Origin of the sequence: Cytobacillus sp. FSL H8-0458, assembly GCF_038002165.1 — a bacterium.
In the GTDB taxonomy this organism is placed as follows: domain Bacteria; phylum Bacillota; class Bacilli; order Bacillales; family Cytobacillaceae; genus Cytobacillus.
On sequence record NZ_JBBOBR010000001.1, the window covers coordinates 748,793 to 804,283 of the forward strand.

The window sequence follows — 55,491 nt, forward strand, 5'->3', positions numbered from 1 at the left end:
AGGGACACTCTCTCCTGATTTTCCCGGAAGGGACAAGAAGCAGGGGAGGGCAGGTAGCGCCTTTTAAAGTAGGCGGATTCAGGCTTGCACAGGATGCAGGTGTTCCGATTGTGCCAATATCCATTAAAGGGACAGCAGATGCCTTTGAAAAGAATGGGAGACTCATAAAGCCGGCTAAAATAGAAATTAGGGTGTGCAAGCCTGTGAATGCCAGGATTGTTAAAGATATGGATGCAAAGTTTCTTGCACAGGAAGTAAGAGGGATAATCTGCAGCAGTCTTTCGGACAGAAAAATCGCTTCATAAAAAGAAGGCCCCAGTCAGTCAGGGGCCTTTTAAGCGGTAAATTATAAATTCGGATTCACTAAATAATCTGTGAGCTTCTGAATCATTCCGTGGTATTCCTTGGGATCGCAAAACTCTTCTGCGGTAAAGTTCTCTTTCACCCACTCTATTAATTCATCTGCACTGTTGAAGTACTCTCCACTCGTGTCGCTTTTCCGAATCATATACCTGCCGTTATCTTCATCCACTGTTACCTCCACAGGCAAAGCGCTATCCAGACTGCATAAAGAAAACTCCATTCCTGCACCCCTTTGAGATATAAATTAACTTTTGCTTATTATATGTCAGTTTTAGCTGTTTCTATCCATAAAATAATTCGAAAAATGTAAATTTTAAAAAAACCGGATTGAAATCGTGTTTTATCATGGTATAATGTACAAATTAATAACTTGTAAAGAAGAGGGTGGCAAAATGGAACAGAAAGTAATGACAAAAAAATGGGTGCAGTTGGAAGATATTTTAATTGCATACCAGCAGCTTAAGGATATTGTTGCCCATACACCTTTACAGAAGAATGAACGCCTATCAGAAAAGTATGAGTGCAATGTCTATTTGAAAAGGGAAGATCTTCAGCATGTCCGCTCATTTAAATTAAGAGGCGCCTACTATAAAGTTAAATCTTTAACTGCAGAGGAGCTTGAAAATGGTGTAGTCTGTGCAAGTGCAGGGAATCATGCACAGGGAGTTGCCTATGCATGCAGACACCTTGGAGTTCAGGGGAAGATTTTCATGCCGGCGACCACGCCGAGACAAAAGGTGAGCCAGGTAGAGCTGTTTGGCAGAGATTCAGTAGAGATCATACTTGTTGGGGACACTTTTGATGATTCCTATCACGAAGCTCTTAAATGTGCCACTGAGGAGGATAGGGCATTTATTCATCCGTTTGATGATGAAATGGTGATAGCAGGACAGGGAACAGTAGCGGTTGAGATGCTTAACGATTGTGAAGAACAAGTCGATTTTGTTATTGCCAGCATTGGCGGAGGCGGATTAATGGCCGGACTCAGCACTTACATAAAAAGCATCTCGCCGGAAACGCAGATGATTGGAGTTGAACCTGAAGGAGCACCCTCTATGAGCGAAGCAATCAGGGTTCAAACAGTAGCACCCCTCGGGAAGATTGATAAGTTTGTAGATGGTGCGGCGGTAAAATGTGTGGGTGAAAAAACCTATGACATCTGCAATGAGCTTGTTGATGATATTTTCATGGTTCCTGAAGGGAAAGTGTGCACGACCATCCTTGAATTATATAACGAGCATGCGATTGTGGCAGAGCCTGCGGGTGCTTTGCCGATTGCTGCATTGGATATGTGCAGGGATCAAATTAAAGGAAAGAATGTTGTTTGTGTGATCAGCGGCGGCAATAATGATATTGGTCGCATGCAGGAAATTAAAGAGCGTTCCCTGCTTTATGAAGGCCTGCTTTACCATTTTATAGTGAATTTCCCCCAAAGGGCAGGGGCATTAAGAGAGTTCCTTGACGAAGTGCTTGGTCCGACGGACGATATTACACGTTTTGAATATACGAAAAAAAATAATAAAGAAAATGGTCCTGCCCTTGTAGGAATTGAGCTGAAGCATAGGGAGGACTATAGCGATCTCATTGTGAGAATGAATAAAAAGGGGTTCTCCTACAAGGAGATAAACAAAGACAGCAACCTTTTTCATCTGCTTGTATAAGTCCAAAATGACTGGCGGATCCCTAATTTTAATAAGATATGTGACTGAAATATGAATTTTTATGATATCTGTGACATTTCCTTTAAAAAGTACTATAATCGTATTAGATTCAAAAGGGAAGTACTTTAAAGGAGATGTGAATATGCTTTCAAATATCGGTGTTCCAGGATTAATTTTAATCCTTGTTTTGGCGTTAATCATATTCGGTCCAAAAAAGCTGCCGGAAATTGGCCGTGCTTTTGGTGAAACACTAAGAGAATTTAAAAAATCTACCCGAGACTTGACAAGTGACGTGATGGATGAGCTTGAACAGGATACAAAGAAAAAAACGGTTAAATAAGGTGTAAGGATATACTTCTTGCACCTTTTTGTTTTGGTTTAAAAAATCTGGCTGGTCAAGCCCGGCTTTTTATAAAATTAGCAGGAGAATTGTATGGAAGAAAAAGAGTTAAATTTAGTCGAACATCTGGATGAATTAAGAAAAAGGCTCATTATAACGGCATCAGCATTTATCCTGTTTTTTATTGCAGGCTTTGTTTTTGTGGAGGATATTTATAAGTGGCTGGTAAGAGACCTGGAGGTCAAATTGATTGTCCTGGGCCCAAGTGATATTATCTGGGTTTACTTTATGCTTGCTACGGTTATTGCCGTTGCAGCAACAATACCGGTTCTGGCCTTGCAGATTTGGCTGTTTGTCAAGCCTGCCCTGACAGCGGCTGAGCGGAAGATTTCTCTTTCTTATGTGCCGGCATTGTTTATTCTGTTTATTACAGGCCTTTGCTTTGGGTATTTTGTTATTTTCCCAACCGTATTAAGCTTTCTTGTAGAGCTGGGGGGAGAAATGTTTGAGGCCAATTTTACTGCGGATAAATATTTCCGCTTTGTCCTTAATATGACTTTGCCATTTGGAGTTTTATTTGAACTCCCTGTCGTAATCATGTTCCTGACTTCACTTGGGATTCTTAATCCGTATGTGCTTACAAAAATCAGGAAATATGCTTATTTTGTTCTTATCGTAATTTCGGTTATTATATCACCTCCAGACTTCATGTCTGATATTCTTGTAACCATTCCCTTGCTGCTGCTTTATGAAATAAGCATCAACTTATCAAAAATTGTCTATAAAAGAAAGCTGAAAAAGCAAGAAAATTCAGGAGAGGCATCTTCATAAAAAAATTAATGGGATAGCATAATCAGACACATTTCGAGCCTTATTTGGGGTATAATATTAACAAACGGGTGAAAAAGAGGATTGATATTTTGCTATTTAAAAGCCTAGAGTTCAAAAATGCTGTTGGACAGAAGGTAAAAATTATTGAAATTCCTGTATTGGCAAAAGATAGCCCTTATTATTTTATGATCCAAGTCCGTTTAAAAACTTTTATTGCGGCCACTAATGCCAATGAAAAAACACTTAAGAACCATTCTTTTAGAGAATATCTAAAGCGAGTTTTAAAGTGGCCCGTCTATGAAGAGATTTTTGAGACTCCAGAATTAAAAAATAACGCTTAACAACATTGATGCCGGCAGCCAGCCGGTATTTTTTTGGCCACTTGGAAGAGAAGAACAAGCTATATATTATTGCTTTATTTGTATTTTGCTTGAATGTATAATATGAACTAATTGTTAATGCAAGGGAAGTGAAAGCATAATGACTAAAATTAAAATTGTTACAGATTCTACAGCTGACCTATCCAGCGAATTGCTTGAAAAATTCGATATTGAAGTCGTCCCTCTATCTATTCACATCGAAGGTAATACATACTTGGACCGGGTTGATATTACTCCATCTGAATTCATGAAGAAAATGAAAGAAGCGGACGAGCTGCCCAAAAGCTCACAGCCTCCTGCGGGATTATTCGCAGAGGTGTATGACAGGTTTGGTGACCAGGGCTATGAAATTCTCTCTATTCATATGACTGGCGGAATGAGCGGTACTGTTCAATCAGCAGAAAGTGCAGCAGCTATGTCACATGCAAATGTTACAGTGGTAGATTCCAGATATATATCCAAAGCACTGGCATTTCAAGTATTGGAGGCTGCGAAAATGGCCAGGGAAGGGAAAAGTATTCAGGAAATTGTCAGCCGGCTGGAAACCATTCGCAGTAATACTAAGTTGTTTGTAGTAGTGGATACATTGGAAAATCTTGTAAAAGGCGGAAGGATTGGCAAAGGCAAGGCCATGATCGGTTCCTTGCTGAATATAAAACCAATTGCCTCCCTTGAAGGCGGTGTTTATACACCTGTCGCTAAAGTAAGAAGCCATACCCAGGTTGCAAAATATTTGGCCAAGCAATTTGCAGAAGATATAAAAGGGAAAACAATAAAAGGTGTAGGCCTTGTTCATGCAGAAGGCATTGAGTTAGCTTCTAAGCTGAAAACAATGATAGAAGAGCTGCATGCTGGCGCAGAGGTTGAAATAGAGGAGACAACTCCAATTATCAGTACACATACAGGACCAGGTGCAATTGGGTTCATGTATCATCTGGAAGATAAATAAAAAGGACGCATAGCTCATCAGGCTATGCGTTTTTTTTCGGTCTGATCATGGAAAGGAATAGTTAATTTCAAAGACTTTTGTCCTATTTGAAAATATTTGCCATTCTTGATTATCCCCGGAATAAAATTAATTATGGGGGTGTAGGGTTGAAGAGGAAAAATGTCTTGTTTTTTAGTGACTTTGGAATTGACGATTTTGTTGCGGTTATATTTGCCTATTTCTCAGAGGAAATCAATATCGTTGGGATTGTTGCTGATTATGGAAATGTTTCCAGGGAGGACGCCATCCGAAATGCTGCATACCTTCGTGAATTAACCGGTCAAAATACTCCCGTATTCAGCGGAGCAGTATTACCTTTAACCGGCGATGCTCCGGTATTTTACCCGGATGTTCACGGCATTGAAGGGCTCGGTCCGATTATTCCTAAACTGGAGAATTCCAATAATATGTTTGAAAACTTTGATGATTTTAAGGAACTGATCGAGAAGTATGAAGATGATATAACAATTGTTAATGTAGGCAGACTTTCTTCATTGGCAACGGCCTTTATCCTTTATCCCGCACTTATGAGTAAAGTCAGTGACTTTTATATTATGGGCGGGGCATTCAATGTTGCAGGCAATGTGACTCCAGTGGCTGAAGCAAATTTTTATGGGGACCCATATGCGGCTAATGTTGTGTTTGCCAATGCACCAAATAAAATTCATGTCTTTCCTCTGGATGTAACGATGTCTGCAATCATTACTCCTGCAATTATTGACTCTCTTGATGCCTATTATCAGAAAGTGCAAAATAAAGTCGGCTTAATTCTGAAGCCTATGGTTGATTATTATTTTAATTTTTATAAGGAAACTTATCCAGGCATAAGCGGAAGTCCCATGCACGATTTATTTACATTTTGGGCAATGCTTGACGGGGCTGACATTCAATACTTGGATGTACCGGTAAAGATAATTACTGACAAAGGGGAGGCGTTTGGCCAGAGCATTGGTGACTTTAGAAATGTCCCTCAGGAAAACAAGATGAAATACCGGATACATCGGATTGCTGTGCAATTTAATTATTCAAATTTCATCAGAACATTTTATGAGATTATGACTAACCATAAAACGAAACCAACTCAATAGTTTTTATCATCCATTAAATCGAGATACTATTCACAAGTTTGTCATAAGTACTTCTTTCTTCTTTCATGAATATTTGCTAAAATTAGCAACGTATCTAATTAAAGCAGGTGAATGTATGAGAAAAAGAGTTTTTGCAATAATGGTATCTGCTTTTATGCTTGCAGTGCTTTCAGCATGCGGACAGAGCGGCATAAAGGACGCGTTAAATTGGGAACTGGCTGATTTTACGTATACAAATCAGGATAATAAAGAATTTGGTTTAAAGGATCTTAAAGGCAAGGTTTGGGTAGCCGACTTTATTTTTACCAATTGCGAAGATGTATGTATGCCCATGACAGCTAATATGAAGAAGCTTCAGGATTTGGCTGAGGAAGAAGGCATAAAAAATATTGAATTTGTTTCATTCAGTGTAGACCCAAAAGTGGATACACCTGAAGTTTTAAAGGAATTTGCATCTTCATATAATGCAGATTTCAGCAATTGGCATTTTCTGACCGGGTATGAACAGGAAGAAATTGAGAAATATGCTATGGAATACTTCAAAACCATTGTGAAGAAGCCGCAAACAGGTGATCAGGTAATCCATGGAACAGACTTTTTTCTTGTTGACCAGAATGGAAAAGTAATGAAATATTATACTGGTCTCAATGAAATACCATTAGATGAAATTATGAATGATATTAAAGCATTGCAATAGACCTTGGACGAGGTCTATTTTTCTTTTCAGTTTAATCCATGCTGCTGCAGAGACAATGCTAATTATTTTTAAATTGGAGTTGCATGTTATAATATGAATGAGAAAAATGGGCAGGTGATAGTATGATAAAAAAATTCACCCTAATCCTTTGGATCATGCTGCTTCTCGCCTCCTGCAGTTCAGTTAACCACAGCGATATAATTCATTCTGAAAAAGAATCCCGCCTGACAGTTAAAGAAGAAATTCCACTGGATTTTTTCCCTCGAAACCTTACTGTTGCTGCAGTAGGAGACTCTTTAACCCAGGGGGTTGGAGACAGTACTGAACGTGGAGGCTACGTGCCATATCTTGAAATGTCACTGGAAAAAGACAAAAGTGTTCAAGACGCTGTTTTTTATAATTTCGGTGTTAAAGGCAATCGTTCCGATCAATTATTGAAAAAGCTGGGGACAGATGAAGTAAAAGATGTTGTGAAAAATGCAGACGCGGTGATCATAACCATTGGCGGCAATGACGTTATGAAAGTTGTCCGTGAGAATTTTTCAAACCTGAAGCTGAGGGCCTTTGCTAAAGAAAAAGAAATCTATGAACAAAATCTGACCGAGGTTTTAGATTCTATTAAAGAGGTAAACCCAAATAGTAAAATTATTTTAATAGGCTTATATAATCCCTTTCTGAAATGGTTTTCAGAAATAACGGAAATTAACGCTATTCTTGGAGATTGGAATGACACAAGCCAGGATATATTGAAAAATTATCCAGGTACCTATTTTGTTGAAATAGATGATATCTTTGAAAATACCGATGAAAATCTTTTATTTACAGACTACTTTCATCCAAATGACAAAGGCTATGAATTAATAGCTGGACGGGTCCATCAAATCCTCACAGAGGAAGTGCTGAAAGATATTCCGTATAAAAGGAATGCCGAAGGAAATGGAGAGAAGCTGATTGAAAGATAGAAAATGGAAAAAGCTGTTTTTTGCACTGCTGGCCATTAATGCACTCATTGCAGCTGTGCTGTTTATTATTATCAGTATGCCGGCAGATGACGAAGACTACACAGCGGTCACCGAGAATAGTGATAATTATGTTCCTTTTAAAATAAAAGCCAATAAAGAAGATTTGAATAGGGTCATTAACCACTATCTTGAAAAAGAAGGACTGACAGGAGCAATAGATTACAAGGTCCTTCTAAATGATGAAGTTGATTTATATGGTACAATCCCTTTCTTCAGCCAGGATCTGCAGATGAAACTGTCATTTGAACCAGAAGCCTTGAAGAATGGGGATGTTGTCCTTCAGCAAAAGTCTATATCTGTTGGGCAGCTGAAACTTCCTGTTTCACATGTTCTGAAGCTGGTAAAAGACCGCTACAATCTTCCGGAAGGTGTTACCATTCAGCCGCAGAAAGAAAGAATCTATGTGTCACTGCAGGAAATGAAGCTGAAAAGTGATGTAAAAGTAAAAGTGGATGAATTTAATTTAAAGCAGGATGATATTCGTTTTACCCTTCTTGTTCCTGTTAAATGAGAAAAGGGAACTCTTCCGCAACTTTGGAGGGGTTCCCTTTTTTTGACCTTTTGTTTGGCGCGAAAACATTAATCTGTAATGATAATTGCTTCAAGCTCAGGCTCTTTGGCAACGGAACCTACAGCCAGTAAGGTGTAGGCCTGGTCTGCTTTAAATTGCATTCTAGGAATTGACAGCACCTCATTAGGGGTTCCTGCTACCCTGGCCTCCAAATCGACTGTCATTGGAGTTAATGCCATGTACTTGCTTGCCTGCCTGAAAGCAATATTGGGGAAAACAACATCCCTGTTTTTTACGGCAATATCAACTGCCGGAGCTTCGTGGGACAGGTGGGCAAATCTGACTTTTGTTTCCCCGGCAGGCACTTCAGGCTGAATTTCTAATATGACAAGCTTTAAGTTTGCTGCATTTCCTGCAGCTGCAATTGTATATATGTTATCTGCAGCAGCAGTAATTTTTCTGCTTAAAAGTGTGGAAACCATGCTGCCAGCCGGATATATGTCTATCTGGTGCGAGCCTGCAGGCAGTGCAGCATAACCGCTTGCTTCTTTATATGAGAAGTCCTTTAAAATTCGCGTGCCATTTATATAAATATCGATCGGGCCGGCATTAGGGGAACCATGGAACATCCGCACTCTTGCCTGCTGTCCCTGATGAACTTCTGCAGATGGCACCGGGTTATTTGTACGCATCATTCGAAAAGCCTGATTGAGGCAATGTAAATGTTTATGGTAATAAGCAATATGCTGTGCTGCATCAATATATTTAAAGTACTGTGCCAAAAGATCATACTTTGCTGCTTTTTGTAAATACCATTGCTGATTTCTCTCGGCAGGCATATTTCCCCCTCCTAAATCTGCTTAAATAACATATGCTTCTCCCCGGGTGAATGCCACATTGGGAAAAATGATGGAATAAAAGGGCTTTACTTCTGGATCAATATTCCATATAATATAAACAAATAAACGAAAGCGGGTGATGTGCTATGACAAGAGAATTTTACGCCAATACGTTCATTGTAAATAATTCAGGCACAGCCCAAATGGAATTCGTTTAATCGAGCGGACCAGATTGTTTTTCCCCTGCTTATTGAACTTTACATGATCCGACCATGGGCTGATTGCCTATGGTTTTTTGTATGTAAAAAATATTCGATAAGCATGGAGGAACAATCATTGACAATCAATAAACTTGGATTAAATCCCTTTTTTAAAGACGCTTTTTCAGCGTATGAAGAAAAAGAATATCAAATGGGCCGGGTGGCTTTAGAGCATAAGAGAATGTATCGTGTATGGACAGATAAGGGTGAAATGCTCTGTGAAGTATCAGGAAAATTTTCTTTCGATGCATCATCAAGGGAGGATTTTCCTGCTGTAGGTGACTGGGTTGTCATCAAAGAAAGAGCGGATGAACAGCGGGGTACCATTCATGCAGTCCTTCCAAGGAAAAGCAAATTTTCAAGGAAGGCAGCAGGGGTGAATACGGAAGAACAAATTGTAGCTGCTAATGTAGACACTATTTTCCTGGTTAATTCACTTAATGAGGATCTAAACTTAAGAAGAATGGAACGTTATTTGCTTTTGACATGGGAAAGCGGGGCAGCTCCTGTGATTGTTCTTACCAAGGCTGACCTTTGTGAGAATCTTGAGGAAAAGCTTGCTGAGGTGGCCACCGTTGCCATGGGTGTTCCTGTTATCTCAATCAGCGTGATGGAAGAGAATGGAATAGACCTGCTTAAACCGTTTTTGGAGCCTGGAAAAACAATCGCATTGCTCGGCTCTTCAGGTGTTGGAAAGTCCACACTTACCAATTACCTTCTTGGCGCGGAAAAACAAAAGGTCCAGGATATTAGAATAAGTGATGACAAAGGAAAGCATACAACTACTCACAGGGAACTCATCCTTCTTCCTGAAGGCGCCATATTGATTGATACTCCAGGAATGCGGGAGCTTCAGCTGTGGGAAAGTGAAAGCGGTCTTTCAGAAAGCTTCACAGATATTGAACAAGCCGCTGAAAACTGCAGATTCAGGGACTGTACACATGAAAATGAGCCAGGGTGCGCTGTGCATATGCTAATAGAAGAAGGCAGCATATCAAGGGCGCGTCTGAACAGCTATAAGAAGCTTCTCAAGGAACTCGCTTATCTGGATAGAAAGCAGGATAAGCGAGCCCAATCTGAAGAACGAAAGCGCTGGAAAAAAATAAGTGCCGGAGCAAAGAGCAAAAGAATATAAAAATTCAGAAACCTCTTCAATGAAGAGGTTTCTTTTGCATATAATGAATCTTTTCATTAATCTTATGTATATAGCTTTAAATCATCTTTTTAAGGGAAAAAGTAAAAGATAGAAAAGTGCCGGAAAGAGGTGGAGCAGAATGACAGAGAAACAATACGAAAAGGCAACATTTGCAGGAGGCTGCTTCTGGTGTATGGTAAAGCCTTTTGATGAACAGCCTGGAATAAAAGAGGTACTATCCGGGTATACCGGAGGGAATGTAAAGAACCCGACTTACCAGCAAGTCTGTTCGGAAACGACTGGCCATTATGAAGCGGTTCAAATCACATTTGATCCTGAGGTTTACCCATATGACAAACTGCTTGAATTATATTGGCAGCAGATTGACCCTACAGATGAAGGCGGGCAGTTCTATGATCGAGGCCAATCCTATCAGACAGCGATTTTTTATCACAATGAAAAACAAAAGCAGTCAGCAGAAGAATCAAAACAAAAGCTTGCTGAAACCGGTCCATTTACAAAACCGATTGTTACCAGGATTCTGCCTGCTTCAGACTTTTATCCTGCAGAAGAATATCATCAGCACTATTACAAAAAAAATCCGGAAAGATACAATGCCTATCAAACAGGCTCTGGAAGAAAGGCATTTATTAACAACCATTGGGGTGAAAAATGATGGAAAAGAATAGAGAAGATTTAAAGCAGAAACTTAATCCCATGCAATATGAAGTAACTCAGAATAATGGCACAGAGCCGCCGTTCCGCAATGAGTATTGGAATGAATTTAAAGAGGGGATTTATGTTGATATCGTTTCCGGCAAGCCTCTTTTCAACTCAAAGGATAAATATGACGCAGGGTGCGGCTGGCCCAGCTTTACAAAACCCATAGAGGATGAAGAAGTTGTGGAAAAAGAAGACCGCAGCCACTTTATGGTCAGAACGGAAGTGAGAAGCAAATCAGCCGATTCCCATCTTGGTCATGTTTTTGATGATGGACCGGGACCTGCGGGCCTCCGTTACTGCATTAATTCTGCTGCACTCAGGTTTATTCCTAAGGAAAAACTTGAGGAAGAAGGCTATAAAGAATACCTGCAGCTATTTAATAATGAAAACTAAGAATGGATGGTGTTCCTATGTTTAAGAAATTATTTGGCAAAAAGGAAACAGTTAAAGCAATTGAGGTTAAGGCTGCTTTGACGGGTAAAGCCGTTAATCTGGAAGAGGTGCCTGATCCAGTATTTGCAGAAAGAATGATGGGGGACGGAATTGCAATTGAACCTTCAGAAGGTGTGGTTGTTTCCCCGGTAAATGGAGAAGTAGTTCAAGTGTTCCCTACCAAGCATGCAATTGGCATTCGTGCTGAGAATGGTGCCGAGATTTTAATTCATATTGGACTGGAAACGGTCTCCATGAAAGGGGAAGGATTCGAGACCCATATTTCCGAGGGTTCAAAGGTCAGTGAAGGTGATAAGCTTGTTACGTTTGATTTAGCGCTGGTTAAAGAAAAGGCAAAGAGCACAATAACGCCAATGATAATCACTAATGGCGACCAGGTCGCTTCTCTTGAGAAAAATGCAGCAGGAGCCGTAACGAGAGGAACATCTGCAGTAATGACAGTTACTGCAAAATAATGAGAAAAAGCCGCTGAAAATTAAGCGGCTTTTTTCGAGTCGTTTTTTTAAGTCTAAGTTTGCAGCCCAGCTTTCTGTTCTTCATCTTCATTGGTCTGCCCTGGTGAGGATGGAGGAAATTTGAATAACGGCATCGTCAGTACTGTTGTTCACTGATTTTTCATTGGTCACAATAAATTTCACTAAATGCTGTCCTTCTTCGAGACCGCTGACAATATATTGATATCTTTCTTTAGTCAGTGGCCACCATGCGGATAAGGATGTTATATACACATCATCTATGAACACATCCATCTTCCCGCCTTTTTCGCTTCGAATCATGTCGACCCCTAGGAAAGGGCCGCTAAATTGATATTCAAGACTGTCACCCGCCATGCGGCTCTCCCAAATGCCGTCTTTGTGAATAAATGATCCAGATATATCTGTAACATGAGGGATGGATGCGATTTCGATGTCCGCATTGTCATGAATGGGGGCAGTAAGCTCTGCAATTTCTGCATGACTGCCGGCTAACTCTCTTATTTCCTTTATCAAGGTATCTGCATATATTTCATAGCCGTCATCATTTGGATGGACCAGATCCTTTGTCAGTTCCTCTGTCGGTAATCCCGATAGTTCAAAAGGCTTTCTCATATCCACATTTTTTGCGCCATAATGGTTAGAAATATGAGAAATCGCCTGAACGAACGCATCATTATCAAGCGGGTTTTCTGTAATGGTAATGATCTCGGTATCAGGGTAAAGCTGTTTTGTTTTCCTGATAAGCCCTTCGTAGAAATATGAAAATTGCTTCTCATTCATATATTTGCGGTCATTTTCCCCAAATACAATAAAAGTTAAATCAATTTTCCCTAAATGTTCGGATTGCTGAAGTTTATATAAACCCTCAAAGGCAGTGGCACCACTTTGGACGATGGAATGCCTTTTGGCTTTAATCCCAAATTCACTATGCAGATGCTTCTCAAGCCTTGTAAACCATGCCGATGATTTGGAGTTGGCACCTGACCCCCTGCCAATGCTGTCCCCGATAATCAGGTAATTGATATTCTCTTTTGACGATAGCTTTTGATACACGTTAGTTGGATTTGCCCCTTCAACTTTAGATAGGCTATCAAATAAATGATACAAACCATATATAAAAGTGATGATAAAAAAATATATGCCAATCTTCCTTCTCTTCATTGGTTTGAATCCCCCGCTTCTTTTCTGAATCTCTTACGTTTATCGTACCCTAATAATGGTGAAGGGGGAAGGTTTTAAAATGGAGTTAGAGCGTTTTTTTATAAAAATGGGCAAATGCACATGCGGGTCAAGTTCACCCTACATACATTAATATTGAAAATGCCCAAGAAATCTTGTTGAGGAGTGATTATTTATGTATAAAGGTGCAGTTGCCGGTGCTGGCTACGACCAATGTTATCCGGGATATGGCTATCCTGTTGCTGGTGCTCATTATGGAGGATGTGGATATGGCGGTTTTGCATTGATCGTCGTATTGTTCATTCTATTGATTATTATAGGAGCATGCTGCTGCGGAAATTGGTAATATAAATGGATATTGTGAAGGCTGCTCGTAATGAGCAGCCTTCTGTTTTTTGGACACGGAATTATTAACGGAATTTTACATAAATTATTGTAAATACGAACATTATTTATAAAATTAAATAAATAGTTCGTAAAAATGTTGACCTGCTCTATTGTATTTGATATAGTTACCTTTGGTAGAAGAAATTAACGAATAATGCGTCTGGGGGAATAGGACGATGAATGAGAATTATGATGTTATTGTTGTCGGTGCTGGACCGGCTGGAATATTTACTTGTTATGAATTAACATTGAAAATGCCTGAAGCAAAAATTTTATTAATTGATAAAGGCCATGATATTTATAAAAGAAATTGTCCGATTTTACAGAAAAAGATTGCTAAATGCCCGCCGGCAGCAGGAAGAAAAGAATTTGCCGGCTGCCTGCCGGCTTGCTCTATCACGAATGGATTTGGCGGAGCAGGGGCCTATTCAGATGGAAAATTCAATATTACGAGTGAGTTTGGCGGCTGGATGACCGATTATCTCCCTGACTCCCAGGTTGTTGATTTGATAAAATATGTAGACGAAATCAATTTGAAGCACGGCGCGACTGAAAGCATTACAGACCCAATGACAGATGAAGTGAGGGATATCGAGCGCCGCGGATATGCAGCAGGACTTAAACTGCTTCGTGCGCAGGTCAGACATTTGGGCACCGAGCAGAATCTTGAAATCCTAAAGAGCATTTATGAATATTTACGTGAAAAAATTGATATGTCCTATAAGACAGAGGTTGAAGATCTCATAACAGAGAAAACCCCTGATGGCCATCGCATTATGGGAGTTAAGCTTAAGTCCGGAAATGAAGTTCTTGCTGATAAGGTAGTTGTAGCACCAGGGAGAGATGGATCAGTTTGGCTGGCAAACCTCCTGAAGTCACGCCGCTTGAAGATGATCAATAATCAGGTCGATATTGGCGTGCGGGTTGAAACTTCGGATATAGTCATGGAAGAGATTAATAAACATCTTTACGAAGGAAAGTTCACATTTAATACATCTGTTGGTACAAGAGTGCGGACATTCTGCAGCAATCCTTCCGGCCATGTTGTAGTGGAAAACCACTCAGGAATCATGCTTGCGAATGGCCATGCTTACAAAGACCCTAAGCTGGGAAGCCCGAATACGAACTTTGCGCTGCTGGTATCCCATACATTCTCGGAACCGTTTGATAAGCCAAATGAATATGCGCATGAAATTTCCAGGCTTGCCAACAGCCTTTCAAACGGCGGAATCATTGTTCAAAAGTATGGAGATATATTAAAAGGAAGAAGATCTACCGAGAAGAGAATTAAAGAAGGCTTCCTTGAACCAACCTTAAAGGAAGCGGTGCCTGGCGACCTGGGACTTGTGCTTCCATATAATACAATGAAAAGCCTGATTGAAATGACAGAGGCTTTAAACCATGTATCTCCCGGCCTTGCATCAGAACATACCCTATTCTACGGTGTGGAGGCAAAATTCTATTCTGCACGTCCCAAGTTGAATGACCGTTTCGAAACGGAAATAAGCGGACTATATGTCGGAGGGGATGGTGCAGGCATCACCAGAGGACTTGCACAGGCAGGTGCCTGCGGTGTCTGGATTGCAAGGGATATTATCGAAAAGACAAGTAATGCACCAAGAAGGGAACCTGCATTAGTATAAGAAAAGGAGGCCGGGCTGAAAAGCAGGCCTTTTTTTATATAAAAAACAGTTATTTCCAAACACCCCTGTATTTGATAAAATGTAAAACAATCTAGGTCTGAAAGTGGAAAAGGAGAGGACACAATGCTTGCAGAGCGATTAAAGCCCGGCGATGAGATCCGGGTCATTGCGCCGTCCAGAAGTATGGCCATCATAAAAGGCGAGCAATTGCGAATTGCCCAGGAGCGGCTGAATCAGCTGGGATTCACAGTGACATACGGAAAAAATGCAGAAGATCATGATGAGTTTTTCAGTACTTCTATAGAAGAAAGAATTGAAGATTTGCATGATGCTTTTACTGATCCTAATGTAAAGGGAATCCTGACAGTGATCGGCGGCTATAACGCCAACCAGCTTTTAAATTACATAGACTTCGGGATTATAAAAAATAATCCAAAAATCTTTTGCGGATTTAGTGATATCACAGCACTGCAGGGGGCCATTTATAAAAAAACGGGTTTGATCACCTATTCTGGCCCGCATTTTTCAAGCTTCGGAGTAAAGCATGGGTTTGAGTACACTTTGGAATCTTTTATTAACGCAGTTACAAACGATGCCCCATATGAAATTGCAGCATCATCACATTGGAGTGATGATCCATGGTATCTCGACCAGGAAGACAGGCATTTCATCAAAAATAATGGGTATACGGTAATCCAGGAAGGGACTGCAGCAGGCAGATTAATTGGAGGGAATTTATGCACGCTTAATTTGCTGCAGGGGACAGAGTTCATGCCCTCTTTAAAGGATTCAATCTTATTTATTGAAGATGATGAGGAATCACATGCTCTTACCTTTGATCGGGATCTTCAATCACTTCTGCACCTGCCTGATGCCCGTGACATCAAAGGAATCCTCATTGGAAGGTTTCAGAAAAATTCCCAAGTGACAGAAGAAGCACTGAAGAAAATTATTGGTTCCAAAAAAGAGCTCCAAGGCATCCCTGTAATCGCAAATGTGAACTTCGGCCATGTACAGCCCTATGCTACTATCCCAATTGGAGGGAAAGCAGTAATAAAAGCACAAGGTTTTGAAAGTGAAATTTGGATCGAACAGAATTAGGAAAATGAATTTTGAACAGCCGCTATCCAGCGGCTGTTTTTTTTCAGCGAAAAATAGATCACTCTGTAAAATTCTTTTATGAAAGATTTCTTAAGTGACTTCATACAATTTACTATATTGCCAAATGGTAGAGAATATTTGGCTTGCAGAATTGAAGATTTGCTGTGAAAGCTCATGAAGCCATCGGCGGATATTCATTAGCCGCAGGCGAATTTCGCAATTATAGTTGGAGGGAGTACGCTGATGAACCAGTCGAACTTAATTAAGCCGATGCTTGATGCACAGTACCCGATCATTGATTATGGCAGGGGAGTTTATTTATATGACACGAACGGAAAGAAATACCTGGATGCATCATCTGGCGCGATAACAGCCAATATTGGCCATGGTGTGGAGGAAATCATTGAGGCAATGCATGAACAGGCAAAAAAAGTTTCTTTTGTATATCGATCGCAATTTACGAGCGGGGCAGCTGAAAAGCTTGCCCATAAAATAGCCGAGGCTGCGATTGGCGATTTGAATTGGAGCTTTTTTGTGAACAGCGGGTCTGAGGCCACTGAAACAGCTATGAAAATAGCGATTCAGTACTGGCAGGAAAAAGGTATTGTGACAAAAACAAAGGTGCTCTCAAGGTGGATGAGCTATCATGGCATAACCCTGGGAGCTTTATCAATGTCAGGACATACGGGCAGAAGGGCTCGCTTCATACCGCTGCTTGAGGATTTTCCAGTCATTCATCCGCCATATTGCTATAGGTGCCCTTACAATTTGGAAGCGCCTGAATGCGGTTATCTGTGTGCACATGAACTTGAAACCGTCATTAAACGGATAGGGCCAGAGAATATTGCTGCGTTTATCGCAGAGCCAGTCATTGGGGCTGCAGGGGGTGCTATTACACCTCCCAAGGATTACTACCGGATAATCAAAGAAATTTGTGACCGGCATGACATATTATTTATTGCTGATGAGGTAATGACTGGTTTTGGCAGAACAGGCACAATGCTTGCCTGTGAGCATTGGAATGTAAAGCCTGATATTGTCGCACTTGGAAAAGGAATGGGAGCCGGGTATGCTCCGATTGCAGCTGCACTTGTAAGCGATGAAGTAATGGAGCCCATACTGGCAGGTTCAAAAAGCATTATGAGCGGTCATACGTTGAGTGCAAATCCGCAGTCATGTGCAGTGTCTCTCGCAGTGCTTGAATATATTGAGAAAAACAATATTATCCCGGAAGCTGAAAGCAAAGGAGTGTATTTAAGAAATAAACTGACTAAGCTGCAATCCAAATTTTCCTTTATTGGAGATGTAAGGGGAAAAGGGCTGATGGTCGGACTTGAATTTGTAATGGACCCTCTGACAAAAGAGCCGTTTACAAAAAGCTTCGGTCTGACTCAGAGGTTAATACAGGAAGCACAGGAACAGGGTCTGCTTATTTACCCTGCAGGTGCGGGCACAAATGGCACAGACGGGGATGCCGTATTGATCGCACCGCCGCTGACTATTACCAAAAGGGAAATCGATGATCTGGTAAAGCGGTTTGAAAAGACTTTGCAGGTTTTCTCAGAGAATCATTTGATCCCTGGTGAGGAAGAGGCTGAATAACAATGGAGAACACATTTAATAAGATTATTGAACTTGATGATGCAATGAAGCATTTTCGGGACGGCATGATCATTATGTTTGGCGGCTTTGGCGGCATTGGCACCCCTCCATCCCTTATCGACGGCATTCTGGATAATGGATTCAAAGATTTAACGCTCATTGGCAATGATTCAGGCTTTCCCCATATTGGGATCGGGAAGGTGGTAAGCCTGGGAAGGGCAAAAAAAATGATTGCTTCTCATATTGGCTCAAATCCCGTTGCCGGCCAACTAATGACAGATGGAAAGATGGAAGTGGAATTTTCACCCCAGGGGATATTGGCAGAAAGAATACGTGCAGGCGGAGTCGGCATACCTGCCATCCTTTCCGATATTGGCCTTGATAACGACATTGTGACCGGCAATAAGCAGACATGCAGCCTTGGCGGAAAAAGGTATCTTGTGGAGACGGCCCTGACTGCTGATATATCGATTGTTTTTGCTAAGAAAGCTGATCCTTACGGGAACTTGATTTATGACAAAAGTGCCAGAAACACAAACCCGCTTGTCGCCATGGCTGGTGATGTAACGATTGCGGAAGTGGAGGAAATTGTCCCGCTTGGCAGTCTGGATCCTCATGAAATTATAACACCGGGTGTTTTCGTCGATTATATCGTGCCTTCGAAGGGAGTGAATTGGAAATGGGCATGGGAGTAGAAATTAGAAATCGTATTGCCAAACGTGCTGCGGAGGAAATTAAGAACGGGATGATTGTAAATCTCGGCATTGGAATCCCATCGCTTGTACCTAATCATTTGCCTGCCGGGGCACATGTAATGTTTCATGCGGAAAATGGCATTACAGGTATGGGTCCAAGTCCGGAGAATGGAAAGGAAGATGAAAATCTCTGTAATGCTGGAGGTTTTCCGGTTTCCGTTGTAAAAGGTGCTTCGTATTGTGACAGCACTATTGCTTTCGGGATGATACGCAGAGGAAGAGTTGATATGACGATTCTGGGCTCCCTGGAGGTAAGCGGAAAAGGGGATCTGGCCAATTGGATTGTGCCGGGAAAAAAAGTTCCTGGTATGGGCGGTGCAATGGAGCTTGCCCAAAAAGCAAAAAAAGTCATTGTCCTTATGAACCAGACGGACAAGTACGGGAATTCAAAAATTGTGGACGAGTGCACCCTGCCTCTTACATCAGCACGCTGTGTAAACATGATTATTACAGACATGGCTGTCTTTCAAATATCAGCTAAAGGACTCACACTGACTGACTTGTTTGCGCCACATTCTATAAATGAAGTAAGGGCAAAAACAGGCTGCCGTTTTACAATTGCTGAGAATGTGAGAGTGATTAATTGATAGATTTATTTGTTTTGGTCTCAAAAAAGGAGTGAGAATATGCATACTCATGCAAAGATTAAACAATGGCTGCAAGAGAATAAGCAAAGAGGAACAAGACTTCTTCAGCAGCTAGTCCAGGAAGGAAGCATCCGCGGAAATGAAAGCAGTGCACAGGCCGTTATCATTGAAAAATGCCGCAAACTTGGACTAACCCTGGATATCTGGGAAATAGGCAAGGAACAATTGATCAAACATCCTGCCTTTTGTTCAGATCGAAAGGATTTTTCCGGAAATCCCAATGTGGTCGCAAAATTGAAAGGAACAGGCGGAGGAAGATCCATCATCCTCAATGGCCATATTGATGTTGTTCCAGAGGGAGACCGAAATGATTGGGAACATGATCCATTTAGCGGCAGAATTGAAGATGGAAAGCTATTTGGCAGGGGTTCGACCGATATGAAAGGCGGTACAGTCTCGCTCCTGCTTGCCATGGAAGCCATTATTGCGCTTGGAATCAAGCTTAAAGGCGATGTGATTTTTCAAAGTGTCATAGAAGAAGAAAGCGGCGGGGCGGGTACATTGGCAGCAGTCCTCAGGGGATATTCAGCTGATGGGGCAATCATTCCCGAACCGACCAATATGAAAATTTTCCCAAAACAACAGGGCTCGATGTGGTTTAGGATAACAGTCAAAGGGCGTTCAGCCCATGGGGGAACCCGATATGAGGGCATCAATGCAATCGAAAAAGCAATGTATGTGATGACAAAGCTTCAGGAGCTTGAGAAGTTAAGAAACCTTAAAATTGAAGACCCGCTCTATTCAAAGATTCCTATTCCGATCCCTATTAATATCGGAAAAATATACAGCGGAGAATGGCCATCTTCCGTGCCGGATATTGCGGTCATAGAGGGAAGGATGGGGGTAGCGCCGGATGAAGAGATGATATCGGCCGAAAAAGAGCTGGAGAATTGCCTGAAGGAAGCAGCACAAAATGATGCGTGGCTTAAAAAGAATCCTCCTCAAGTTGAATGGTTTGGCGGACGCTGGCTGCCTGGAAATCTGGAGCAGGATCATCCTTTAATGGCTGTATTATCGGAATCCTTTGAATCTGTAAAAGGAAAACAGCCGGCAGTTGAGGCATCACCCTGGGGCACGGATGGAGGCATATTATCCAAAGTGGGAAATACACCTGTAGTTGTCTTCGGCCCAGGTGTGACGGAAGCCGCCCATGATGTTAACGAATTTATTTCCTTAGAAGAAGTTTTTGAAGCGGCTGAAATTATTGCTCTAGCCATACTGGAATGGTGCGGCACTAATCAGGGAGAGGGGATATAAGGATGGGATCGATTAATATAAGAACAGAGATACCGGGACCAAAAGCGAAGGAGTTATTGGCTAAAAAAGAGCAGAATGTCCCAAAGGGGCCATTTAACACGATGCAGACATTTGCGGATAAAGGGGATGGTGCACTTCTGACAGATATAGATGGAAATACTTTTCTTGATTTTGCAGGGGCAATCGGGACACTGAATGTTGGACACTGCCCGCCAAGGGTTGTTGAAGCCCTGCATGCCCAAATTGACCAATATCTTCACCCGTGCTTCCATGTCATGATGTATGAGCCTTATATCAAGCTGGCAGAGAAACTCAATAGCATTACACCCGGCAATCACAGCAAGAAAACCTTCTTTTTAAGCACCGGAGCAGAGGCCGTGGAAAATGCGGTTAAAATAGCAAGGAAATATACCGGCAGAAAAGGAATTATATCATTTGAACGGGGCTTTCATGGCCGGACCTATATGTCCATGAGTTTAACGAGCAAGGTAAAACCATATAAATATGAATTCGGGCCATTTGCGCCGGAAACGTATAAATGGCCATATCCTTATTATTACCGCAGCGAGGGCCTGAAGGATAAAGACCATGATAATGCTTTACTTAAAAGATTCGAAACGTTTTTTCTGAGCGAGGTGCCGCCTGAAGAAGTCGCTGCTGTCATTATGGAGCCTGTTCAGGGTGAAGGAGGTTTTGTTATGCCGTCGTCCCGTTTTGTAAGAGGTGTTAAAGAGCTTTGTGAAAAACATGGAATCCTCTTTATCGCTGATGAGGTACAGACGGGATTTGGCAGGACAGGCAAAATGTTTGCCATGGAGCATTATGATGTTGTGCCGGATCTTATGACCATGTCTAAATCGATCGGTGCCGGATTGCCAATCAGTGCTGTAACTGGAAGGGCAGAGATAATGGATTCACCAAATATTGGTGAAATCGGCGGTACTTATGGAGGCAGTCCGCTTGGGTGTGCAGCTGCATTAGAAGTGATTCGGACAATTGAGGAAGAAGGGTTATTAGAAAGAGCAAATGAAATCGGAAGCCTTTTCACTGAAAAATTTTCTGATTTTCCTTTAAAATATAAGCAAGTGGGTGAAGTGCGTTCTTTAGGAGCAATGTGTGCAATTGAATTTGTTAAAGATCAGGAATCAAAGGAACCAAATAAAGAAATCGTTCAGAAAATCCTGTCTAAGGCACACAATCGCGGCCTCATCATAATGAGCGCCGGCTTATATGGCAATATTATTCGTTTGCTCAGTCCGCTTGTCACAACCAATGAACAGCTCATTGAAGGATTTTCCGTACTGGAAGAAGTAATAGGTGAATGCTGCACATAAGGAGGAATTCCATTGAAACAACATTTATGGATCAGCGGAAATTTCAAGGAAACAGAGAATTACAAAGCATTAAAAAGCCCCTATAGCGGGGAGGTTATTGCAGAAGTTGCCATGGCAGCTCCTTCCGATGTGAAGTCAGCAATTGATGCGGCAGAACAATCCAAAAAAATAATGGCTGAAATGCCTGCCCATAAAAGGGCTGAAATACTGGAAAATGTGGTCGCCATCATGAAGGAGGAAAAAGAGGAGTGCGCAAAAATTATTGCGCTCGAAGCTTCAAAGCCGATAAAGGCTGCAAGAGGAGAAGTTGACCGTACCATCATGACATATACCTTCGCTGCCCAGGAAGCGCGCAGACTTTATGGAGAAACAATCCCAATGGATGCAGCTCCGGGAGGCGAAGGCAGGGTCTCCTATACAGTACGGGAGCCTCTCGGGATTATTGGAGCCATCACACCATTTAATTTTCCTATGAACCTGGTTGCCCATAAAGTGGGACCGGCTATTGCTGCCGGCAACACGGTTGTTTTAAAGCCTGCATCTCAAACACCAATGTCGGCATACAAAATTGCTGATATTTTTCACAGAGCAGGACTTCCTGCCGGAGTGCTGAATGTGGTAACCGGAAGGGGCGGAACGGTCGGGGATGTACTTGTTGCAGACGGCCGCATATCGATGATTACTTTTACAGGCAGCCCGGCAGTAGGCAGGCAAATCCGCGAACATGCAGGCTTAAAGAGAGTAACGCTTGAATTGGGTTCCAATTCGGCAGTTGTAGTGGATGAGAATGCCGACGTGGAGAAAATTGTCCCGCGTATTGCAGCTGGGGCATTTGCCTTCCAGGGTCAGGTATGTATTTCTGTGCAGCGCATCTATGTGCATGAATCCCTGTACCAGACATTTGCCGAGCATTTTGTTGAGGAAGCCAAAAAGCTGAAAATCGGCGACCCGCTTAATGAGGATACTGATATTTCAGCGATGATCTCCAGGAGTGATACTGAACGTGCAGAGAGCTGGATCAAGAGTGCCGTAGAAAGCGGAGCGGAGCTTGCTCTTGGCGGGAATGCTGCAGATAATACCTTGTATCCGACCGTCCTGCTGAATGTTGACAAATCTGAAAAAATTTCATGTGAAGAAGCATTTGCACCAGTTGTTCATATTAATTCATTCAGCAGCTTTGAAGAGGCGCTGGCACTTGTGAATGATTCAGATTTTGGACTCCAGGCCGGTGTTTTCACCAAGGATGTGAACAAAGCCTTCAAAGCAGCAAAAGAGCTTCATGTCGGCGGGGTAATGGTGAACGATTTCCCGACCTTCCGTGTAGACCACATGCCATATGGCGGAGTGAAAATGAGCGGGATGGGACGTGAAGGAATCAAATATGCTGTTGAAGAAATGACAGAGATGAAACTGATCAGCTTTAAAATTGACTAAGATGAAGCCTGCGAATATGATTTGCTGTTATTGGCCGGTATTTTAATTGAAATGGCTGATAAAACTGCTGATTCGGCCGGAAAAATGGCTGAATGGCCCATATTCCTTCATACATCTATTATGCCTGGCCCTTTGGCCGGGCAGTTTTATTAATAAAAGGGGGTCTTAGCAATGAATAATACTGCTTCGGTAAAGACACTAAAAAAAGAAGACTTTGTGGCCGAATTCTATCTTGATCCATTCAATAAACGGTTAAGGGTAGACGATTATTCAGGTAAATTGGCAGATGCCGTCATTGAAGCAGAGAAAACTGCGAAAGAACATCAGTGTGAGAAATTAATCTTCAGGGGCAGAGTTGAAAATTATATTGATCTTCTTGCGATGGGATTTCATTGCGAGGCTGTTATTGACGGGTATTTCCGCGGCTCTGATCAATACTTTTTCTGCAAGTATTTTTCTGACGAAAGAAGAACTAATGGACACTGGATCTCTGAAGACAGCATCGTTAAAAATGTAACCGCCCTTGAAGGAAACCCGGATGTCCTTATGCCTCCTTCTGAATATCAGCTTATAAAAATAAAGGAGCAGGATGCAGAAAACCTGGCTGAACTATACCGTGAAGTATTTAAGATTTATCCGACACCTCTCCATGATCCCTCATATATAAAAAAGACAATCCGGGAGGGCACCATTTATTACGCATTTCAGTATAAAGATGACCTTGTCAGTGCTGCTTCAGCGGAGGTGAATCTTTTTTATAAAAACGCAGAACTGACAGATTGTGCTACACTCACATCCCACCGTAAACATGGCTTAATGAAAATACTCCTCGAAAAATTGGAAAAAGATCTAAAATCGCAGGGTGTATTCTGTGCCTACTCCATTGCCAGGGCGCTGTCATTCGGTATGAATGCCGTTCTGCATCAGCTGGGCTATTCCTATCGGGGCCGTCTTCTTAACAACTGCTATATTTTTGATAAACTTGAAAATATGAATGTCTGGGTAAAGAATTTGGCCTATTCGGATTGACGAAGCCAAAAAAAGAAGCGCCAGATTTTCGGCACCATCCTGACAAGTTTTCGGCACCCTGTCATATATATACATATATAGGGGGGATTTAATGATTGAAACTCAAAGCATTTCCAAAGAAGTTCTGGCCGCCATATTAAAAGGCATTGATGAAGGAATACATGTAGTGGATTTGAATGGAATTACCATTTTTTATAATGAAATTGCTGCAAGACACGATGGTCTCGAGGTTTCTGAGGTTATCGGAAAACCTGTGCTGAAAGTCTTTCCCTCATTGGATGAAGAGACAAGCACTTTATTAAAAGTTATGAAAACAAAAACACCGATTTATAATCAGACTCAGTCCTATGTAAACCTCCATGGTGCACAAATAGAAACCATCAATACCACTCTCCCTATAACTGTTAATGGGAAGGTAGCGGGAGCTGTCGAGATTGCCAAGGACTACTCCAGATTGAAGCTTCTTTCTGAGAGCCTTCTTGATTTGCGCCAAAAAATAAAAACGCCTGTCAAAAAAAAGGCTGCTGTCAATAATGTACAGTATACACTGGATAGCCTTCTCACAATAAATAAGGAAATGAAAAATATTAAAAAGGAAGCAGCCAAACTGGCAAAGTCCGATTCTTCCATTCTTGTGTTTGGGGAAAGCGGGTGCGGAAAGGAGCTCTTTGTTCAGGGGCTTCATCATGCTTCCTCAAGAACTGAAGGCCCATTTATTGCCCAGAACTGTGCGGCTATACCGGAGTCCTTGCTTGAAAGCATTCTTTTTGGGACTGCTAAAGGAAGCTATACAGGAGCTGTTGACCGGCCGGGGCTTTTTGAATTAGCCGATGGCGGGACACTTTTTCTCGATGAAATACATGCCATGCCGATTGAGCTGCAGGCTAAACTGCTGAGAGTGCTTGAAGATGGCATTGTCCGAAGAGTAGGAAGTCCGAAGAGCTCCCGGGTCAATGTACGGGTGATTGCAGCCATGAATATTCATCCAGTGGAAGCACTTGAGAACAACCTAATGAGAAAAGACTTATTTTACCGCTTAAATGTTCTTACTTTCGGGCTCCTGCCACTAAGGGAGAGGAAGGAAGATATTGAATTTCTAGCACATCATTTTATAAATCGATTTAATCAGGTGTTACACAAAAGCCTTTCGGGAATCGGGGATGATGTGCTGGCTTTTTTCAGACAATATCATTGGCCGGGAAATGTCAGGGAACTAAAGCATACAATCGAATACATGATGAATGTCTGTGAAGAGGATATTCTTAAAGCTGAGGATTTGCCAGTTATAATGAAACAGCAGCTTCAAAGGAATAAACAGGATTGTTTAATAAAAGTTGAGCCTTTAAAGGCGAGTATGGAAAAGCAGGAAAAAGCTTTAATCGAAAAAGCTCTTCAAGAGACAAACGGAAATATAAAAAAAGCCGCAAAGCTATTGGAGGTGCCTCGTCAGACCCTGCAATATAAACTGGCCAAGTATAATATTGAAATCAATAATAGAATCCTGGTCTGTAACACTCATGAAAGTGCCGAGTAATCGGCACTTTTTTGCATTAAAGAAAATGAAAATATCCCCTCAGCTGCTAACAATCGCCAATCCGGAAGGGATTTCATATGATACTACAAAATATTCAGAATTGGCATGAAACTTGCAATGTATTTTATAGAAATTCATATAGGGGGGATCCAGATGAAGAACTTTTTATATAAACCGGATCGGCATTGGAAAGATATTGAGCTATGGAAGGATGTCACAGAAGAACAATGGAATGACTGGCTCTGGCAGCTGACAAATACGATTCGCACTGTTGATGATCTGAAGCAAGTCATCAACCTCACTCCGGATGAGGAGGAAGGAGTAAGAATCTCGACTAAAACGATTCCGCTGAACATTACACCTTATTATGCATCCCTAATGAATCCGGATGATCCGCGATGCCCGATCAGAATGCAATCGGTACCAATTTCAAAAGAAATATATAAAACAAAATATGACCTTGAAGATCCTTTGCATGAGGATGAAGATTCACCTGTCCCTGGCCTGACGCACCGTTATCCTGACCGTGTCTTATTTCTGGTGACAAATCAATGCTCCATGTATTGCCGTTATTGTACACGAAGGAGATTTTCCGGTCAAATTGGCATGGGAGTGCCGAAAAAACAGCTTGATGCAGCGATCAGTTATATCAGGAGTGCCCCTCAGGTCAGGGATGTTCTCATATCTGGCGGGGATGGACTTTTGATCAATGATAATATCCTAGAGTACATTTTGAAGAATTTGCGGGAAATCGATCATGTCGAAATCATCAGAATCGGTACGCGGGCACCTGTTGTATTTCCTCAGCGGATTACCGAGAATTTATGCAATATCCTGAAGAAGTATCATCCGGTATGGCTGAATACACATTTTAATACTTCTATTGAAATTACCGAAGATTCTAAGAGAGCATGTGAGATGCTGGCAAATGCAGGTGTTCCGGTTGGCAACCAATCGGTTATTTTGGCGGGCATAAACGACAGCGTACCAATTATGAAAAAACTAATGCATGATCTTGTTAAAATCCGGGTCCGGCCTTATTACATTTATCAATGTGATTTATCTGAAGGCATTGGCCATTTCCGCGCTCCGGTTTCGAAAGGGCTTGAAATTATTGAAGGGTTAAGGGGACATACATCCGGCTATGCTGTTCCGACTTTTGTGGTCGATGCGCCTGGCGGAGGCGGAAAGATATCACTGCAGCCGAATTATTTAATCTCGCAAAGTGCTGACAAAGTGGTCCTCCGTAATTTCGAAGGTGTAATCACCACTTATCCTGAGCCTGAAAACTATGTTCCAGGCCGTGCAGAAGGCTACTTTAAAGAAATTTATCCTAATATGGAAGAGAAAAAATCAAATGTGGGCATTGCCGCGTTAATGAATGACCAGCAGTTCAACCTGGTGCCTGAAGGCCTGGCAAGACTGAATCGCCGCGAAAAATATGACAGCGACCCAGAGCACAGTTCTTTGAAAGATAAGCGGGGTAAACGGGATGAATTAAAGGAAAAGAAATTCAATGCCCAGCAGACAAAGCAGAGTCCTGCAGCAGAAGCGGGTTCAGAAGCTGCGGCTGCCAAGGAATAGGAGGACAGGAATGGGAAACAAATGTGCCTGGTGTGAAAGCCAAAATATAAATGAAAGCAGCGAAACGGTTTATTGGGAGCTCCCTGATGGAACAAGGGCCATCCAGATAAATGATACACCTTCCATTTCCTGCAGGGATTGTGAGATGGTTTACCAGTCAGATGAACTTGTTAAGTCGATTGAGGACCAGCTATTTTTGATTGATGTGAAAAAGATCGGAAAAGAAATAAATTATGAAAAATTGATGGAGCAGCCAAGGCTGCTGAAGCGAAATTATTTTGATTTCTCTTCCTATGATAAGTGAGGAAAAGGGCAGCCCGCAGATATGCGGGCTGTTTTTAAATATGAATAAGTAGACGGGCTTAGCACAATTCGATTATAGTAGAAAATAAATTAATGAACGACAGAATAAAAAGGAAGGCGTTAATATGTCAAAAACTTTCTATCACTTTTTAATGAAATACAGGCATCCTGCACCAAAAGATAACATCAGCCGTTTTGCCAATGACGCATATGAGGACCACAGCTTTCCGAAAACAGCCTATGATTATGATGAGGTCAGCTCTTACCTAGAACTGAACGGAAGCTATCTGGAGACCATGTCTATATTTGATGAAGCCTGGCAATTGTATGTACTCTCTGAAAGCTGAATGAACACTTTGAAACACTCCTGCTCTGGAGTGTTTTTTATTTGGCTGTTTTCGTAAAGCTTGTTGCTTTTGGGCAGGTAACTAATTTTACCCTCTGAGTTGATTGGAGCGGAAGGTACTTTATCCTCGAAAATGCTGACACATTTCCTTCGTGAGGTGTTCGTTCGAGGAAGCTTATTTCAATGTCCTGCGGGAAGAGAGGGAAGTGTGAGACCCCGCAGGCGAAGCCGAGGAGGCTCGCATTCCTCCCCGCGGGTTCGCTGCGTGCCTGGACCGGAAATCAACGGGCAATATTCAAACGCCAAATTTCATCAAATAGAAAAAAGCAATTTAATTTGAAAAATAGCTTTTGATTGATTGTGATGAACGTACGGACGATTTTCATAAAAAGTGCATATACTATTGTATTCACTACTCACGACTCAGTCATTGAGAGGATGGAGGAAATGAGCAAAAAGAAAAAACCAAAGTACAAAATCGGTGATACAGTCGTGATCACTATTTATGGTACAGTCGGAAAAGTAACAGATGTAAAATGGCTAGATGATATGTACGTCTATGAAGTCAATAAAAGTGAAGGTCTATATATGGAATCCAGCCTTCAAATGCTGTCTGAGTATGAAGGTGAGATTATGGAAAAGGAGCATATTGACATCGAATATAAATACTTTTTTGGCGACCTGGTCCAAGTCAAGGGGTATGGTTCGGATCTTTTCAAAATCGTAGGCTTCAGGACGGAAATTTGGAGATACAAAGAAGATGCATGGGAAGATGTTATTTATGAGCTTTCGAGAATTAATGACGGGGAATGGCTGGAAGCAGGGGAAGAAGAGCTGACACTCGTTGCGGATGCTGAAAGTGCTGATGCATTTATTCAAAAGCTGGGACTTCTTTATATGATCAACAAAAAAGAAAAGCTTCCTGAATTAAAGGAATCGGCACATTCATTCCGCAAGGCAGAAAAGGAATTGCTTGAAGGGATAAAAGAAAGAAAAGTGCTGATTGATGGATTGCTTGATATATATAATGATTATCGTATTCTTTATGAAATGTTTCAGGATGATGAGTATAAGCATATTATGCGGGTTATACTCAGAAAGCTGAAGCATATTGCCAACAATGATGATAAGAGCACTGTGTAAAAAGCACAGAAGTCTTAGCGATTTTTAGAGCCAGGTGACCAGGAGAAACAGTAAAAATGGGATTCCAAACCATATGACGAGCTTGAACCATGCATTTAATAGATTGCTATAAAGATTTATAATAGAGCTTTCTTCACGATTGACATCTTCTTTAATTAGTAGGGCTAGTCTGGATATACTAGACATTTCGCTGCCTCCTTATTTATGTGTAAAATGGATTGCTGCTGGCTGTTTATCCTATATGTATGTCCTAACTGAAGAAAAATGCATCGAAAATAAAATAAAGAATATGGCTTGTTCTGCATGAATCCAGGGAGTACCTCATACATTTTGTACAAAGGGGGCGTTGCTGTGAAGGAAATAGAAGTGGTAATAGATACAGAAGAAATTGCTGAGTTTTTCTTTCATGAGCTGGCAAAAAGGGGATATGTGCCTACTGAAGGAGAATTGGATGAACTTGCAGATATCACGTTTGAGTACCTGCTGCAAAAGTGCATCATTGATGAAGAAATTGAAGATGACTGATATAGAAAAATGACGAGGAAAGATGCTCGTCATTTTTTTGCGGAACAGCAGGAACATCTTACATATACATATTTTGTAACACAGCATTTTCTGTGGGTACGCAGTGAACGCAGCAATTCCGAAAAAAATATGTGCTGCCATCACTTAAAATGAAACCTTATTGTTATTAAGCACGTATATCTAAGTGAAATAAGTGCTTTGCTTAATATATGGCAGTAAAAATAAAAAAGAAACAGGGAGAGAAGCATATGTCATTTTTTAATAAGGTTCTGGCAAGTGTGGGAATTGGATCAGCAAAAGTGGATACGAAACTTGAAAAGGATTCAGCAGTCCCGGGCGAAGCCCTTAGAGGCGTGGTTGAGATTACAGGAGGCAGCACCGAACAGAAAATTGATGATATTTACCTTTCATTGAATACTACTTATATTAAAGAATCAGATGATAAAAAATATACAGTCTCCGGTCTGATTGACCGTTTCAGGCTTGCTCAATCTTTTACCCTTGCTGCGAATGAACGAAAGGAAATTCCTTTTACCTTTAACCTTCCAGCTGACACACCTTTGTCTTTTGGCAAAACGAGAATATGGGTGGCGACAGGTCTGGATATAAAAAACGCGGTGGATCCTGCAGATAAGGATTATATTCGTGTAGCTGCAACCCCGCTGATGGATTCTGTATTGAACACTGTTTCAAGTATGGGATTCCGCTTGCGGGAAGCAGAATGCGAACAGGCTCCGCACAGGATTCGCGGAAGGCTGCCGTTTATCCAGGAGTTTGAATTTGTTCCAGTTTCCGGTCCTTTCAGAGGAAAGCTTGATGAACTGGAGATTGTATTTTTTCCACAGTCAAACGGAGCGACTGAGGTTATGATGCAAGTAGACCGTAAAGCGAGAGGATTAGGCGGATTCTTGGCAGAAGCACTGGAAATGGATGAAACATTTGTCCGTTTCACTGTTACAAATGCAGATATTCCTTATATGCAGCAAAAGCTTCAGTCGGTCATTGCAAAATATGCTTAATTCATTGAGAAAACGATGGGTGTTGCCCATCGTTTTTTTTTTGCTCTGGCTGTGGCGGTGGAACGCTATAGCTGTTATGCCAGAAGTGTTTTAATTAAATCCTGTCCTTTTAAAAAGGGGGTAATGAGCACGTACATGATTGAATCGGGGATTCTCTTCTCATCATCTGAAATAATGCCGTGAACACCAAGCCTCTGCATGTCTGCAAACTGGTATTGTTTACTGATGGTCCACGAATAGATCTCATATCCGAATAATTCAGCTTGATTAAGGAAGGACTTGGAAAGCAGGAGATGGTGAACAGATAGAAATGAGGCAAAATCGCGGTAGGATGCCAAATGAAACAAGTCCAGGTGTTTGCTCAGAAGCAGGCCTGCAGGTATCTCGGGAGCCAGCTCGTGAAACTTTTTTATCTCATTAATATGAAAAGATTGGACTTTAACCTGACTGTCGGGTTTGTAAAGGTTTAGTATGTCTGCAAGAATTTCTGTCATGCCAGGCTGATTTTCAGGTGATTTCATTTCAATTATAATTCCTATTTTTCCGCTGGCTTGTTTTAATACTTCAGTCAATAAAGGAATTCTTTCACCAGCATACGCAGGAGAAAACCAGGAGCCTGCATCCAGTTTTTTTATGTCTTTAACCGTTAAATCCTCAATTAGCCCCTCACCGTCGGTAGTGCGCAGAACATTAGCGTCATGAATAACAACCAGCTGTTTATCCTTACTCAGCCTTACATCTAACTCGATATAGTCAAACCCCAATTCAATAGCTTTTTCGAACGATGCAAGCGTGTTTTCCGGTGCAAGTGCCGATGCCCCTCTGTGTGCGATAGACTTAAATGGCATGAGAGGCTGAAAAAAATAAGAAATAGTCATTAATAACATTCCAATCAGGATTGAAACTAAAACAGGCTTTTTAGATACCAGCAATTTCATCACCTCCAGGTAAGACTTTTATACATAATATGCAGATCAAACATTTTTGAAAGCGTTTTCTTAACGAAAAAAAACGTTAATCGACAAAAATAGTATTTTTTTGATGGAGGAAACGACAAGAAAAATGGCTAATTAAACAGTAATAAAAAGTTTTTCACGGAAATTTAGGCAGCTGGCAGGAAAACGTCATAAGAATGCTTTTGAAGACCTTATTCGATAGTTGACAGGTCTCTTGGTGTATTAGAATCAGCCAAAAATAGCGGATGCTGGGAATAAGAGGGGGATGCCATATGCTGAAGGAATTAACAAGAATTAGAAGAAGAGAGTATGATGTTACGATATTTCAAACACCTGAATTCAGGGGCAAAAAAGGCTTTCAGCAAGTATATCGCCTAAATGTAGAAGCTTTGACTCATGAGGAATGCCTTGAATCAGTTTTTAGAAAGTTTAATGTGCATGACCGGATCCCCAGAGATTTTGATGGCCGATTTATTTCCACAGGAGATATACTCTATATTGATGAAGGCAGAAGAGGGCAGTTTTATTATCAGCTAAAGCCGGGCGGCTGGGAAGAAGTTAATCGGATACATATTAGATAAATGAGAAAAACAGGAGGGCATAAAAGCTCTCCTGTTTATTTTAATTAAAAAGTTTATTCGGTTATGTTTGAACCAGGACTGTTTTTGCGTTTGTTGGCTGTGAACTCCTTGCCATGCGCTTCCTGCTCTGCAACAATCGCTTCAGCAGGAATATGATTATTCTTCTTTGGTGAATTTATACGGTTGCGGTGCTTTTTGCCCATCTTAAGTCCCTCCGGTTATCGATTGCTTTTTGTTTTGACTGTTTTGGATGTATTAGGCTCGGTATTAGCCCTAGAAGATGGATTTGTCTCATTGGCATGCTGGACTGCCTGCCTGAGTTTTTTGCTCATTCCTTTTTGCGGCATGATTACAACCTCCTTTGGAAAAGCTAAAATTAGCTTTCCCGCAAAGAGAAAAAACATGCCCTGTCATATTTGTTTCTAACTGATGGCACATATGGTATAGTGTGATTTGGAAGCATTTACAGCAGCTTCAGAACTAATTTGGAGGTTAGATTTATGAGCGTACATATTGGTGCTAAAGAAAATGAAATTGCGGAAACGGTCCTGCTTCCTGGAGACCCTTTGCGTGCAAAATATATTGCAGAAACATTCTTAGAAAATGCGGAGTGCTACAATGAAGTCCGCAACATGTTTGGCTATACAGGAACGTATAAAGGGAAGCGCATATCAGTTCAGGGTACAGGGATGGGGGTTCCATCCATTTCCATCTATATTAATGAACTAATGCAAAGCTATAATGTCCAAAACCTGATTAGAGTAGGAACGTGCGGTGCGATTCAAAAAGATGTAAAGGTTCGCGATGTAATTCTGGCGATGAGCTCTTCTACAGATTCCCAAATGAACAGGCTTACTTTCGGAGGAGTTGACTTTGCGCCGACAGCAAACTTTGATTTATTGAAAAAAGCTTATGATGCAGGTGTTGAAAAAGGATTAAACCTTAAAGTCGGAAATGTCTTCACAGCTGACATGTTCTATAATGACAATTCGGAACTTGAAAAATGGGCAAAGTATCAGATCCTGGCAATTGAAATGGAAACGGCCGCTCTATATACACTTGCAGCGAAATTTGACCGCAAAGCACTATCTGTCCTAACAGTCAGTGATCACATCCTGACAGGTGAGGAAACGACTGCTGAAGAAAGGCAAACCACCTTCAATGAAATGATCGAAGTGGCACTTGAGGCTGCTGTTAAGGAATAATATAGAATGAAACTGGTTCACCTGAGCCAGTTTTATTTTTTTGATGAGTGTGTTTTTGAAATTCTTAAATAGGATATTTTGTGCCGTTTGTCCTGTTTTTAACACAATTATGGACTAGTTGACGTGTAGTGTTAAAATAGTAATGTTGCAAAGAAATAAAAAGACAGGTGAGTTTGAATGAAGAAGATCATAATTATGGCAGGGACCCTCAGCCTTCTGCTTTCCGGCTGCAGCCAGCTTGATCCGTATTTGGATAAAGCAAAGCCGCTTATTGAAAAAATTCCGTTCCTTGGGGAAGATAAAAGCCTCGATGAACCTTCTCAAGAAAATGAGTCACTAAATAGAGAAGAAAACAGTGCCGGGGAAGCAGACAATGAAGACAAGAAAGATATTCAAAAGGATCCTCTTTCATTGGAAGCTTTATATTTTAATGATATTAAAACTGTGGATGGCAGAAATATTATCCAGAACCCTGATAATGTGATGGTCCTGGTGAATAAACAATTCAGCCTTCCGGATGGCTATGAACCATCCAAGCTAATGATCCCGGATGTCGCATTTTCTTACGGGAAGTTAGATTTGGAAAAGAGCTATATGCGTCAGGACGCAGCTGAAGAGCTGGAAAAGCTGTTTACAGGAGCATTGAATGAAGGTGTGGAATTATTTGCTGTATCCGGCTATCGCTCATTTACACGGCAATCGGAAGTTTTTGAGGCCGAAGTAAATAGAGTGGGTAAAGAAAAAGCGGTTCAGGCTGTGGCGATTCCCGGAAGCAGTGAACATCAGACAGGACTCACAATGGATATCTCAAGCAGAAGTGCAGGCCTTGAGCTTTCCGAAGAATTCGGGGAAACAAAGGAAGGAAAGTGGCTTGCTGAAAATGCGCATAACTATGGATTTATTCTCCGCTATCCAAAAGGAAAAGAAGCCATCACAGGTTATAAATATGAGCCCTGGCATTTCCGTTATGTGGGCCATGAAGCTGCGAAAGTCATTTATGAAAAGAAATGGACTTTGGAAGAGTACTTTGATATTGTTAAAAAAATTTAAGAGGCCAAAATAGGCCTCTTTTATTTGCTTTTCTCCTTTAGACTGCCTTTTCCTGATTGAAAATAGAATATAACCGCTAAAATGAAGGGTACAGCGGGAAGGCCTGATAGAAAACGGAGCACATTTTCTGCCTCTGTTAAAGAATATCCCAATGGCAGAAGCAGAAAAAAACTTAATAGAGCAAGTTTCCATGACTGATTCATGATCCCGGCAATTAGGCTGATTAGGGAAAATGCGAAGCTTATCCATAATATTGCGGTTAACATCATAAGTTCACCCCTTAAGAAAGTGATGGGAGAGCTGAGGGCTTGCCGTTGAAAAGGATGGCTAGAGGGTTTTAAAATGACTATATAATAAAATATGTATATGCTGGCAAAACATTAATCTTTTATTTTCCTGATGTAAAATGCCGCTTTAATTGAAGTGAAGTATTGTCTGGCCGGCTGTCTGTTTACCTGATGTTTATAAACCTCCTTCAATGAGGTATTAATAAAGTAAGGTTTACTTGTAAAAAGGAGGCACATGCTTTGGATAAAGTTTCGTTTAAAGTTGTAGGCATGACCTGCAGCCATTGTGAAGAGGCAGTCAAAAATGCCCTTCTCTCCATCGATGGCGTGGCAAGCGTCTCGATTGCCTTTCATGATGAACATGCAGAAATCGAATATGACCCTGAAAAATCTGATATGGAACATTTTATAAAAGCGATTGAAAACCAGGGCTATGGGGTAGCCTGACATAAGAAAGAGCGCCACGCATACTTTGCTGGCGCTCTTTCAATCGCTGCACACATTTTTCTTTGTTATTTATTCGATAAATGTTATTCTAATCATTAAGGATTGTACATAGTTATTTACGGTGACGAAAGTGGTGAAAAGTTTGCAAAATGAAGATTTAAACAAAGAAACTTCTGAAACACCAGATAATAACCATTCAGGTTTTATCCGCATGAAAAAGTTTCATTTTGTAATGCTGCTGTTTTTTATTGTGTTCCTATCAGCTGGAATTACTACCTTTGCACTGGCCTTTGGAGATGAAAAGGCAGTAGATATGGGAACAAGCGAAAGAAGGGAATTTGATAAGCTGTATACAGCTTATGATACCCTGAAAGCAAACTATTTCGAGGAAGTGGATCAGAATAACCTTATAAATGGCGCTATTAACGGTATGCTTGAAGCCCTGGATGATCCATACTCGGACTATATGAATGAAGAAGAAGCCGAAAACTTTCATCAGAGTATTTCATCCTCTTTTGAAGGAATTGGAGCTGAAATCCAGGAACAGGAAGGCTACATAGTCATTGTATCCCCATTGAAAGGTTCACCTGCTGAAAAAGCCGGGCTTAGGCCAAATGACAAGGTTCTCTCAGTTGATGGAAAAAGCCTTCAGGGGATGAGTTCTACAGAGGCAGTTATGCTGATCAGAGGCGAAAAAGGAACTAAAGTAGAACTTGCTGTTCAGCGTCCCGGCACAGATGAGCCTATGAATATTTCCATTACACGCGATACTATTCCCCTTGAGACAGTATATGGCGAAATGCTTGAAGATGGTATTGCAAAAGTACAGATTACTACATTCTCGGAAAATACTTCTAAAGAACTGGTTGAAACTCTGAACGAACTGCAGAAGCAGGGCATGAAAGGATTAATCCTTGATCTTCGCCAGAATCCAGGCGGCCTTCTGGATCAGGCAGTGGAAATCTCCAGCCTGTTTGTCCCGGATGGCGAGATATTATTCCAAATTGAAGACCGCAACGGAAACAGAGAAGAAGTAAAATCAAAAAGAGAAGAAAACCCGAATATACCTTTAGTCGTTGTGATTGATAAAGGAAGTGCCAGTGCATCAGAAATTCTGGCTGCGGCAGTACACGAATCTGCAGATGTGCCGCTTGTCGGTGATAAATCGTTTGGAAAAGGCACCGTCCAGCGTGCACAGGACTTCTCAGATGGTTCAAACATGAAATTCACTACTGAAAAATGGCTGACACCGGATGGCAATTGGATTCATAAAAAGGGAATTACACCTGACCACAAAGTGGCCTTGCCGGAATACGCTGCACTGCCGTTTATTAATCCAGACACCGAATTAAAGCTTTCTGCTTCTTCAGCTCAGGTTAAAGCAGCTCAAGCTATGCTGAAAGCTCTGGGATTTAATCCTGGAAGAGAAGACGGTTTCTTTGACGAAAAAACGGAAGCGGCTGTCAAGGAATTTCAGGCTGCTGAAAAGCTTGATCAAAATGGAGTATTATCAGGGCAGTCTACACTTAGACTGATGGAAAAACTCCGTGAAAAAATCGACCAAAATGATACGCAAATTCAAAAAGCAGCTGAAGTGCTGAAAGAACAAATAGGGTCTTAATCTAAAAGCTCTCCGATTCGGAGAGTTTTTTTCATTTTTAAGCGGGAAGATTCCTTCCTCAAGCAAGTAGCGGCAGGGACAGTTCAAGTATGGATATTCCAGAAAGTGGGTATAGAATGCGTTTCTCTTTCCCACAATGGTAGTAAACTTTAACTATAAAGCAGCGCAGGGGTGATTTGCTTGAAAAAGATATTGATTCTATTTTTACTGGCTGCAGCTATATTATCCGGCTGCACGTCTTTTCAGCAAAAAGAAAACAACAATGCAAGGCAGGAGACGGAGATCGGTGAGTCCGAAAAGGAGAATAAAGAGCCTTCAGCGAATGAAAATGAAACGAAAAACTTTTTGCTTATTGGTGTCGACAGCAGAGGAGAAGAGGATTCACGTTCGGATGCCATTCTGCTGGCCAGCTATGAACCTTCCGGAGAATCCATTAAATTGGTCTCTCTAATGAGGGACAGCTATGTAAAAATTCCGGATTATCAATATATGTACAGCAAATTGAATCATGCTTATTATATAGGCGGCAAGGATTTATTAAAGGATACAATAGAGCAAAACTTCGAAGTTCAAATCGATCATACAGCAATTATTGATTTTAAGGGATTTACAGCAATGCTTGATGCGATTGCCCCGGACGGAATTGAAGCGGAAGTCAGTACCGCTATGATTGAAGATATGGGACTGGATCTGGAGCCGGGGAAACAAAAGCTTAAGGGAAGCGACATTTTATCATATGTGAGATTTCGCCATGACGGACAAAGTGATTTTGGGAGAGTGGACCGGCAGCAGGAAATTTTGATTGGACTTAAAGATGAAGTGTTGAACCAATTCTCATCACCTGCCGGTTTTGCAAGGTTTCCGGAAGTAATCAGCCAGGCAATGAAATATGTTGAAACCGACTTAAAGATTGAAGAAGCATTATCACTCGGTGTGAAATTTTTAATGAATCCTGTCACTGACATTGAAACACTTAGGGTACCTGTTGAAGATAGTTATGAGAATAAAACATATGAACATGCCGGCTCGGTTCTCCAGCTTGATTTTGAAGAAAATTCAGAAGCACTTAAGCAGTTTTTGGATGCTGAAAAGAAATAGAGAATAAGAAATGCGCTTTTAAAAGCAAATGAGGAGCCCCCCTGGGCTCCTCATTTGCTTTTTGTGCACACTGCAATCCCAAAAGGGTAGTGTTTGCCTTCTCTTTTCGGTTCAATGAGAACACTTCTCTGATAATAAAATTCCGTCTCTCCATAAGACTTGAACAGTTCAATAAATTCATCTTCAGTCAGCTGGTGAAAATGGAAGGGCTCATTTGTCGGCTTTCCTCTCCCGGCACCGAAGGGCGTGGATAAAATGAGTGTCCCGCCTGGCTTTAGCATCTTAAAAAGGCTGTTAAGGAATATTTCTTCTGATGCCAGGTGTTCAAGCGTTTCAAAGCTCGTTATCACATCAAAGAATCCCAATTGTTCAGGGAGGGAATCATCTTCCGCATTGGCTTTTACATACTGCACGAGAGGATGATAATGATGCTGTCTGGCATATTTCAGTGTATCCTTATCAATGTCCACTGCTACAATTTCATTGATTTCTTTTTTCTTGGCTTTTGCCATTATTTTTGAACCGTACCCCGTTCCGCACGCAATATCAAGCACTCTCCCTTTAGCGTAATAAAGGGCAAAATAGTAACGTGCCAAATGTTCCAGAAGCATTCCATTAGTAACCGGCATTTCCTCCAGAATGATTCTTTCTCCGGTATTTTCGAGCATTTTACTCCACCATCCTTAATAGAAATTATAGCAAAATTGTCTTATGGTTTGTATGGACTGGTAAAATCATATACAATGGGTCATTAGACAGGATAGCTATAAAGAGGTGATCCTTTGAAGCAGGTAGTGAAGCTTAATGAAGAGACGCGCAGGCAAATATCAGATATTGAACATAAATGCGAAAAGCTTGCAGAAAAACTTCTTAATAAGTACAAAACAGACTTTAAAAATGAAGAGGAAAATCTGGCAGTGGATCTGGTCAGAACGATAAAAGGCCGGCATGCATCAGAAAAAGATGTGTTCGAAATTGATTATGAGTCCATTCTGGAACTGGGAATTGAGACGGAGGATGAATTTTTTCCGAATGCTTATATTCCCATCTGGAAATGCAAACAGGAAATGTTTCATTCAGTTGGTTATTTAACCAATCTGGATATTGAATCAATAGAGAAGAAAATGATGATTATGATTAAAGAAATGCTGGCAGATCGTGAAGAAGGGGAAAAGTATGAATAAAACAGAAATATATATACTATCAGGATTTCTTGGGAGCGGGAAAACGACGCTTCTAAAGCAGCTGCTTCAGGATGAAAAAAAGCAAGGCAGAAAAGTGGCAGTCATGATGAACGAGCTTGGGAAAGTTTCAATTGACTCGGACGCAGTCGATGAGGGTGTGCCATTAAAAGAGCTGCTTGATGGCTGCATATGCTGTACCATCTCAGATAAGCTGGAAGCGCAGCTTCAGGAATTATTGATGGTTGAAAAGCCGGAAGCGATCTATATTGAAACTACAGGTGCTGCTCATCCCATTGAAGTTATGGATAGCATCCTTTCCCCCCTTTTTGCAGACAGGATGCAGGTAAAGGGAATTATTTCTGTTGTTGACGGTCCAAGATGGCTTAATCGAAATGTGTTAAGCCCTCAGGTGCAGCAGCTTTTAATTGAGCAGGTTCGGCATGCAGACTTAATTATATTAAATAAAGCAGATGAACTTTCCGAGGCTGAACAGGCGCGGCTTACAATGGAGATTCAGGGTCTTAACAGCCAGGCGTTCACCATCTTAACTTCATACTCAAAGATCGCAGTGAAGCAGGTAAGAGGTATGTCCTCCGGGAAAAAAAGCAAGGCTTCCAGGTCACATGTTTCTTCTGATCTTAAGCTAAGCACGTTTGTTTACCAGTTTCAAAAACCTGTCAATCAGAATGATTTTGAGGATTTTCTAAGAGGACTTCCAGACACTGTGTACAGAATAAAAGGGTATATGAAACTGCATTCATCACAGTACCCGTTTCTTTTTCAGTTTTCTTATGGAATGCCGCTCTATATGCAGGAAAACATCAATATGCCCCTGAATATGGTGTTTATTGGGGAGAATATTGATTGGGGAGAAATAGAACAAAGGTTAAAAAAACTGGAAGCATCTAATTAATCAGGATATTTATAGAAAATCGCATTCCTATGGTGCGATTTTTTTATTACTTGAATGAATGAAGAAAACCTTTTTTTGGGAAACTCATTATATAATGCCTAACCGAAAAAACATATAAATGAGTGGGATTTATGAAAACATTAAACATAGTCATTGTATTCATCTATCTTCTTTTTGCAGCAGGCACACATACATCTGCAGATGAAGAGGGGATTAGCTGGCGGATTGAGATGCTGCCATGGGAGAAAGTAAATGGAATATTGCCGAAATACAGTAATTTTACCGTTCTGGATGTTGAAACAGGCAAGAAGTTTAAGGTCCAGAGACGTGCCGGAAGCCATCATGCAGATGTTCAGCCATTAAATGCTGAAGAAACAAAAATAATGAAAAGCATTTATGGCGGAAAATGGAGCTGGAAGCGGCGCGCCATCATAGTTATTAATGGCAATCAATGGATTGCGGCTTCCATGCATGGTATGCCCCATGGAGGAGGTGCACTGAAAAATAATTTTCCAGGGCATTTTTGCATTCATTTTTACGGCAGTACAACACATCGAACAAACTTTATGGATTTATCACACAAGCTCATGATTTTGAAAGCAGCAGGAAAGCTTGATGGATATCTTTATAATGCAAATCCTTATGAAGTGATCAGTGCATTCATGGCTGGATTAAAACAGCAGGATTCCAAAATTGTCGAGTCGATTTCCCTCCAGCCTTTAGCATGGAATAAACTCCTGCCCAGAATTGAGAATGTAAGGCTAAGTGCGATGCCCGTCCTTCCGGCAGAGGATTTGACAGATGAGTTGAGTATGGAGGTGCCTGTGGAAGCGGATTGGTTTATAAAAAACCGCGGCAGACAGCATTTTCGGGGCAGCATCTATCTTGTGCGTTTTTCACAGGCAGATCCATGGAAAGTGGATAATAAAAGATTCTTAAAGGAAAATAAGTTAGTGAACAAATAAAGGCCTGAGAATAAAATCTCAGGCCTTTATTCGTTTTATTGTTTTTCGCCAAATTTGATGAATGTCCGCTCGTCTTCCACAAGTCCGCAAGCCGCACATTGCACCCTTTTATCAGGGCCTTTATAAGGCATATGGAAGGGGGAAAGCTGTTCACTGCTGTACTCTTCCAAAACATTCCCTGTCTGAGGATCCATTTTGATGGATTGAGGCACCTGCTGAATAATATTGAATCGGCTTCTGTTTGTTTTACAGTTTGGACACCGATAAGGTGAATTCATAACTCATTCTCCTTTCTCGCATATTAGCTGTATTTTTTGCATTTATAAATTTATTTATGTAAAAATACATCTAAGGAAATATAATTGTTTCCTGTTTTGGAAGGGATGTGGCAAGTTATGAGTCCAGACTACGAAAAGCTTCTGAATGAATACCGGAAGCTTTGGAATAACCGGAAACTCGAAGAGGATACCAATGCAGAAAACATTTTAAAGGAAGCAATCTCCAGGGAACTAAGGGACGAAAATTCCCATCCAAGAGTCCGTAAGACTATCTATGAAAAATTTTACCTTGCGGTTAAGAGAATTGCGCATTCAGACCTGGATGACACATCCAAAGCAGCACTTATCCATATTCATATCCATGAAGCGGAAGGTTTGAAATAGGGGGGTTTAAGCCTCCTTTTTTAATGGCTGTTTTCGCAAGGTTTGTCGCCACTTTTTATTTATTTGCTGAGTTGATTGCAGCGGAAGGTGCGAGATCCTCGAAAATGCTAACGCATTTTCTTCGTGCGGTGTTTTTTCAGGGAAGTTTATTCAACGTCCTGCGGGAGAAGCGGGACAGGTGAGACCCCGCAGACGCGGAGCGTCAAGGAGGCTCACCGCCTGCCCCGCGGTTCGCTGAGCATCCTGGAGCGGAAATCAACGGACAACATTGTTAGCGAAAACAACATTTTATACGAAAAGAGCCTTTTTAATTAATAGGTTTACTGCAGATTTCAAGATCCTTTCACATTTATCTCACAATATTAATGTAAGATAAAGATAAGATAGTCATGAGGAGAAATTGTATGTCAAAAAAAATGTATTGGCTTTTCTTTTTATGGATTATAACGGCCTTCCTTACTTCCTGCTCAGAAAAGAGACAGCCTGCAATACCCGAGGATATAAGCTTTGCTGCCACAGTAAATATCAAGGATATGACCATATCTTTTGTGGACCTGGAAAAAAAGGAGCTGGCGGCAGAATGGGCTATGGAAAAACCTTATACAGGCGCTTTAATTCTCCCGGACAATGATTCCATCCTTCTTTATGGAAAACAGCTTGAAACGGCTGATCTTTATTCCTTAAAGGAAGGCAAACTGATTGACAGCTGGGAAACAGGAGAAGGAATCGTAAATGGAATCCTGCTTGAAACGAATGAAATCGCCTTTGCAGATCAGCATTTAAACGAAATTAGGTTCTTTCATTTAAATGGAGAAGAAGAAAAACAGATCGAATCTGAGATAGATCCGCTTACCCTGCTGGAATCTGGTGAAAAGAATAAGTTATTTGTCCTTAGCTTCAATCATGAAAAACTGGGAATCATCGACCTTGAATCAAAACAAAAAAGCGGGGAATTTACGATCCATCCTTCAGCAGCCGGTGCGTGGCTTAATGAGAAAAACGGTGAAATCTGGATTGGCGGACATGGAGAAGGTGTAGAGATTGAACAAAATATCCATGTATATGATGAAGAAACGGGAAAGTTAAAAAAGAAAATTCCAGCCGCCTCGATGCCGATTAATTTTCTGGGACAAGAAAATCAAGTATATGTCCTAAGCCATGGATCAAATATGTTATATAAAATTAATGAATCAGGGGAAGAAGCAGCCTCTGTTTCAATTGCGGCAAATCCTTTTGAAATGGCTTTTGCAGGAGATAAACTATTAGTGGCCGGTTATGACAGCAATGATTTACATATACTTGAGCCGGAAAATTTAAAAACGCTTAAAAGTATCAAGGTTGGAGAGGGTCCTTTTAAAATAGTCATTAGGGAGAGTGTGAAATGACATGCTGAATATCCTGATTATAGATGATGAAGCAGATATGAGGCACTTAATTGAAATGTACCTCGGGAATTCAGGATTTGCATGCTTTTCAGCAGAAAGCGGCTTTGAAGCATATCGCATACTTGAAAATAAGGTGATGGACTTAGTTATTCTGGATATCATGATGCCTGGGGAGGATGGATTTGAAGTATGCTCCCGAATAAGGGAAAAATCAAATGTGCCAATTATATTTCTCTCTGCTAAGGGAGAGGAATGGGATAAAGTGAAAGCCCTGCAGTTAGGAGGGGATGATTATATTGTCAAACCTTTCAGTCCTGGAGAGCTTGTCGCCAGAATCAATGCTGTCCTTCGAAGAACAGGCGGTTTAAAAAGTGACATGGATTCCATTCGAATTGGAAAGATCGAAATTGACATGAAAGCAAGAAAAGTCTCAGTTGCGGGAAAGCATGTCACGCTTACTCTTAAGGAATATGAATTGCTTCTGTTTTTTATCGAACATAAAAACCAGGCATTAAGCAGGGAGCAGCTGCTTGAATATATATGGGGCATTGATTATACAGGGAGTTTAAGAACAGTAGATACTCATATAAAAACGCTGAGAATGAAGCTTGGGGTTGGTGACTATATTCAAACAGTCTGGGGAGTTGGCTATAAATTAGAGGTGCCTGATGAATGAAATTCCTGACCAATAGTCTGGCTAAAAAAATGTGGCTGACCGTAACAGCCGCGATTATTATTACGATCTTATACTCCTATTTTTTGTCTTATTTATTTTATGAAAAAATTTATGTGGAAAATGTCAGGGACTCCCTGCTTACTGAAGGGAAAAGCCTGGCGTCAGAGTACCAGGGAGGGGCTTTGACAGATGATCTCAAGGAAAAAATCGATTGGTATAATTCCAAATCGGAAACAGAGATTTTTATAGTCAGTAATCCCAGAGAGCTTAGTGCCTGTCTGCCTTTTGAAATTGACTATCAGACACTAATTGGCAAATCAGAGCGTGAAGAGCTTCTAAAAGGCATACCAGTTGAAAAACTGGGCTATGAAAAAAGGTTTGACCGAAAAATTATGGGAGTCATTATTCCTCTTCTTGATGATAATCGGCTTCAAGGCATTATTTATTTATATGTTCCCCTTGCAAAGATTTCAGAAATTACCCGTGATTTTGCATATCTGTGGCTCGTAGCTGCGGCAGTTTTTACTGTTATCAGTATCATTTTAGGAACGATGCTGGTTAAAAAACTGACAAAGCCCCTATTGGATATGAAGGATGCAGCTGAACATGTTTCAAAGGGATACTATGATATTCATTTAAACATTGATTCAAAGGATGAAATTGGCCAGCTGGCAAATGCCTTCAATTATATGTCCTCATCTATACGAAAAGAAGACGAAAAGAAAAGGGATTTCCTGGCAAATGTATCACATGAGTTAAGAACCCCTATAAGCTATGTAAAAGGCTACAGTGAGGCGCTTATTTCCGGAATGGAAAAATCCGAAGAGGACAGGCAAAAATACTTGCAGCTGATACTTAGAGAATCACGGAGGATGGAACGTCTTGTTGGAGACTTGCTTGATTTATCTAAGCTTGAATCTGACGAATACAAACTCGAAGAAATGCCGCTTCCATTGGCACAGCTAATAGAGGACGCTATTGAAAAATACAAGCCGGTCCTTCGTGAAAAAAACCTGGATCTGCAGTATCGCCTGGATCCTGAAGTAATCATAAATGGAGATGAAGGCAGGATTGAGCAGGTTATCCAAAATATTATGGACAATTCCATTAGGTATACAGCAGAAGGCAGAATCAGCATTCGTTTATCTCAAGAGAGAGATCAATGTCTGATTGAAATAGAGGATACAGGGATAGGGATTTCAGAAGAACATTTAAGCAAAATTAAACAAAGGTTTTATAGAGTGAATAAAGGCAGAACAAGATCAGATGGAGGCACAGGGCTTGGACTTGCAATTGCAGAAAAGCTGGTTAAGCTTCATCAAGGTGAGCTGACTGTGTTCAGTGAATTAAATAAGGGGACGACAGTCAGAATCATGCTGCCGCTGCTCGAAATAAAGTAAGAGAGGAGATTATTGATGAAAAAACTAATGTATATTTGGCTCCCTGTAATGATAATTATTAGCCTGGCTGCCTGCAGCAATAATAATGCAGCGGAGGAAGAACCGCAATTCCTGGATGTCGAGTTATCGATAAATCCTGAAAAAGCAAAAGCGAATGAACCGGTTGTTTTTGAAGCAAAAGTTACATATGGAGAAGAAAAGGTTACAGATGCAGACGAAGTAAAGTTTGAAATTTGGAGAGCAAATGCGGAAGAACACGAAATGATACTTGTTGAACATGCTGAAAACGGGATCTATCGCCTGGAGAAAAGCTTTAAAGAAGATGGTACCTATTATATATATTCACATGTAACGGCGCGCAGGATGCATAATATGCCTAAAAAAGAATTTGTTATCGGCAAGCCGAGTGCACCTGAAAAAGAGTCAGGCAGCCAGGAAGAAAATATGAATGACGATGATCATGGCAGCCATTAAAAAGCAGCATTGGCTGCTTTTTGTTTTGGAATCGAGTAATCCTGCAGGAATTTTTCCTATAGGGGCATATATACCCATTTACGGGTATATATACCTATAATATTTGTTACATTGGTGTAATAAAAGTAAAGAATATTATCAGGCTTAAAACCTGTCAATAGTGATATTTTAGTATATAATTGGTACTGTATAAAGGAAGCTTCCAATATAGACAAAAAAATACAGAGGTCTATATACCCATTATTAAGTAAACATAAACCCATTAAAATAAGGATTTATGAAAACTTGCAGGCTTATTTTTACTAGTTTCTAAGTCTATCTGATATGCTGCATTCAAGAATTTGTAAAATCTGTCCAAAAATATTACGAAAAACCCTGTGTTATGATGATTGTGCAAGTCACACAGCACCACACAACAAAGAAAACAAACACAGGGAGGATTTATATACATGAATAAGAAAGTTATTTACTCAGTAGCAGCGGCAGCAGCATTATTAGTATCAGCACCGGGAGCAAACCAAGCGGACGCAGCTTCAAATTGTCCTACTCCTGAACAAGCTAAAAAAATCGCAATCTCTCAATCTGGCAACCTAAGCCAGGATCAAATTAATAACATTCTTCAAAAATACCTTAAAGACTACAATATTAATTGGGGAAATGCCCAAGTAAATAAACAGGAAGCTCAGAAGCCTGCAGCTCCAGCACCAGCTCAAGCAGAGCAGCCTGCTAAAACACAAGAAACAGCAAAAGCTCCAGCGCAGCAGCCTGCACAGCAGCAAGCACCTGCAGAACAGACAAAAGAAGCAGCACCTGCAGCTTCTGAAGTAAGTGCTTACGAGAAAAAAGTACTTGATTTAACAAACCAGGAACGCGTAAAAGCAGGAGTGCCTGCACTTAAATTGGACACAGAATTAAGCAAAGTAGCTCGTGAAAAATCACGTGATATGCAGTCTAAAGGATATTTTGACCATAACAGCCCAACATACGGTTCACCATTTGATATGATGAAGCAATTCGGCATCTCATATACTACAGCGGGCGAAAATATCGCTATGGGTCAGCAGTCTCCTGAAGAAGTTGTACAAGCTTGGATGAATAGTGAAGGCCACCGTAAAAACATCATGAATGCCAACTTCACACACCTTGGTGTTGGCCATGTTGCTGACGGTAACTACTGGACACAAATGTTCATTGGGAAGTAATATTTGATTGAATAAAAGGCAGCCTCTTCAGGCTGTCTTTTTTTTGCCTTCTTCACCTGAAATTAATTCAGTATAGTATTAACTTTCCCTCCATGTATGTATTCAATCATTCATTGGAACATTAGTAATAGCTGCTAAAAATGAAAAACAACAGGTGATTTAAATGGAAATTAGAAAAGGAACAAAAGACGATTTGAAGGAAATAATGGAAATTGTCCAGAAGACTGTCAGCATTATGGAATCTGAGGGGAATGATCAATGGAACCGGACATATCCCCGGGATGAAAATTTTTTAGCTGATGTGGAAGCAGGCAGTTTGTACACTGCCATCTTTGAAGGAAATATTGCAGGTTCCATTACTGTCGATCAAATCCAGGCGGAGGAATATAAAAATGCCTCATGGAGAAAAGATGAGCCCTGCTTTGTATTTCACCGTCTGGCCGTAGATCCTGAGATAAGAGGCGAGGGGATTGCGAGCAGGTTAATTGCATTTGCTGAAGATTATGCAGTGAATAATGGGATATCGTATATGAGAACAGATACATACTCGCTGAATAAAAAGGCTCAAAGTTTATTTGAGAAAACTGGATATGTTAAAGCAGGTACAATCTTCATGGATCGGGAAAATCCTTTTTACTGCTATGATAAGCTGCTTGATTAAAGCTGCTCTTCATTCTTTACAATAATGGGTATTATTTCTTCCTCTTCGAATAAGATGGGAAGAGAAATGGAAAGTATCCCATTTTCAAATGAAGATTCTATCGAATATTTATCAACAGGCATAGGTAGGGTCAGAACTTTTTCAAAAGATCTGCTATGTCTTTCTTTCAGAAAATAGCGCAAGTGCTGCTGAAATGCTGAACATTTTCCTTTAATAATTAGTTCATTTTGTACAAGAGATACTTTAATATCATTTTTGCTTATACCGGGGAGCTCTGCTTCAATTTTGATATTGCCATTGTTCTCATACATGTCACAGCGCGGAAAAATTTCCTGATTTGACAGAAAATGATTTATTTTTTCCTGCTCCAGGCCTGAAAAAGAAAGTTTCTTATTATGATTGGAATCCCCAGGTGAAATAAGCGTTTCCCAGAAATCCTGATCCTGATATTGTGCGGTCATTTTGATTAAATCTTTCCATTTTTCCAGTTCCATAAGGAGGCCCCCTTTATAATATTTCCGTTACATCTATCTCTGAATATTGCATATCGACATTTTTAGGTATTTTTATCTCCATATAGCCCTCTTTGCAGCTGGCGGATGATCCTTTTTTCCTGACAATGGCAGGGAGGGTTATGATGTGTTTATCGTCTTTTTCGGGAATATGTTCGATAATCATTTGATTGGAGGTGTGATAAAGCTTCATTTCCTTTAACCAGTCCTCGTTTTTTATTGGAAATCTCACATAAACATAATCATGGGTTTCGAAGACGGATGAATTAAGTGGTGCAGAATAAGAATGTTGATTAGTTCCAGGGGCTGCAGCATTAAAGCCTTTCATAAAATCCGGTGCTCCAGTCATTCCCTGCATATTTTGAGGAAACATTTGACCCATGATATTTTTAATATATTTATCAATTTCCTCCGGTTTCATTTGGCTGGGAGGATTCTTCATATCTTTATTAAATGGAAATAGATTCCACGGGAACATCCTTCTCATCCTTTCCTTGCTAAACTGCCGCAGCGGCTAATGATTCAATACTATGCCATATATTCTATGCAGATAAATGCCTATCTGTTAATAATGGATTCTTTTGCTAGTACTGCTGCATCATGGGCGAAAGCTTCTTATTATTTGCATTAATACACTGTAATTACTACTATATTGGTATCGATGTATACAAAATAATTAAATACTGAGGGGTAATTTTGTGAGAAATAAAGCAGCTTTAATCACGGGAGGGGCAACAGGGATCGGGAAAAGAACGGCGAATATGCTTGCCGCTAAAGGCATCGATCTGGTGATCAATTACCGTAGCAGTCAAGAGGAAGCTGTCTCATTGTGCGGGGAACTGACCGAAAAATTCGGCACTAAAAATATTGCTTTGCAGGGAGATATTTCTTTACCGGCGGACTGTATAAAGATGTCCGAAAAAGCTCTTAATGAATTTCAAATCATCGATATTGTCATACATAATGCCGGTCCTTATGTGCACGAAAGAAAAGAGATGCTGGATTATTCTTTTGAACAATGGAATTACCTTATTAATGGCAACTTAAATGCGGTCTTTTATTTATCCAAGTTGTTTATACCGAAAATGAGGGAAAATGGATGGGGAAGAATTATCACGATAGGCTTTGATCGTGTAGAATCAGCATCTGGGTGGATATACCGTTCTGCATTCGCGGCTGCAAAAACGGGGGCAGCGTCTTTAACGAAATCCATTGCAATTGAAGAGGCCGGTAACGGAATTACCGCAAATATGGTTTGTCCGGGAGATATTATCGGTGAATGGAAGGAAAGAAATATCGAAGAAGCTGCGAAGGTTCATGATCATGCATCACCAGTCGGAAGGCCGGGTACAGGTGAGGATATTGCCCGTGTAATCAGTTTTCTGACCGATGAAAAATCCGATTTTATTACAGGAAGCATAATCCCGGTTACTGGCGGAAAAGACGTCCTGGGGAAAATTTATCAGGAATGAAAGCGAAAGGCAGAAGAACCGTATTCTTCTGCCTTTTTATATTACTTCGCTTCCATATATGCAGGGTATTTTCTGTTTTGCAGATAGATCAGCCGGCTTGTTAAAGTAATGGCGCCAGCTGCAAGTCCTGTAATTAAACCAATCCAATAACCATATGCTCCCCAATCCGTATGATTGGCCAGGTAATAGCCAAACGGAAGCCCGATGATCCAATAAGAAATAAGCGACATAATGAAGGTGACGTTCACGTCCTTATATCCGCGAAGCGCTCCCTGGACAGGTGCCTGAATGGCATCTGAAAGCTGAAAGAACATGGCATAAATTAAAAAAGCGGCTGTTAATTGCAATACATGGTCGTCTTTTGTATAAATCGATGCCACTTCTTTTGGGAAAGCCAAAAGAACAGCTGCACAAATTAATGCCATAAATACAGCAATACCGACCCCGATCCAGCTGTACTCTTTAGCATCCCTGAATCTCTTAGCCCCCGCTTCAAAGCCCACAACGATTGTTAATGCCATTGAAATGCTTAGGGGGATCATATAAAGAAGTGATGCGAAATTGAGGGCAATCTGATGAGCTGCGATTACGGCTGTTTCAAATGTGCTCATTAATAAAGTAACTGCTGAAAAGATACTGGTTTCGAAAAAAATCGATAAGCCGATTGGGATTCCGATAAGAAGGATTTCTTTCCATTTGCCGATAGAAACAGCATGCATTCTTCTGAAAATTCCATAGTTCGAGAACGGGGAATTTTTATGAATAATAATAATCGAAATAACCATGATCAGCCAGTAAGTAATAGATGAAGCATAGCCTGCACCTGCTCCGCCGAGTTCCGGAAAACCCAATTTGCCATATATAAGTATATAGTTAAAAAAAGCATTGATTGGCAGTGTTAGAAGGGTGATGATCATACTGACTCTGGTCTTTCCAAGAGCATCAATAAACGACCTTAATACATTGTAGACAAAAAGGGGAATCAACCCTGTACTTAAGGCTGCAAGGTAGTTAAAAGCTGTATCCTCGACCCTGTTTTCAAGATTCATTCCACTTAAGATTGGATTTAAGGAGAGTGCTCCTCCGCCAAAAACAATTACGGCCATAATGATGGACAGATAAACACCCTGAATAACAGAAAAAGCAACTTCCTCACGCTGTTTCCCTGCTCCCACGAGGTGGGACACGATCGGTGTAACAGCAAGGAGTATTCCGCTGAGCCCGGTGAATACAGGAACCCATAGAGAAGACCCAATCGCTACACCTGCCAGGTCCTGTGAATCATAGCGGCCGGTCATTAAAGTATCAATAAAAGTCATAGAGTACATCGCCAGCTGGGTTACTAGTATTGGAACTAAAATTACCAGCAGCTGATGCAGTTTTTGTTTTTTGCTGTATGTCTGATTCATGAATCTTTCCTCTTTCTATAATGTGACTAGAGAATTATATCATACTAAAGAGAAGCCGGCCCCAAGCAGGTCTTTTTTCAGTAATAGTAATCCGCTAAAAAATGTTTCAATTATGTGAACTTTTGCATAACGGGAATAAAAATCCTTCAATCGGCGAGTATAAATAGTAAAAGCAGCCATTTCCAAACGCGGCTTGAAGGAGGCAGAAAGATGAGCTTCAATATAAATAGGATTAATCCCAATCAGACTCAAGTATCATTTGTGGACGGGCGTTTTGAAACACTTACCAATGAAGAGCTGGATGAATTGCTGTCCCATTACGGAATAAGAGAAAAAACAGATGAACAGGAAACCAATATTATTAATTGAAAAAAAATAAAAAGCACTTGCTCTATGCAAGTGCTTAGCGTTGTTATTATTTTTGCTTTTCTTTAAGCCTCCAATAATTGGGACGATTCTTGGACTGCTGCTCCATGACGCATAACATGAAGAGTATATAAATCTTTTGGGATCTCATATAAATTGTAAATATCCCCATTAGCATTCAGCTGATTATAAACAGACTTTCTCGTTTCATTTGCAAGAATGACATAAGGAAGCTTTTCTGCAGCTTTTTGCGAGCGGATATTTTCCTTGCGAATCCGCATAAAGATTGTTTCAATGCCAGTTTCAAAAAAGAGCTCCTCAAAGAAAGCATCTTTTGCTAATTTGTTATAGCCATTGCCATGATAGGGTTTGCCAAGCCATGTACCTAAGAAGCCGGCATTGTCCTGGATGTCATACAAATTGATCGTCCCAATCGGAGCGCCCCATTCATCAAGAATTGTGCGTGAAATCAATTCACCGCGTTCTTCTGCTTCGATTGTCTGCTTTGTAATAAACATAAACTCATCATAACAATTGGCTTTTTGGCGAACAAAAGGGAAGACATCAGGGTGCGTCATTAAATCAAATAAAGCATGGCAGTCGTGAAGATCACGTTTCTTGAGCATAGGATATCCCTCCAATTGAGGGCAGTCCTACTCCATGCCAAATAGAGCCTTCGGTCCACCCTCGAAATTTTTTATTATGCTGCTAAAAAATTTCGGGGTGGGAATCGAACCCACTAGAACCAGATAACTGGTGGCGCACCATTTGCCTTCCCTATTACTATCGTTTCCGATATTAGATTGTCTGTCATAAAGAAGCAAAATTTTCACTTCACTTTAGGTATAATACTAAAAAAAAATCAAAAAGGAAATAGGTTTTTTGATTATTTTTTTTGCGATTTTATGTCAAATTACACCAGCAATATTCGACACTATTCTACGACTCCCTATACACAAAATTTCCGCCTATCATTGTCCATTTTGGCTTGGAAAGAAAGTGAAATGGGTGATGATTCCATAAAACTAAATCGGCATCTTTTCCTTCCTCGATGCTTCCCAGCTGATGATCGATTCTGAGGTTTCTTGCCGGCAGAATGGTGATTCCTTCTAAGGCCTTTTGTTCGGAAAGGCCTTCCCTGACTGCAATAGCTGCACACATATTCAAATATTGCACAGGTGTATAGGGATGATCTGTAGTGATGGAGACTTCTACTCCATGCTCTGTCAGCTGCTGGTACGTTTTCCAGGTTTTATTTTTCAGTTCCACTTTCGATCTTCTTGTTAGAGTAGGACCCACTGATACCTTTAAATTTAAGTCTTCTAATTCGTCCGCAATTAAATGGCCTTCTGTACAATGTTCGATCCGAAGATCCAGATTGAATTCTTCTGCAAAGCGGATGGCAGAAATGATATCATCCGCCCTGTGTGCATGTATTCTGACGGGAATTTCTCTTTTAAGCGCCTTGACAAGTGGTGCAAATCTTAGAGAGTCGGGATTATCGCACTGTAAAGCCTCATAAAAGGCTTCCCTCAGCATTCCCATTATCCCCATTCTTGTAATGGATTCCTTGTTGCCATGACTGTGAATCCGTTTTGGATTTTCACCAAGGGCAATCTTAAGGCCGGCTGTATCCTGGATAATCATCTTGCTGATATTTTTACCTGATGTCTTAATAACAGAAGTTGTTCCTCCAATTACGTTGGCGCTTCCCGGCATGATGTGGGCAGTTGTTATGCCATATTTCACCGCATCAGCAAAAGCGGGATCAAGAGGGTATACACCATCCATCGCTCTAATATGCGGGCTTAAGGGTTCAATTGTTTCGTTGGCATCATTGCCTGCCCATCCGGTGCCTTCATCATAAAGACCCAGATGAGTATGGACATCAATGAAACCCGGAAGCAGGTGGTGGCTATGACAGTCTATAATTTTTACATTTGAATCAGACTTTAAGTTCTTGCCTATCTTTATTATTTTTCCGTTTTCTACTATTACATCCCCATGGAAGGTGGGGGAAGTGACAGGGTATATGATTGCATTTTTCAATAAAATTTTCATCAATATCGTCCTTTGATCCTAAGTATTTGCTTTATTTTACAAAAACGAAAAGAAAGTGTGAAGAATATTCTCACCAGCGATATCTCAAATAAAAAAAGTGTAAAATTAGAATTCTACACTTTTGGTTGATTTGTTAACTTTTCCTCTTCTTATAAAACAAATAAAAAGCGCCTGAGCCCAAAGCAATAACTATGATCGGCAATATAAATGGTTTTGCATATTCCTTAATATCTCTCCAGTGATCACCAAGTTCCATTCCCAATAATAAAAAGAGAACCGTCCATGGCACCATAGCTGCTATTGTGTAAATAGTAAAGACCGATAATGGCATTTTGGCTATTCCGGCTGGGATTGAAATGGCATGCCTTATTACAGGTATGAATCTGGCCGTGAAAATCACTCCAGTCCCATACTTTTCAAACCATTTCTCTGATGCATCCAAATGTTTTCGTTGAATCAGCAGATACTTCCCATATTTGTCGAGAACAGGCCTTCCTCCATACGCGCCAAGCCAGTAAAGAAACAGCTGGGCTAGTGTTCCGCCTGCAATCCCTGCAAGGAGGGCTCCTATAAAATGGATATCTCCTGTACTGACTAAAAAGCCGCCATAGCTCAGGACAATTTCGCTTGGGATCACTTCAACCATTAACCCAAGTGCAATGCCGGCATAACCCAGCTGGGAAAGTAATTCAAAAATGCCGGCAATTATCTCTTCCATTCTGATACCTCCCCATTAGATATTTAAAAAGTCCCGGTCATTTGCATGAATATAATGATGAACCCTAATACCCAAACGTATACAGCAAATATCTTTAAGGATTTCCGTTTTAGAAAATTAATCATCCACACGACTGCTGCATAACCGAAAATCGCTGATGACAATGTCGCCATTAACATGCTGCCAAGGGTTATGGCTTCTGTGTGACCGGACATCAATTCGCCAAATTGCATGACAATGCCGCCAGCGATGGCAGGAATGGATAACAGGAATGAAAAATAGGCAGCTGTTTCCCTGTCAAGCTTCCTGAAGAGGCCTGCTGCAATGGTTAAGCCGGACCTTGAGACTGCCGGAAAAATGGCCGCAGCCTGAAAGGTGCCGATAAACAAGGCATCTCCGTACGTAATGGTCTCCATTTTTTTTGCTCCTTTTTTTACACCATCAGCAATCCAGAGTATGAACCCTGTAAATAGAAATTCCCAGCCGATTGTGACACCGGATTTTGAAATTGAATCGAACATGTCACTCAGCAGGAGTCCGACAATTACGGCTGGAATCGTCCCGACTATCAGAAGCATCGATAGTTTGCCGAAGGGCTTCTTTAAAATTTGAAGTAATTCGTTTTTGTATACGACAAGGACTGCCAGTAAAGTTCCTATGTGCAGCATTGTATCAAGGAAGAGGCCTGCTTCATCAAGGCCAAATAGATGTCTCCCCAAATATAAATGTCCTGTACTGGATATAGGCAGGAACTCGGTAAGCCCCTGAATGATCCCCAGAATGAAAGCCTCCAGCTTTGACATCATCTTTCTATCACCTTCCTAAGCAGGTATAAGAATTGGCAAAGCTTAAGCGCAATGCCTGTCTTTAACATGTGTATTCAAGTTGTCCCAATCGAGAACAGGAAATTAAGGCTGCATAGGGAAAGTGCAAAAATAAAAAATACATGAAACCTTTTAGGTTGAATAACGTAAATAATATAAAGAAACATCATTAATATTGAGGATAATTAGGAGGAAACAGAATGAATGATTATAAAATGCCTTCCAATGATGAAAGGCTTATAGCAGCAGCTATCTATGTAACAAGCTTTTTTACTGTTTTTGTGGGACCGCTGATCATTTGGCTCTTGAAAAAGAATGATTCGGAGTTTGTAGATTACCATGGAAAGGAATATTTAAATTTTTTAATTTCCTATACGATTTACAGCGCAATCAGCGTAGTGTTAATGATCATTTTAATTGGGGTCATTACGATTTGGGTGGTGGGAATCCTTGCATTTATCTTTACGATAGTAGCTGCTGTCAAAGCATATGAAGGCAAGAAATACCGAATACCTTTAGTTTTCAGGATTTTAAAATGATGAACAGAGTCCAGGGCTAGTTGCCGTTGGGCTTTTTTTATTGGATAATAATGACACGGGGTGAAGTAATGAATAGACTCGATAACAAACAAAGGATGCTCAAGCTTATGGGAATTTTAAGAGAGCAGACCGATGAAGAAAATGAATATACACTGGACGATATAACTGAATGCTTTAAAAAGGAATATGGACCAGATGTGAAATTAAACAAAAATTCATTAAGAGACGATATTG

At 40.8% G+C, this 55,491-nt stretch carries 68 protein-coding genes (2 of these 68 only partly in view); 51 read left to right on the forward strand and 17 right to left on the reverse strand.

All coding sequences use genetic code 11. The features are described from left to right. Positions 1-305, forward strand: partial view of a lysophospholipid acyltransferase family protein gene (locus tag NYE23_RS03800; protein ID WP_341075578.1) — the 3' end only. The gene continues 427 nt to the left of window position 1, outside the view; the window shows 305 of its 732 coding nt (coding positions 428-732); the start codon falls outside the window, past its left edge; the stop codon is at positions 303-305. Between the two features lie 41 nt (positions 306-346). On the opposite strand, the gene NYE23_RS03805 is transcribed toward NYE23_RS03800, so the two are convergent. After that, positions 347-583, reverse strand: coding sequence for a hypothetical protein (locus tag NYE23_RS03805; RefSeq protein ID WP_341075579.1), 237 nt, complete (start codon positions 581-583; stop codon positions 347-349). Positions 584-755: 172 nt separating this feature from the next. Here NYE23_RS03805 and ilvA point away from each other — a divergent pair, with 172 nt between their 5' ends. The 9 genes from ilvA to NYE23_RS03850 all read left to right on the forward strand — a co-directional run bounded on the left by ilvA (position 756) and on the right by NYE23_RS03850 (position 7,881). After that, complete coding sequence (gene ilvA, locus NYE23_RS03810; protein WP_341075580.1) at positions 756-2,024, forward strand: threonine ammonia-lyase IlvA; 1,269 nt, start codon at positions 756-758, stop codon at positions 2,022-2,024. A 142-nt stretch (positions 2,025-2,166) separates the two neighbouring features. After that, complete coding sequence (locus tag NYE23_RS03815; protein ID WP_035331398.1) at positions 2,167-2,364, forward strand: twin-arginine translocase TatA/TatE family subunit; 198 nt, start codon at positions 2,167-2,169, stop codon at positions 2,362-2,364. A 93-nt stretch (positions 2,365-2,457) separates the two neighbouring features. After that, positions 2,458-3,195, forward strand: coding sequence for a twin-arginine translocase subunit TatC (gene tatC / locus NYE23_RS03820; RefSeq protein WP_341075583.1), 738 nt, complete (start codon positions 2,458-2,460; stop codon positions 3,193-3,195). Positions 3,196-3,284: 89 nt separating this feature from the next. Continuing rightward, on the forward strand, positions 3,285-3,536 hold the full coding sequence (locus tag NYE23_RS03825) for a DUF2535 family protein (protein ID WP_341075584.1): 252 nt from the start codon (positions 3,285-3,287) through the stop codon (positions 3,534-3,536). 139 nt (positions 3,537-3,675) lie between these two features. Next, a complete protein-coding gene (locus NYE23_RS03830) occupies positions 3,676-4,524 on the forward strand; it encodes a DegV family protein (protein WP_341075587.1) in 849 nt (282 codons plus the stop codon). Positions 4,525-4,670: 146 nt separating this feature from the next. Beyond that, positions 4,671-5,651, forward strand: coding sequence for a nucleoside hydrolase (locus tag NYE23_RS03835; RefSeq protein ID WP_341075589.1), 981 nt, complete (start codon positions 4,671-4,673; stop codon positions 5,649-5,651). A gap of 115 nt (positions 5,652-5,766) precedes the next feature. After that, positions 5,767-6,348 (forward strand): SCO family protein, encoded by a 582-nt coding sequence (locus NYE23_RS03840; RefSeq protein WP_341075591.1) that lies wholly within the window; start codon positions 5,767-5,769, stop codon positions 6,346-6,348. Between the two features lie 122 nt (positions 6,349-6,470). Next, entirely contained in the window at positions 6,471-7,310 is an 840-nt protein-coding gene (locus NYE23_RS03845; protein ID WP_341075592.1) for an SGNH/GDSL hydrolase family protein, read from the forward strand. Next, positions 7,300-7,881 carry a YpmS family protein gene (locus NYE23_RS03850; protein WP_341075593.1) on the forward strand — a complete coding sequence of 194 codons (582 nt, stop codon included), beginning with the start codon at positions 7,300-7,302 and terminating at the stop codon, positions 7,879-7,881. Before NYE23_RS03845 ends, NYE23_RS03850 begins: the two co-directional genes overlap by 11 nt. Positions 7,882-7,949: 68 nt before the next feature. On the opposite strand, the gene NYE23_RS03855 is transcribed toward NYE23_RS03850, so the two are convergent. Then, the gene (locus NYE23_RS03855; protein ID WP_341075594.1) at positions 7,950-8,720 is read right to left on the reverse strand and encodes a DUF4397 domain-containing protein; all 771 of its coding nucleotides are present in this window, start codon (positions 8,718-8,720) and stop codon (positions 7,950-7,952) included. A 336-nt stretch (positions 8,721-9,056) separates the two neighbouring features. Between NYE23_RS03855 and rsgA the strand changes: the two genes are divergently transcribed. The 4 genes from rsgA to NYE23_RS03875 all read left to right on the forward strand — a co-directional run bounded on the left by rsgA (position 9,057) and on the right by NYE23_RS03875 (position 11,746). After that, positions 9,057-10,115: a ribosome small subunit-dependent GTPase A gene (gene rsgA, locus NYE23_RS03860; RefSeq protein WP_341075596.1), complete on the forward strand. Its 1,059-nt coding sequence runs from the start codon at positions 9,057-9,059 to the stop codon at positions 10,113-10,115. Between the two features lie 139 nt (positions 10,116-10,254). Further along, complete coding sequence (gene msrA / locus NYE23_RS03865; protein ID WP_341075597.1) at positions 10,255-10,791, forward strand: peptide-methionine (S)-S-oxide reductase MsrA; 537 nt, start codon at positions 10,255-10,257, stop codon at positions 10,789-10,791. Beyond that, positions 10,791-11,231, forward strand: a complete 441-nt coding sequence (msrB, locus tag NYE23_RS03870) for a peptide-methionine (R)-S-oxide reductase MsrB (protein ID WP_341075600.1) — start codon at positions 10,791-10,793, stop codon at positions 11,229-11,231. The genes msrA and msrB overlap by 1 nt, the downstream gene beginning before the upstream one ends. Positions 11,232-11,248: 17 nt before the next feature. After that, positions 11,249-11,746, forward strand: coding sequence for a PTS sugar transporter subunit IIA (locus NYE23_RS03875; RefSeq protein ID WP_341075602.1), 498 nt, complete (start codon positions 11,249-11,251; stop codon positions 11,744-11,746). Positions 11,747-11,833: 87 nt separating this feature from the next. Here the strand turns inward: NYE23_RS03875 and NYE23_RS03880 are convergent, their stop codons facing one another. Continuing rightward, positions 11,834-12,928 carry an SGNH/GDSL hydrolase family protein gene (locus NYE23_RS03880; RefSeq protein ID WP_341075605.1) on the reverse strand — a complete coding sequence of 365 codons (1,095 nt, stop codon included), beginning with the start codon at positions 12,926-12,928 and terminating at the stop codon, positions 11,834-11,836. Between the two features lie 193 nt (positions 12,929-13,121). Here NYE23_RS03880 and NYE23_RS03885 point away from each other — a divergent pair, with 193 nt between their 5' ends. From NYE23_RS03885 to NYE23_RS03955, 15 genes are all read left to right on the forward strand, one after another. Beyond that, entirely contained in the window at positions 13,122-13,292 is a 171-nt protein-coding gene (locus NYE23_RS03885) for a YjcZ family sporulation protein (protein ID WP_048009382.1), read from the forward strand. Between the two features lie 217 nt (positions 13,293-13,509). Further along, positions 13,510-14,976 (forward strand): NAD(P)/FAD-dependent oxidoreductase, encoded by a 1,467-nt coding sequence (locus NYE23_RS03890; RefSeq protein WP_341075608.1) that lies wholly within the window; start codon positions 13,510-13,512, stop codon positions 14,974-14,976. Positions 14,977-15,099: 123 nt separating this feature from the next. Further along, positions 15,100-16,077 carry a S66 family peptidase gene (locus tag NYE23_RS03895; protein ID WP_341075611.1) on the forward strand — a complete coding sequence of 326 codons (978 nt, stop codon included), beginning with the start codon at positions 15,100-15,102 and terminating at the stop codon, positions 16,075-16,077. Positions 16,078-16,320: 243 nt separating this feature from the next. After that, positions 16,321-17,679 carry an aspartate aminotransferase family protein gene (locus NYE23_RS03900; RefSeq protein WP_341075613.1) on the forward strand — a complete coding sequence of 453 codons (1,359 nt, stop codon included), beginning with the start codon at positions 16,321-16,323 and terminating at the stop codon, positions 17,677-17,679. Between the two features lie 2 nt (positions 17,680-17,681). Then, positions 17,682-18,374, forward strand: a complete 693-nt coding sequence (locus NYE23_RS03905) for a CoA transferase subunit A (RefSeq protein ID WP_341075615.1) — start codon at positions 17,682-17,684, stop codon at positions 18,372-18,374. Beyond that, on the forward strand, positions 18,359-19,021 hold the full coding sequence (locus tag NYE23_RS03910) for a 3-oxoacid CoA-transferase subunit B (RefSeq protein WP_341075617.1): 663 nt from the start codon (positions 18,359-18,361) through the stop codon (positions 19,019-19,021). The genes NYE23_RS03905 and NYE23_RS03910 overlap by 16 nt, the downstream gene beginning before the upstream one ends. 39 nt (positions 19,022-19,060) lie before the next feature. Then, complete coding sequence (locus tag NYE23_RS03915; protein WP_341075619.1) at positions 19,061-20,338, forward strand: peptidase; 1,278 nt, start codon at positions 19,061-19,063, stop codon at positions 20,336-20,338. Between the two features lie 2 nt (positions 20,339-20,340). Continuing rightward, a complete protein-coding gene (gene gabT / locus NYE23_RS03920) occupies positions 20,341-21,672 on the forward strand; it encodes a 4-aminobutyrate--2-oxoglutarate transaminase (protein ID WP_341075622.1) in 1,332 nt (443 codons plus the stop codon). A 12-nt stretch (positions 21,673-21,684) separates the two neighbouring features. Continuing rightward, positions 21,685-23,106, forward strand: coding sequence for an aldehyde dehydrogenase family protein (locus NYE23_RS03925; protein WP_341075624.1), 1,422 nt, complete (start codon positions 21,685-21,687; stop codon positions 23,104-23,106). Positions 23,107-23,277: 171 nt separating this feature from the next. After that, positions 23,278-24,135, forward strand: coding sequence for a putative beta-lysine N-acetyltransferase (ablB, locus tag NYE23_RS03930; RefSeq protein WP_341075625.1), 858 nt, complete (start codon positions 23,278-23,280; stop codon positions 24,133-24,135). Between the two features lie 91 nt (positions 24,136-24,226). After that, positions 24,227-25,669 (forward strand): sigma-54 interaction domain-containing protein, encoded by a 1,443-nt coding sequence (locus NYE23_RS03935; protein WP_341075626.1) that lies wholly within the window; start codon positions 24,227-24,229, stop codon positions 25,667-25,669. A gap of 153 nt (positions 25,670-25,822) precedes the next feature. Next, positions 25,823-27,253: a lysine 2,3-aminomutase gene (ablA, locus tag NYE23_RS03940; protein WP_341075628.1), complete on the forward strand. Its 1,431-nt coding sequence runs from the start codon at positions 25,823-25,825 to the stop codon at positions 27,251-27,253. Between the two features lie 10 nt (positions 27,254-27,263). Beyond that, positions 27,264-27,557: a YokU family protein gene (locus NYE23_RS03945; protein WP_341075629.1), complete on the forward strand. Its 294-nt coding sequence runs from the start codon at positions 27,264-27,266 to the stop codon at positions 27,555-27,557. A gap of 124 nt (positions 27,558-27,681) precedes the next feature. After that, on the forward strand, positions 27,682-27,903 hold the full coding sequence (locus NYE23_RS03950; protein ID WP_048009369.1) for a YozE family protein: 222 nt from the start codon (positions 27,682-27,684) through the stop codon (positions 27,901-27,903). Positions 27,904-28,349: 446 nt separating this feature from the next. Next, on the forward strand, positions 28,350-29,045 hold the full coding sequence (locus tag NYE23_RS03955; RefSeq protein ID WP_206837904.1) for a hypothetical protein: 696 nt from the start codon (positions 28,350-28,352) through the stop codon (positions 29,043-29,045). Positions 29,046-29,069: 24 nt separating this feature from the next. On the opposite strand, the gene NYE23_RS03960 is transcribed toward NYE23_RS03955, so the two are convergent. After that, positions 29,070-29,231, reverse strand: a complete 162-nt coding sequence (locus tag NYE23_RS03960; protein WP_341075631.1) for a hypothetical protein — start codon at positions 29,229-29,231, stop codon at positions 29,070-29,072. A 165-nt stretch (positions 29,232-29,396) separates the two neighbouring features. Between NYE23_RS03960 and NYE23_RS03965 the strand changes: the two genes are divergently transcribed. Together NYE23_RS03965 and NYE23_RS03970 are read left to right on the forward strand one after the other, a co-directional pair. Next, positions 29,397-29,570, forward strand: coding sequence for a YozD family protein (locus NYE23_RS03965; protein ID WP_009332582.1), 174 nt, complete (start codon positions 29,397-29,399; stop codon positions 29,568-29,570). Positions 29,571-29,818: 248 nt separating this feature from the next. Next, positions 29,819-30,589 carry a sporulation protein gene (locus NYE23_RS03970; protein ID WP_341075632.1) on the forward strand — a complete coding sequence of 257 codons (771 nt, stop codon included), beginning with the start codon at positions 29,819-29,821 and terminating at the stop codon, positions 30,587-30,589. A 74-nt stretch (positions 30,590-30,663) separates the two neighbouring features. On the opposite strand, the gene NYE23_RS03975 is transcribed toward NYE23_RS03970, so the two are convergent. Further along, on the reverse strand, positions 30,664-31,521 hold the full coding sequence (locus NYE23_RS03975; protein ID WP_341075633.1) for a glycerophosphodiester phosphodiesterase: 858 nt from the start codon (positions 31,519-31,521) through the stop codon (positions 30,664-30,666). A 296-nt stretch (positions 31,522-31,817) separates the two neighbouring features. Here NYE23_RS03975 and NYE23_RS03980 point away from each other — a divergent pair, with 296 nt between their 5' ends. Continuing rightward, a complete protein-coding gene (locus NYE23_RS03980) occupies positions 31,818-32,126 on the forward strand; it encodes a YodL domain-containing protein (protein ID WP_341075635.1) in 309 nt (102 codons plus the stop codon). Positions 32,127-32,179: 53 nt separating this feature from the next. Here NYE23_RS03980 and NYE23_RS03985 read toward each other — a convergent pair whose 3' ends face one another. Together NYE23_RS03985 and NYE23_RS03990 are read right to left on the reverse strand one after the other, a co-directional pair. Then, entirely contained in the window at positions 32,180-32,329 is a 150-nt protein-coding gene (locus tag NYE23_RS03985; RefSeq protein WP_169799738.1) for a hypothetical protein, read from the reverse strand. A gap of 15 nt (positions 32,330-32,344) precedes the next feature. Beyond that, positions 32,345-32,473, reverse strand: a complete 129-nt coding sequence (locus NYE23_RS03990; RefSeq protein ID WP_268745125.1) for a hypothetical protein — start codon at positions 32,471-32,473, stop codon at positions 32,345-32,347. Positions 32,474-32,626: 153 nt separating this feature from the next. Here NYE23_RS03990 and deoD point away from each other — a divergent pair, with 153 nt between their 5' ends. Together deoD and NYE23_RS04000 are read left to right on the forward strand one after the other, a co-directional pair. Further along, a complete protein-coding gene (gene deoD, locus NYE23_RS03995) occupies positions 32,627-33,331 on the forward strand; it encodes a purine-nucleoside phosphorylase (RefSeq protein ID WP_341075640.1) in 705 nt (234 codons plus the stop codon). A 177-nt stretch (positions 33,332-33,508) separates the two neighbouring features. After that, positions 33,509-34,381 (forward strand): M15 family metallopeptidase, encoded by an 873-nt coding sequence (locus NYE23_RS04000; RefSeq protein ID WP_341075643.1) that lies wholly within the window; start codon positions 33,509-33,511, stop codon positions 34,379-34,381. 20 nt (positions 34,382-34,401) lie between these two features. Here the strand turns inward: NYE23_RS04000 and NYE23_RS04005 are convergent, their stop codons facing one another. Beyond that, a complete protein-coding gene (locus NYE23_RS04005; RefSeq protein ID WP_341075644.1) occupies positions 34,402-34,650 on the reverse strand; it encodes a hypothetical protein in 249 nt (82 codons plus the stop codon). A gap of 258 nt (positions 34,651-34,908) precedes the next feature. Between NYE23_RS04005 and NYE23_RS04010 the strand changes: the two genes are divergently transcribed. The 3 genes from NYE23_RS04010 (at position 34,909) to NYE23_RS04020 (ending at position 37,834) form a co-directional block, all read left to right on the forward strand. Beyond that, positions 34,909-35,115, forward strand: a complete 207-nt coding sequence (locus NYE23_RS04010; RefSeq protein ID WP_341075646.1) for a heavy-metal-associated domain-containing protein — start codon at positions 34,909-34,911, stop codon at positions 35,113-35,115. Positions 35,116-35,257: 142 nt separating this feature from the next. After that, positions 35,258-36,736, forward strand: a complete 1,479-nt coding sequence (locus NYE23_RS04015; protein ID WP_341080589.1) for a lmo1851 family serine protease — start codon at positions 35,258-35,260, stop codon at positions 36,734-36,736. Positions 36,737-36,907: 171 nt separating this feature from the next. Next, positions 36,908-37,834 carry an LCP family protein gene (locus NYE23_RS04020; RefSeq protein ID WP_341075648.1) on the forward strand — a complete coding sequence of 309 codons (927 nt, stop codon included), beginning with the start codon at positions 36,908-36,910 and terminating at the stop codon, positions 37,832-37,834. 50 nt (positions 37,835-37,884) lie between these two features. Here the strand turns inward: NYE23_RS04020 and NYE23_RS04025 are convergent, their stop codons facing one another. Next, a complete protein-coding gene (locus tag NYE23_RS04025; protein WP_341075649.1) occupies positions 37,885-38,502 on the reverse strand; it encodes a class I SAM-dependent methyltransferase in 618 nt (205 codons plus the stop codon). 114 nt (positions 38,503-38,616) lie between these two features. On the opposite strand from NYE23_RS04025, the gene NYE23_RS04030 reads away from it, so the two are divergent. The 3 genes from NYE23_RS04030 to NYE23_RS04040 all read left to right on the forward strand — a co-directional run bounded on the left by NYE23_RS04030 (position 38,617) and on the right by NYE23_RS04040 (position 40,896). Continuing rightward, on the forward strand, positions 38,617-39,018 hold the full coding sequence (locus NYE23_RS04030) for a hypothetical protein (protein WP_341075652.1): 402 nt from the start codon (positions 38,617-38,619) through the stop codon (positions 39,016-39,018). Beyond that, positions 39,011-39,931, forward strand: a complete 921-nt coding sequence (locus NYE23_RS04035; protein WP_341075654.1) for a CobW family GTP-binding protein — start codon at positions 39,011-39,013, stop codon at positions 39,929-39,931. Before NYE23_RS04030 ends, NYE23_RS04035 begins: the two co-directional genes overlap by 8 nt. Before the next feature lie 131 nt (positions 39,932-40,062). Further along, on the forward strand, positions 40,063-40,896 hold the full coding sequence (locus tag NYE23_RS04040; RefSeq protein ID WP_341075657.1) for a hypothetical protein: 834 nt from the start codon (positions 40,063-40,065) through the stop codon (positions 40,894-40,896). A 35-nt stretch (positions 40,897-40,931) separates the two neighbouring features. Here NYE23_RS04040 and NYE23_RS04045 read toward each other — a convergent pair whose 3' ends face one another. Next, positions 40,932-41,174, reverse strand: a complete 243-nt coding sequence (locus NYE23_RS04045) for a hypothetical protein (protein WP_009332565.1) — start codon at positions 41,172-41,174, stop codon at positions 40,932-40,934. 117 nt (positions 41,175-41,291) lie between these two features. On the opposite strand from NYE23_RS04045, the gene NYE23_RS04050 reads away from it, so the two are divergent. The 7 genes from NYE23_RS04050 to NYE23_RS04080 all read left to right on the forward strand — a co-directional run bounded on the left by NYE23_RS04050 (position 41,292) and on the right by NYE23_RS04080 (position 47,356). Further along, a complete protein-coding gene (locus NYE23_RS04050) occupies positions 41,292-41,558 on the forward strand; it encodes a hypothetical protein (RefSeq protein ID WP_341075658.1) in 267 nt (88 codons plus the stop codon). Between the two features lie 404 nt (positions 41,559-41,962). After that, positions 41,963-42,943 (forward strand): WD40 repeat domain-containing protein, encoded by a 981-nt coding sequence (locus tag NYE23_RS04055; protein WP_341075660.1) that lies wholly within the window; start codon positions 41,963-41,965, stop codon positions 42,941-42,943. A 1-nt stretch (position 42,944) separates the two neighbouring features. Continuing rightward, complete coding sequence (locus NYE23_RS04060) at positions 42,945-43,619, forward strand: response regulator transcription factor (RefSeq protein ID WP_341075662.1); 675 nt, start codon at positions 42,945-42,947, stop codon at positions 43,617-43,619. Continuing rightward, a complete protein-coding gene (locus NYE23_RS04065) occupies positions 43,616-45,019 on the forward strand; it encodes a sensor histidine kinase (protein ID WP_341075663.1) in 1,404 nt (467 codons plus the stop codon). The genes NYE23_RS04060 and NYE23_RS04065 overlap by 4 nt, the downstream gene beginning before the upstream one ends. A 15-nt stretch (positions 45,020-45,034) precedes the next feature. Continuing rightward, on the forward strand, positions 45,035-45,493 hold the full coding sequence (locus NYE23_RS04070) for a FixH family protein (protein WP_341075664.1): 459 nt from the start codon (positions 45,035-45,037) through the stop codon (positions 45,491-45,493). Between the two features lie 449 nt (positions 45,494-45,942). Beyond that, positions 45,943-46,695 (forward strand): CAP domain-containing protein, encoded by a 753-nt coding sequence (locus tag NYE23_RS04075; RefSeq protein WP_341075665.1) that lies wholly within the window; start codon positions 45,943-45,945, stop codon positions 46,693-46,695. A gap of 163 nt (positions 46,696-46,858) precedes the next feature. Continuing rightward, on the forward strand, positions 46,859-47,356 hold the full coding sequence (locus tag NYE23_RS04080; RefSeq protein WP_341075667.1) for a GNAT family N-acetyltransferase: 498 nt from the start codon (positions 46,859-46,861) through the stop codon (positions 47,354-47,356). Here the strand turns inward: NYE23_RS04080 and NYE23_RS04085 are convergent. Together NYE23_RS04085 and NYE23_RS04090 are read right to left on the reverse strand one after the other, a co-directional pair. Next, complete coding sequence (locus tag NYE23_RS04085) at positions 47,353-47,850, reverse strand: Hsp20/alpha crystallin family protein (RefSeq protein WP_341075668.1); 498 nt, start codon at positions 47,848-47,850, stop codon at positions 47,353-47,355. The two genes, NYE23_RS04080 and NYE23_RS04085, sit on opposite strands and share 4 nt — an antisense overlap. A 13-nt stretch (positions 47,851-47,863) precedes the next feature. Next, on the reverse strand, positions 47,864-48,346 hold the full coding sequence (locus tag NYE23_RS04090; RefSeq protein WP_341075670.1) for an Hsp20/alpha crystallin family protein: 483 nt from the start codon (positions 48,344-48,346) through the stop codon (positions 47,864-47,866). Between the two features lie 220 nt (positions 48,347-48,566). Between NYE23_RS04090 and NYE23_RS04095 the strand changes: the two genes are divergently transcribed. After that, positions 48,567-49,340, forward strand: a complete 774-nt coding sequence (locus tag NYE23_RS04095; protein ID WP_197208630.1) for an SDR family oxidoreductase — start codon at positions 48,567-48,569, stop codon at positions 49,338-49,340. A gap of 41 nt (positions 49,341-49,381) precedes the next feature. On the opposite strand, the gene NYE23_RS04100 is transcribed toward NYE23_RS04095, so the two are convergent. Further along, entirely contained in the window at positions 49,382-50,749 is a 1,368-nt protein-coding gene (locus NYE23_RS04100) for an MATE family efflux transporter (protein WP_341075673.1), read from the reverse strand. Positions 50,750-50,959: 210 nt separating this feature from the next. Here NYE23_RS04100 and NYE23_RS04105 point away from each other — a divergent pair, with 210 nt between their 5' ends. After that, the gene (locus NYE23_RS04105; protein WP_341075674.1) at positions 50,960-51,118 is read left to right on the forward strand and encodes a hypothetical protein; all 159 of its coding nucleotides are present in this window, start codon (positions 50,960-50,962) and stop codon (positions 51,116-51,118) included. Between the two features lie 62 nt (positions 51,119-51,180). Here NYE23_RS04105 and NYE23_RS04110 read toward each other — a convergent pair whose 3' ends face one another. The 4 genes from NYE23_RS04110 to NYE23_RS04125 form a co-directional block, all read right to left on the reverse strand. Continuing rightward, a complete protein-coding gene (locus NYE23_RS04110; protein ID WP_341075676.1) occupies positions 51,181-51,741 on the reverse strand; it encodes a GNAT family N-acetyltransferase in 561 nt (186 codons plus the stop codon). Positions 51,742-52,054: 313 nt separating this feature from the next. Continuing rightward, positions 52,055-53,179 carry an amidohydrolase gene (locus NYE23_RS04115; RefSeq protein WP_341075678.1) on the reverse strand — a complete coding sequence of 375 codons (1,125 nt, stop codon included), beginning with the start codon at positions 53,177-53,179 and terminating at the stop codon, positions 52,055-52,057. A 130-nt stretch (positions 53,180-53,309) separates the two neighbouring features. Further along, the gene (locus tag NYE23_RS04120) at positions 53,310-53,894 is read right to left on the reverse strand and encodes a DedA family protein (protein WP_341075679.1); all 585 of its coding nucleotides are present in this window, start codon (positions 53,892-53,894) and stop codon (positions 53,310-53,312) included. A gap of 23 nt (positions 53,895-53,917) precedes the next feature. Continuing rightward, the gene (locus NYE23_RS04125) at positions 53,918-54,697 is read right to left on the reverse strand and encodes an undecaprenyl-diphosphate phosphatase (RefSeq protein WP_341080591.1); all 780 of its coding nucleotides are present in this window, start codon (positions 54,695-54,697) and stop codon (positions 53,918-53,920) included. 221 nt (positions 54,698-54,918) lie between these two features. Here NYE23_RS04125 and NYE23_RS04130 point away from each other — a divergent pair, with 221 nt between their 5' ends. Together NYE23_RS04130 and NYE23_RS04135 are read left to right on the forward strand one after the other, a co-directional pair. Next, a complete protein-coding gene (locus NYE23_RS04130) occupies positions 54,919-55,257 on the forward strand; it encodes a DUF4870 domain-containing protein (protein WP_341075680.1) in 339 nt (112 codons plus the stop codon). Between the two features lie 68 nt (positions 55,258-55,325). Continuing rightward, on the forward strand, positions 55,326-55,491 hold the 5' end (the start) of the coding sequence (locus NYE23_RS04135) for a helix-turn-helix transcriptional regulator (RefSeq protein ID WP_341075682.1). The gene runs 836 nt beyond the window's last position; 166 of the gene's 1,002 nt are visible here — the first part of the coding sequence; its start codon is at positions 55,326-55,328; its stop codon lies beyond the right edge, outside the window.

Excerpts from the sequence above, each read along its gene's own strand:
- NYE23_RS03805 (WP_341075579.1), bottom strand. The coding sequence starts at position 583 with ATGGAGTTTTCTTTATGCAGTCTGGATAGCGCTTTGCCTGTGGAGGTA.
- ilvA (WP_341075580.1), top strand. The coding sequence starts at position 756 with ATGGAACAGAAAGTAATGACAAAAAAATGGGTGCAGTTGGAAGATATT.
- NYE23_RS03815 (WP_035331398.1), top strand. The coding sequence starts at position 2,167 with ATGCTTTCAAATATCGGTGTTCCAGGATTAATTTTAATCCTTGTTTTG.
- tatC (WP_341075583.1), top strand. The coding sequence starts at position 2,458 with ATGGAAGAAAAAGAGTTAAATTTAGTCGAACATCTGGATGAATTAAGA.
- NYE23_RS03830 (WP_341075587.1), top strand. The coding sequence starts at position 3,676 with ATGACTAAAATTAAAATTGTTACAGATTCTACAGCTGACCTATCCAGC.
- NYE23_RS03840 (WP_341075591.1), top strand. The coding sequence starts at position 5,767 with ATGAGAAAAAGAGTTTTTGCAATAATGGTATCTGCTTTTATGCTTGCA.
- NYE23_RS03845 (WP_341075592.1), top strand. The coding sequence starts at position 6,471 with ATGATAAAAAAATTCACCCTAATCCTTTGGATCATGCTGCTTCTCGCC.
- NYE23_RS03855 (WP_341075594.1), bottom strand. The coding sequence starts at position 8,720 with ATGCCTGCCGAGAGAAATCAGCAATGGTATTTACAAAAAGCAGCAAAG.
- msrA (WP_341075597.1), top strand. The coding sequence starts at position 10,255 with ATGACAGAGAAACAATACGAAAAGGCAACATTTGCAGGAGGCTGCTTC.
- msrB (WP_341075600.1), top strand. The coding sequence starts at position 10,791 with ATGGAAAAGAATAGAGAAGATTTAAAGCAGAAACTTAATCCCATGCAA.
- NYE23_RS03875 (WP_341075602.1), top strand. The coding sequence starts at position 11,249 with ATGTTTAAGAAATTATTTGGCAAAAAGGAAACAGTTAAAGCAATTGAG.
- NYE23_RS03880 (WP_341075605.1), bottom strand. The coding sequence starts at position 12,928 with ATGAAGAGAAGGAAGATTGGCATATATTTTTTTATCATCACTTTTATA.
- NYE23_RS03885 (WP_048009382.1), top strand. The coding sequence starts at position 13,122 with ATGTATAAAGGTGCAGTTGCCGGTGCTGGCTACGACCAATGTTATCCG.
- NYE23_RS03890 (WP_341075608.1), top strand. The coding sequence starts at position 13,510 with ATGAATGAGAATTATGATGTTATTGTTGTCGGTGCTGGACCGGCTGGA.
- NYE23_RS03895 (WP_341075611.1), top strand. The coding sequence starts at position 15,100 with ATGCTTGCAGAGCGATTAAAGCCCGGCGATGAGATCCGGGTCATTGCG.
- NYE23_RS03900 (WP_341075613.1), top strand. The coding sequence starts at position 16,321 with ATGAACCAGTCGAACTTAATTAAGCCGATGCTTGATGCACAGTACCCG.
- NYE23_RS03905 (WP_341075615.1), top strand. The coding sequence starts at position 17,682 with ATGGAGAACACATTTAATAAGATTATTGAACTTGATGATGCAATGAAG.
- NYE23_RS03910 (WP_341075617.1), top strand. The coding sequence starts at position 18,359 with ATGGGCATGGGAGTAGAAATTAGAAATCGTATTGCCAAACGTGCTGCG.
- NYE23_RS03915 (WP_341075619.1), top strand. The coding sequence starts at position 19,061 with ATGCATACTCATGCAAAGATTAAACAATGGCTGCAAGAGAATAAGCAA.
- gabT (WP_341075622.1), top strand. The coding sequence starts at position 20,341 with ATGGGATCGATTAATATAAGAACAGAGATACCGGGACCAAAAGCGAAG.
- ablB (WP_341075625.1), top strand. The coding sequence starts at position 23,278 with ATGAATAATACTGCTTCGGTAAAGACACTAAAAAAAGAAGACTTTGTG.
- NYE23_RS03935 (WP_341075626.1), top strand. The coding sequence starts at position 24,227 with ATGATTGAAACTCAAAGCATTTCCAAAGAAGTTCTGGCCGCCATATTA.
- ablA (WP_341075628.1), top strand. The coding sequence starts at position 25,823 with ATGAAGAACTTTTTATATAAACCGGATCGGCATTGGAAAGATATTGAG.
- NYE23_RS03945 (WP_341075629.1), top strand. The coding sequence starts at position 27,264 with ATGGGAAACAAATGTGCCTGGTGTGAAAGCCAAAATATAAATGAAAGC.
- NYE23_RS03950 (WP_048009369.1), top strand. The coding sequence starts at position 27,682 with ATGTCAAAAACTTTCTATCACTTTTTAATGAAATACAGGCATCCTGCA.
- NYE23_RS03955 (WP_206837904.1), top strand. The coding sequence starts at position 28,350 with ATGAGCAAAAAGAAAAAACCAAAGTACAAAATCGGTGATACAGTCGTG.
- NYE23_RS03960 (WP_341075631.1), bottom strand. The coding sequence starts at position 29,231 with ATGTCTAGTATATCCAGACTAGCCCTACTAATTAAAGAAGATGTCAAT.
- NYE23_RS03970 (WP_341075632.1), top strand. The coding sequence starts at position 29,819 with ATGTCATTTTTTAATAAGGTTCTGGCAAGTGTGGGAATTGGATCAGCA.
- NYE23_RS03980 (WP_341075635.1), top strand. The coding sequence starts at position 31,818 with ATGCTGAAGGAATTAACAAGAATTAGAAGAAGAGAGTATGATGTTACG.
- NYE23_RS03985 (WP_169799738.1), bottom strand. The coding sequence starts at position 32,329 with ATGGGCAAAAAGCACCGCAACCGTATAAATTCACCAAAGAAGAATAAT.
- NYE23_RS03990 (WP_268745125.1), bottom strand. The coding sequence starts at position 32,473 with ATGCCGCAAAAAGGAATGAGCAAAAAACTCAGGCAGGCAGTCCAGCAT.
- deoD (WP_341075640.1), top strand. The coding sequence starts at position 32,627 with ATGAGCGTACATATTGGTGCTAAAGAAAATGAAATTGCGGAAACGGTC.
- NYE23_RS04000 (WP_341075643.1), top strand. The coding sequence starts at position 33,509 with ATGAAGAAGATCATAATTATGGCAGGGACCCTCAGCCTTCTGCTTTCC.
- NYE23_RS04005 (WP_341075644.1), bottom strand. The coding sequence starts at position 34,650 with ATGATGTTAACCGCAATATTATGGATAAGCTTCGCATTTTCCCTAATC.
- NYE23_RS04025 (WP_341075649.1), bottom strand. The coding sequence starts at position 38,502 with ATGCTCGAAAATACCGGAGAAAGAATCATTCTGGAGGAAATGCCGGTT.
- NYE23_RS04035 (WP_341075654.1), top strand. The coding sequence starts at position 39,011 with ATGAATAAAACAGAAATATATATACTATCAGGATTTCTTGGGAGCGGG.
- NYE23_RS04040 (WP_341075657.1), top strand. The coding sequence starts at position 40,063 with ATGAAAACATTAAACATAGTCATTGTATTCATCTATCTTCTTTTTGCA.
- NYE23_RS04045 (WP_009332565.1), bottom strand. The coding sequence starts at position 41,174 with ATGAATTCACCTTATCGGTGTCCAAACTGTAAAACAAACAGAAGCCGA.
- NYE23_RS04050 (WP_341075658.1), top strand. The coding sequence starts at position 41,292 with ATGAGTCCAGACTACGAAAAGCTTCTGAATGAATACCGGAAGCTTTGG.
- NYE23_RS04055 (WP_341075660.1), top strand. The coding sequence starts at position 41,963 with ATGTCAAAAAAAATGTATTGGCTTTTCTTTTTATGGATTATAACGGCC.
- NYE23_RS04060 (WP_341075662.1), top strand. The coding sequence starts at position 42,945 with ATGCTGAATATCCTGATTATAGATGATGAAGCAGATATGAGGCACTTA.
- NYE23_RS04065 (WP_341075663.1), top strand. The coding sequence starts at position 43,616 with ATGAAATTCCTGACCAATAGTCTGGCTAAAAAAATGTGGCTGACCGTA.
- NYE23_RS04070 (WP_341075664.1), top strand. The coding sequence starts at position 45,035 with ATGAAAAAACTAATGTATATTTGGCTCCCTGTAATGATAATTATTAGC.
- NYE23_RS04075 (WP_341075665.1), top strand. The coding sequence starts at position 45,943 with ATGAATAAGAAAGTTATTTACTCAGTAGCAGCGGCAGCAGCATTATTA.
- NYE23_RS04080 (WP_341075667.1), top strand. The coding sequence starts at position 46,859 with ATGGAAATTAGAAAAGGAACAAAAGACGATTTGAAGGAAATAATGGAA.
- NYE23_RS04085 (WP_341075668.1), bottom strand. The coding sequence starts at position 47,850 with ATGGAACTGGAAAAATGGAAAGATTTAATCAAAATGACCGCACAATAT.
- NYE23_RS04090 (WP_341075670.1), bottom strand. The coding sequence starts at position 48,346 with ATGTTCCCGTGGAATCTATTTCCATTTAATAAAGATATGAAGAATCCT.
- NYE23_RS04100 (WP_341075673.1), bottom strand. The coding sequence starts at position 50,749 with ATGAATCAGACATACAGCAAAAAACAAAAACTGCATCAGCTGCTGGTA.
- NYE23_RS04105 (WP_341075674.1), top strand. The coding sequence starts at position 50,960 with ATGAGCTTCAATATAAATAGGATTAATCCCAATCAGACTCAAGTATCA.
- NYE23_RS04110 (WP_341075676.1), bottom strand. The coding sequence starts at position 51,741 with ATGCTCAAGAAACGTGATCTTCACGACTGCCATGCTTTATTTGATTTA.
- NYE23_RS04120 (WP_341075679.1), bottom strand. The coding sequence starts at position 53,894 with ATGGAAGAGATAATTGCCGGCATTTTTGAATTACTTTCCCAGCTGGGT.
- NYE23_RS04125 (WP_341080591.1), bottom strand. The coding sequence starts at position 54,697 with ATGTCAAAGCTGGAGGCTTTCATTCTGGGGATCATTCAGGGGCTTACC.
- NYE23_RS04130 (WP_341075680.1), top strand. The coding sequence starts at position 54,919 with ATGAATGATTATAAAATGCCTTCCAATGATGAAAGGCTTATAGCAGCA.